Origin of the sequence: Paenibacillus polysaccharolyticus (assembly GCF_023714295.1) — a bacterium.
GTDB lineage: Bacteria > Bacillota > Bacilli > Paenibacillales > Paenibacillaceae > Paenibacillus > Paenibacillus polysaccharolyticus_A.
This window is the reverse complement of the sequence record NZ_JAMAUN010000012.1, coordinates 1-57,671: the sequence shown is the minus strand read 5'-3', so window position 1 is coordinate 57,671 and position 57,671 is coordinate 1. Positions and strand designations below refer to the sequence as shown.

The following is a 57,671-nucleotide window of genomic DNA, read 5'->3' as shown; positions in this document are numbered from 1 at the left end:
AAGCAACAGCAACATGCAGGGCGATCATCCGAAAATCTCCTATAACAGTACCTGGCCGCTCAACCACGAGCTTGGTGTAACCAATGTCGTTGGGGGAACTCAGCCGCTAATCGGTTGGGACGATCTGACTCCAGCTGCGCGTAATGCCCTGAATACAACGGACTTTGGCAGTGCCAATGTTCCTTTTAACGATAACAACTTTGCGAACAATCTAAATAAAGCCTGGTTTAGGTAATGGGCTGGATAATTAGTTAAATCATGGATTCACACAAAAAAACCACGTCCTTGGGCGTGGTTTTCGTTATGCACAAATAGATGATACCTTTATAACTTCAATCTTTAAATCTTAAACTGACTTCAATCTTCAACCTCATCACACTTTCTCCAGCAAAAACTGAATCTGGCGCTCCAGCCACTGCCCAAGCAAAGGATGAGGCAACAACGTTTCCCCACTATATGCATATTCCAACTCTTTAAGTCGACCTGGAATAACATGCTGGGTAAAATAACCGGCACTCAAAAACAGCGGTGCCACAATGACACGACTGCCGCGTTCTTCGGACCAGTATTTCGCCTTGTCATATACACTTTCCGGATTAAGCAATGCATAGTCTGTGTGAGCGACTCCACTGATTTGCTGCACTCGTTCCGCAAGCGAAGAAATGCCTGCTTCCCAGCGCTGGCGGAATCCATCATGGATACTGCCATGTCCGACAAGCAAAATCGTTTCCTGATCAGGCTGCTGTGATAGTGACCGAACCTTGTCCCACACCATCACCGCAATATCAGGATCATTATCCACCGGATAGCCAAAATGAACCCGTGCTTTCACCTCAAAAGGTTCAAGATCGGTTTCACGCTCAGGTGCATCCTTCGCCCCGATTGCATATTCGATCTCATCCACATGGGTGCTGCCAGAGGAAACAAATAACGGTACCACCAACAGGTCCGTTACACCTTGCCCTTCCAGTCGGTTAATACCGTCCTGAATTAAACGCCCATCCACCAATTCCAGAAATCCAGCTTCAACAGGTAACGGATCAGGCAGATTCAACCGGGAAATCGCGTCATCGACGGATTCCACCCAGGTTTTCTCCTGAGAACCGTGACTAATGATGAGTACACCCGGCTTCTTCACGACTTAGCGCCCCAGGCGTTCCAGCGTCATTTTATAACCGTCATTCCCGTAATTCAGACAACGCTTAACACGCGAAATCGTAGCCGTGCTCGCGCCCGTCTCTGCTTCAATCTGGTTGTATGTGTTGCCTTTGCCAAGCATACGTGCTACTTCCAGCCGCTGGGACATGGATTGGATCTCGTTCACGGTGCAGAGGTCATCAAAAAAGACATAACACTCTTCAATATCCTTAAGTGTCAGGATTGCCTCAAATAGTTGTTCAATGCTTTTATCATTTAGCTTTTTCAGCTGCATTTTATCATCATCCCCTAGCGGTTACTGTGTACATCCATTGTACCTAGCCTGAGTTGGTATTTCAAGCGTTAACGATTTCACGCACTACAGAACAAAAATACATGTTACCGCTTACAAAACATACTATTGTCCTCCTATGGAGGACAACGAGCATAAAAACTGCAATATTCGCCCCTTTAGGAGGAACATTTCCGATTATTTATCTAGGATTTTATACCGTAAATTGTTACAAATTTGTGTCCAAAATTCATTTTTTCTTCCTATAAACCATCTTATAGGCTCTGGTCTGACTTGCGCCCATTTCCGCAAATATCCCGTTTTCCGTGATATCCGCCTACGCCGCCTCTCCGCGAATGACATACAGTATATCAAAAGGGAGTTCCACCCTGTTTGTTATACCATGAGTTTCACAGGATTGATTCCCGGTGGAACGCAATTACGAAAAATCTAATATAGAAGGAACGTGATCGTTCATGCCACAGCATTACTATCATCGCCCGCCAGGAACACGGCAGCGTCCGGCTCCTCAAGGCCAGCAGCAGGCTCGCACCTCAGCTTATGCACCGTATGGAAATGTGCCACGCTCTCTCAATGAAGCCCAGATCCAGCCGATGTATCCTGGGGTTAATCCGACTTATCCGGGCTTCGCCGAGGTGGAGGCATCCGGTCTTGTACCCTATGGGCAGGGCGTATCCAGCGGAGGGCTTTATGGAAGCGAGGTCGTGCCCGTTACTCCAGTCGTTCCGGCTCAATCACCTGCCTCTTCAGGCAGCTCAGGCTTTTCCCTCGCCAACTTAGGTGAGTTAAAAGGCATGATTGACCGCTTCGGCGGCATTGACGGCATTATGAGCGGCGTGGCCAAAATGCAAAAGGTCGTTGGCGGTATTCAGCAGATGGCCCCGATGATGAAACTGGTGATGGGCATTCTGCCTTTTGGAAAAAATAAAAACAGTAGCAGCGAAGCCGACGCTGATTACGAAGAATACTCGAAACCTCGCCCGCGCAAACGCCGCAAAAAAACGACAGGTACACAGCGGAAACGCACCTCTTCCCCAGCGCGCCGGAAAAACGCAACATCCAAACCGCGTACCAAAAGACGCAAAAGTTAACTCTATTCAGGCACTCCCCTTACAAAGGCGGGTGCCTTAACCTTTTTGAACAACTAAAAAGCAGGAACTTATGTTCTTACTCTAGAAAATGGGGTATACTAGAGACTACATATAAGGAGGCAGACCATGGAACTGTTCAAAGATAAATATACACCTGCTCTCATTGATCGAACCGCCAATCAGTTGCATCAATTCTATCCAGAGTTACAAACACAGCAATTTCGCGAACTGGTTTTCGCTGAAGGCTGGGAAGCGCTGGAGTTCAAGGCAAGGATTCGCCGGATTACGGAATCTTTGACCCATGTTCTGCCCGCCGATTACGAACAAGCCTTACATATCCTTGAACAAGCAGCTCCACAGTTGCGTGGGGTTGAGTACCTTTTTGTGCCTGATTTCATTGAAGTGAATGGACTTGCCCCCGAAAACTACGAATTATCGATGAAATATCTTAAGGTATTCACACCTTATTCAAGTTCTGAATTTGCGGTACGCCCGTTCATCCAGCGTTACCCGCTTAAGACATTGAAACAGTTGATGGAATGGACAGAAAGCAGTGACGAGCATATTCGCAGGCTTGCTAGCGAAGGCAGTCGCCCTCGTTTGCCATGGGGAGCCAAGCTTGGGGATTTGATCGTTGATCCGACGCCCGCGCTTCCGATTCTGCATGCACTCAGGCAGGATGAATCTCTCTATGTACGAAAAAGTGTAGCGAATCATCTGAACGATATTTCCAAAGATCACCCTGATCTTGTTCTCGACTTAGCTCAAACTTGGTACGGTCAGAACGCGCATACCGACTGGATTATCCGCCACGCAAGTCGTTCGCTGCTGAAGAAGGGGCACCCTGTTGCACTGAGCCTGTTCGGCTATCACAAGCAGGAGGCCGTTCATATTGAAAACCTGAAGCTGGATCGGGAGCAGATTGCTACGGGTGAGGATCTTCATTTTTCATTCGATGTGGTTAACACGAGCGGCGAACCGCAGATGCTGAGGCTTGAATATGAGATTGGTTATATGAAGGCTAACGGCAAACAGGCACCCAAACGCTTTAAGTGCTCGGACAAGATGTATGCCAGTGGTCGCAGTACCGTCAATACCAAACAATCATTCAAACTCATTACGACACGGAAATATTACGAAGGGCTGCATACGCTCACGATCGTTGTGAACGGGCAAAATACGGAATCCGCTTCTTTTGTGCTTACGTTAGACTGAACTTCGAAATGGGAATTTCACTTTAGTTATGCACAAGTCTCTATGATTGAATCACTTATGCACATGTGGATAGAAGAATAGACAGAGAATAGCCGTCAGGCAACAAACAACCTTGGGAGCGACGGATTCGTTTTCCGCAAGGTTCGCCTGACGGCCTTTTCTCTTTATTATCAAGTTATCCTGTTTATTTAAACCAGCCGCGCTTCACAAACCAGGCCACCATACAGCCTCCAAGAACAAACATCAGCAATAACACAGCACCGTAACCATATCTCCACTGAAGCTCCGGCATATGGGTGAAGTTCATGCCGTAGATACCTGCAATTAGAGTGAGTGGCATAAATACCGTCGTAATGACCGTCAGTGTTTTCATAATCTGGTTCATTCGATTCGAATTCAGTGAGATATAGCTATCGCGCAAGTCTGCCGTCATCTCCCGATCGGCTTCAATCATATCCGTCAGTTTGAGCAGGTGGTCATAAATATCGGTGAAATATGCCGTATGTTCCCCTGTTCGCTGTACATGTTGCGAATTAATGACCCGGTAGAGCAGATCCCGCATAGGGACAACAGTGCGTCTAAGCTTCAGGAGTCGACTGCGCAGGTCAAACACCTGATTCATCAATTCTTCTACAGACTCCTGACCGCCCCGATTTTCCAGTTCAGCCAGTTCATCCTCGATGGAAAATAGCGATGGAAAATAATGATCGACCAGTTTGTCCATCACTGTATAAGCTGCCGCTACCGGCCCTCTTGCCCAGATGGTACGCTCATGCGCGTGTTTCAGCAGTCTGTCCCAGGCTTCGTCCACTTCTTCCAATCTTCCATGATGGAATGACACCAGAAAGTTCTGTCCCAGGAACAGATCTACCTCTTCTGCCTCAAGCGTGGCTGGATTCAGCGCATGTAATACAAGAAACTGCAAATTCTCATAATAATCCAGCTTGGGACGTTGCAATACATGCAGACAGTCTTCAATGGCAAGTGGGTGAAAATGAAAATATGTATCCAGTAGCCAACTTTCTTCTTCGGTAGGCTGGTTGAAATCTGCCCATACCCAGGCAAAATCGTTTAAATCCAACTGTTCGAGCGGCATATTCACCGTGACTTGATGATCCCGTGTAATCGCAAGTGTACGAATCATGGATTAGACCACGTCCTTGTCTCTTTTCGAAGTTCTGATTTCATTGTACAGCCTGGACAACAAAAAAAGCCAACCCTGTTGGCTTCTCTCATTTCCCCTATCCACAGTTCCCTGTATCCACAGGAAGGTTTCTTTTGGTTTATCATTCCACGGATGGCTATCCACATATCCAGCCTGTCCACATCTTCGTGCACAGGCATTTCTTCAACTCATTGTATATTTATCCACATATCCCGATATTCACACGGTTATGAACAGGTTCGTCCTTCACTTACTGTATCCGATCGATGGATACCCGGCCCTTCTGTTGACAACTATTTAGAAAATAATCCAGTACAACAGACCTGCAAGTGCTCCGGTAATTGGAATCGTAATGAACCACGTAATGATGATACGTCCAGCCAGTCCCCATTTGACAGCCGAGAACCGTTTCGCCGAACCTACACCCAGAATCGCGGATGTGATTGCGTGTGTCGTACTTACCGGAAGGTGCAACAATGTTGCTGTGAAAATAACGGATGCAGCAGATAAATCGGCAGCAAAGCCGTTAATTGGTTCGATTTTGAAAATTTTAGTCCCCATCGTTTTGATGATTTTCCAACCACCCACCGATGTCCCCAGGGCCATAGCTGTTGCTGCTGAGATTTTAACCCACAGTGGTACTTCAAGATGATCCTGTACCTTGGCTGCGACGAGTGCAAATGTAATAATCCCCATCGCTTTCTGCGCATCGTTGGTACCATGAGTGAATGCCTGCAGGGCAGCCGTGAAGATCTGTACCGTACGGAAGCCTTTATTCACATTGTGCGGACTGCGTTTGGCAAACACATATTTAAGAATCGTCATGACGATATAACCAATGGCAAAAGCAATCAGAGGTGACAACAGCAAACCTCCGACGATATCAATGAATCCACTCCATTTCACTTTGTCCGAGCCTGCTCCAACGAGCACTGCACCTGCGAGCGCTCCGATTAACGCATGTGAAGAAGATGAAGGAATTCCAAACCACCAAGTAACCAAATTCCAGATGATCGCGGCAATCAAGGTGACGATGACAACCTCGATCCCGTTATCAAGCTTGGTGGGGTCCGTCACGCTCCCCCCAATCGTCTTCGCCACACCCGTAAACATCATCGCACCAACAAAATTCATCACAGCGGCCAAAATAATGGCGCGGCGCGGCGTCAGTGCACGTGTGGATACCGATGTGGCAATGGCATTCGCCGTGTCGTGGAAACCGTTGATGAAGTCAAACGCCAGTGCAAGGAAGACGACTATACCTAATACCCAAATCGTTGTTTCCATTATTGTCTGGCTCCTTAAGAATTACGCATGATGATGGATTCAAGAACGTTCGCAACATGCTCGCAATCATCCGTTGTTGTTTCAAGGCGTTCATATATTTCTTTCCGCTTGATCAATTCAATCGGATCAGACACCGTAGCGAATAGATTCTTGATACAGTTACGCAATACTTCGTCGCCTTGGTTTTCCAAATCATTCAGACGAATCGTATATTCACGAATCGCCAGCAATTTTTTCTGGGACAGCAAATGAATCGCCTTCTGAATTTCGTAAGCCGATTGGCGCAAAATCTCTGCAAATTGAACGATATATTCGTCCGGGTCCACCAAATTGTACATATAGAAACGGGAAGCTGTAGCTTCAATGCCGTCCAATACGTCATCAAGAGTTGTTGTCAGTTCCATAATATCATCGCGTTCGATCGGCGTGATAAATGTTTTGTTGAGTTCTGTAATGATCGTGTGCACGTAGTCATCACATTGCGACTCGTACTTTTTCATTTCATTAGCAAAAAGAGTTACATCCTGAAGGTTGGAAACATGCTGGGAGAAATAATCTGCCGCTTGAACAACCGTATCTGCCATATTCTCCAGTGTTTCAAAAAATATGTCCTTCTTCTTCTTAATCTTCATAGCTCTATCCCCTCTTCGAGAAATTGCGCCGATAACCGATGAAACATGAAATGACAACCTTTGATATCTTATCATATTTGTTTCATGGTTTGTACAAAAGCTGCGATCCTTTTTTATATTCTTCTCATATTAACCTGAAATGAATCTTAATTATTTGGAATTATGGCAAAATCAGACTCCAATTTTACACTGCGTTTACAAAACTCCGCAAAAGTCGACGTATAACTTAAAGCAATCTTTCATAAAAATCGCTATGATACGACAACACAACATCACCAATCTTAACCCTTTTCATCGCTCTCTTTCATTTCAGCCTGCAAAAATGATTCATTTCGTTGTGCCAATCGTTGTATATGGCTTATTCTTGTTCTGCCAGCTTCACATGATCTGCAAACTGTGGATGGTTCGGCACAATGCTAATGAAGGTTTTCCCGGGCACCAGATTCATTTCGCGCCCATCCTTCACAAAACGAATAATATCTCCCTCTTTTCTAACCCATTGCCCGCGAATCATCTTGCCCTTCTGAAATAGCATCGCCTCTCCGCCCTGATCTACATTCACGGATAACCTGCCTACATCGTCGAGTACCTTATGATCAGTCCCTGCAACAATAATGTTCGCTGCACCTAACTGAATACCGTTATCTTTATCTTGATCTGGCTTCCCGTTCACCATTCTCATATATCGTCCGCTAACTTCATCATAATCATACGCAACTTTGTAACTATTCAATAAATAATGGAGTTCAAACTGCTTCACGCTCTCGCCAGTAGAGGTCGCTCCTGCTTCGTCATACTTATACACAGGAGATTGGAATTCGTGGCTGTACCCTTTCTTATCCGTTCCTTCTCTGAGCTTGTCTACAGAAGTATATAGATTGTGCGGCGCTTTACGTTCTTTGGAACGCCAAAAGTAAGGCCCGCCATTTGAAATTTCGTCCATGTGCTGTTTCCGCTGTTTTTGCAAAATGGAATAGGCCTCCGGACTGCCTCCGGCATGAATAAGCACCCCGTCATAACTTTCGCCAAGCTCAATCAGGTATGGACGAATGCTACGTATGGGGCCGACGGTTTCTGCTCCACCTTCACTCTGAAATATAGCAATAAACCGCGTAATGCCACCTTCGGCAAGCACCTCAAGAATAATATCGGCTGCACTGAGTCCCGATTGGGGACGGGCGGCAGGTGCATTGTTGATCATGACCGCTAGTGGCCGCTGCGTAGACGCTTTCTCCACGGCTAGTCCCGTGAAAGGAGCTGTAAAGCCAGAATGAACAGGCTCCTCCACGGGCTTCTCTTCTTGAACCGGTGAAGGTGTGGGCTCCTGCTGGGGAATTTGGGCTACCTCTTTATTCTGGCAAGCAACAAGACTAACGGTAAGAAGACAGATCGATGCTGCTGAAATAGCTTTGTTCCTAGAAAAAAACTTCAATATAAGACCTCCTGAACGATTTGGCTGACTTTCTTCTGCTCGTCATGTGATATTCCTCTCATGCAGGCAACCATCTCACGTATTTCTTTCCATTTAATCACAACGTTTCCGTTTTGTCTGCGTCTTCTAGGCCTTGTCTTATCTCGAAATTTCTCTTTGAATCATGAAATGAGCAAATATATATGTCCTAAATGTGAACTTCTCAAACCTTACTTAAAATTTGAACTAGATTGTGATTTTAATCACAAACAAAACACCTTTCCGAATATACAATAAAGACATCAAAGGTGATCACTTAGAAAAACAAAAACAACACACACTAGATTCCATAAAAGGAGTGGTTTATATGTTCAGCTTCAACCAATGGCTTAGAGAAAACAAAGTGGCAATGTGGATTTTAACAGTACTTCGGGTGTATATCGGTTACGATTGGATGACTCACGGATGGAGCAAATTGACCGGTGGATTCCAAGCTGGCGGGTTCCTCACAGGCGCACTTGAAAAAGCAACAGGCGATCATCCAGCGGTTCAAGCTTGGTGGGCAACGTTCCTTGAAAAGTTCGCCATTCCAAATGCAGGATTGTTCGACTTCGTGATCCCGCTTGGTGAATTCCTGGTAGGTTTGGGACTCATCCTTGGATGCTTCACAACGCTGGCAGCATTGATGGCGATGGTCATGAACTTCGCGTTCCTCTTCTCGGGTACAGTAAGCACGAACGCTCAACTGGTAGTGATGGAAATCTTCATCGTCGTAGCTGGTGCGAATGCAGGTAAAATCGGTCTGGATCACTGGGTACTTCCTTACCTTCGCGGATTGTTCAAAAAGGACAGAACCATTCAGCCAACAGACACACCAACCATTACACCCACTAAGAAAACGGCTTAATCATTAAAAATATAAGAAACTCAGCCCTGCTTCCCCCCTTGGAGCAGGGCTTTGTATTGCATGATTTCATTCATTTGTTCAGAACCTGACAACCTATGCTGATCTGCTCTTATTGCCCACCACTCTTCCATTTTCTTCAACCATTGTGCATCCGAGTCTCTACACTTGCTCACCAGTAGAATCCCATATTATGATGGTTATAAAGTCTAACAGTACAAAGGAGTATCCCTATGCCGACGCAGCGCCGTCTCGAAACCGACGCCGATTTTCAGGAAGCCATGACCTTAAAACATAAAATCCGGGTATTCAAAGATAACCACCAGATTGACTCTGGAGGTATCATCATTCGTTTTGACGAGAGAACCGTTGTTGTTCAATCCAGTGTCAGTGAACTGGCCTATCACTCACGTACCGAATGTGAGTTGTTCGAACTTCGCAAATAATTACTGCGGAACACCCAAACCCAAAAAAGGTTCCACGCAGTCAATCCACTTACCGCAGGAACCTTTTTGCTTATTTATAATCATACGACTGTATTCTTCAGCCGTCACCAAACTGCCAGCAATTCAAACTTAACGTGCCGCAGGCATACGACTGGAATAATCGCTTCGCTGTCCGAGACATATCTGCTGTGCCCATTGCATAGAACAATGGAGCAAGATGTTCCATGCCATAAGACGGAACGGCCGTCCTCGCATGAGGAGCTTTTTTTTCATACAGAAACAATTCTCTGGTATTCCATTGCTCTAGACGCTCTCCGAGCCAATCATCAAACTCTACAGCCCAGTCTTGAGGCTCATCATCCTGTGCCAACATTCTTAAATTATGCACGGTTCCACCACTGCCGATGATCAGCACGTTATCATGCCTGAGTTGCTCCAGCATACGCCCGATATCATACTGCTCTTGCGGAGAACGTAGCGAATCCACCGATACTGCAATCACTGGAATACTTGCTTCAGGGTACATATGCAGCAGTGGCACCCATACGCCATGATCCAGTCCACGCCCACGAACAGGTCGATGTGGCAAGTTACTCCGGGAGAATAACGCACAAATCTCGCTCGCAACATCGGTCTGCCCGACTGCAGGGTATTGTATGTTATACAACGCTGAAGGGTATCCGTAAAAATCATGCAAGGTCTGATGGGATTCATCCATCGTCACCGAAGGCTCGGGACAATCCCAGTGTGCGGTGAATACAACGATGGCCTTTGGAGCCGGCAGCCTGTCTCCAAGCTCGTTCAAAAATTGAGTGTAATCACTGCTCTCCAACGCCAGCGTAGGAGAACCATGCGCAATGAATAGTGCGGGTAATGTCATTGCTGCCAACCTCCAGACACGGATAGGATGCTTACCTCTCTATTTTACCCCGAAGCAAGCGCTTTTCCAAGTTAATACCCGTGACTTTTGATTGATGTCGTAAGGCTTTATCTCTTAGATCATCCAGTGTTGCCAGTTCTCTTCAATCTTCTGACGCTCCCCGAGCCATTCTCTCGTACGTGTGATCAGTTGTTCGCGCTCCTTACCAGATGAGAAGGTATGGTTGCCCTGGAAAATGATTTCCTTGTCGCAGCGCCCTTCCTGGCGCATCCAGAAGACTTTTTGATACAAGAACGCATAGTCCACAGGGATGACCTCATCCGAAGTACCGTGCACAACCAGCACATCTCCGCCGAATTTCACAGCTTCCTGGAATGGTTGATGCTCTGCCAAAGAGTCAAAGAATTTAGGCGTAAATTTATAGCCAAGATAATCCGCAGCACCTGTTCTCACACCCTCGTCATACACGTCCCTGCCCGTAATCTTCACGATATCGTTGAACGGATAACCGACAGCCGACCACATGACGAGATTTTTAACCCGTTTATCACGTACAGCAGTCAGCAGCGCAACAGCTCCGCCCAAGCTATGTCCGATCAAAGTAACCCGTGTTGGGTCGACATCACTGCAATTCACAGCATAATCCAGCACCGAACGGGTTTGCAGCACCATGGACTCCAGCCCTTCCGCTCCGTACTCCCCACTGCTCTCTCCGCAGCCAATATAATCGAAACGCAGCACCAGATATCCGTCTTCCGCGAGTTCACGCGCTGTCTTCACAAATAATCGATCCACCCCAATTCGGCTTCCCACAAAGCCGTGGCAGATGACTGCCAAAGGCACTCGTTGCTGACGTGTCTCCTCTTTGATATCTTTTACAACCGGATAGTGAATGGTCGCAGTTAACTCCTCTTCCCCGTGACGAATACTGATCTGACGTTCCATACGGATTTCCCCTTTCATGGTGACCTTGCGCCTAATTACTTGATATATATTCAACGTATTTTAATTAATTATGTTTAATCCGATAAGTTTAGTGAGTATTAAGAAGATATTAGTATATTATCATTCCCTCACACGCAAGTCAACGCGAGAAATGAACCCTTTATTTCATGCGCAGCTGTTCTCTTTTCGTACGGATTTTCTCGTAAAAAAAGAGCCTCGCTATATTCAGCAGGGCTCCGAAAATTTCTGATCATTCCTGTATTCTTACGTTAGATCTGCACGATCCTACTCATAGCTCCTGCGAAACATCGCATGAGTCTCAATACGTCCGTTCCACTCATGTTGCTGACCTGCTCCCTCGTTGTCCCAGAAGCTTCTGCCCTGCCAGTTATCATCATTCAACTCTTCTCCGAACTCTGTATCTTCCATCGGCACCACTTCATCCACGATACCACGGGAATTACTGTTGAGCAGCATCTTTCTTGTCAGATCTGATTGTTTATCCATGCTAACCACACTCCTATCCATCATTTCAGTTTGGAAATGCTACTATTGTGATGGATTGGGCAGCTCTTTATTCACGGTTCACAGAATCGTTGCTTCTTCCAACCAAGCTATGTATATTCACAACTCCACAGGGGAAAATAAAACCAAAATTCCAGGCATGCCTGTCCCGGAAGCCTGTTACCGAAAGGAATGAACTCATGGCACATCTACTCGGATGGATTCAGCATCATGGAAAACTGGTGCTCTTATGCACCTGTGTTGTGTTAGCCTGTATCGGGCTATGGGTAAATCACAAGCAGTTATTTTATAAGGAATGACTTTGCGAAACGAGAGCCCTTCCCGTATACTAAAATATCGTCAGGGTCTTCATGGAATGGAAGATCAGAACGTGTGAGACAGGGGGAGCAAGCATTGGGGATTTCCTATAAAAAGCTGATAGAAATACAAAATCGGCAAATCACAGAGATGAGCCGTATGACACCAGACAACGTACAATTGTATAACCAGATCAGCACCATCGCAAGGCAAGCGCCAGCAGACGAGAAAACACAGGAAGAATGGATTCTCGCTGCGGGAAAAGCCATCGTACAAGCACAGAAGGATAACAAATCTGCACGCGAATTGTACGGATCTGATCTGGAAGAAGATATTTATACCCAACTTGGAGTAGGCTCAGCAGATACATATGCGCAATCAGGGGCAAGCACAGGGGAAGGTTCAAACAGGGAAAACCGTAGCGGAAGTGTCCCTCAATCTGATGATCAATCGGATACACCAGAACCTGTGAAACGGATGCCAAAATGGTATGTTATGATTGCCTGGGCGGCCATATCCGTTGTCCTGTTCATTCAGGGCTGTGCAGGACTATTCTTCGGCTTAACAGACGGCGATACTGAGGCTTTTGAACATATCAGCCTGTTCTCTCTCATCATTAGCGCTGTAGGCGGAATTGCGCTCGTAGAGATGCTGCGCCGATTAGCAGAACGTCCCGACGACCAGGGGACAGACAAACATGTCATGCCCAAAGTTAACGTTCGAAGCATTATCATTTATATCGTGATCGTTGTACTTGTTCTTTTTGTAGGTTATCCACTTCGGGATAAACTCCCTACGTTCTACATGGCTCCATGGGTTAGCGCCGTTATTGGTATTGTTGGTCTTGCTTTAATCAGGCCTATTTTCGGGCAAAAAAAGCAGGCATGATTGAAGGAGGCAATGTCGAATGTGGTTGTTTCGTGGTACACATAGATGTTCTTTTACTTTATAAGAAATTCCATTCAAGAGACCGTCAGGTCTCTTTTTTTATTGCAGATTCGTATTTATTTGTGACGGGGGTGGTGATCCTGCTCCAGTCTGAGCTGATTGCGTAGTTTCATGCCTTTGCCTGGCGTTTCCCCGAATTCACGCTTGAACATACGAATAAAATAATTCACTTCCATGCCTACATTCTCCGCAGCTTCCTTCACACTAGCCTCAGGATGTTCATTAAGCCATTCCAGTCCCTTTTGTAAACGCCAGCGTTGCATATACTGATGTCCAGTCACGCCATAATGCTGATGAAATAAACGATTCAAATGCTGCACAGAGTAACCAACTGCCTCGGCCACATGTTTCAATAACAGATCGTCCTGATAATGAGCCTGCATTAAAACGATTGCCCGATTCAGTCCTTCCAGCCCAGCGTCCGAATTCCCGTGTACATGTGAACTTACAGCTCTGTTCACTTGCTCGACACTCACTGCACTTAAAGACGTTTGTCTCGTTTTTTCCTCACTCGCCAGAGAAACAGGTGATATTGATTTCATAGCCTGAGCCATTTCCATAATAAGCTGGTAAATCGAAGTGGACATTTTCCACATCGATATTCCGCCGCCCTGATCCAACGTCCTCCACAAGTCCGTCATCTGCGACCATATCTGATCAAATCCGGCTAATGTGCAAGGTCCTCCAGGAACGATGCCTGCTGCCCGAAGTACTGAGTCTGCTGATTCACCGCCGATCCCAATGAACCCCAACTCTCCACCCGCTTTTGAATAAGGGATGTAATCATAAGCAATACCCGGTTCCATAGCAAACAGTTGCTCTGCACCCATAGCAATCGATCCCTTACCAAAAATGTTAAACTTCCCTCCACCATCTCGTGTCAAAAATAACTGATACACTGGAAATCCTTCCGGTCGATGTAGCCCTTTCTCTTTCTGTGTACCTACACCGTAAAGGTATAGCGGCATCCGGGTGTTCGGCTGCCCCGTCAAACGAAATGGTAACATTCCATCCTTCCTTTCGACCCATGTGCTATTCACACTCCCTGACTCCTATTATCCCTGGTTTGCTCCAAGAGCAGCAATGGTCTTAGGAACCCTTTTGAGGGAATCTAATCTGGAAAAATAAGGACATTAGTCATGCAGAGGATGGCTGGTACTGGCAACCTTAATGGGTGCATAGAAAAACTCCCTTTCCGGAGTGGAAAGGGAGTTGGAGTTATTACATTTTGTAAAATTAACCTTGTATTTGTGAGGATGACTGTTCGCTATTAGTTCCAGTTGTGCCCCCAGAAGTCGTATTATTGTTATTCGTTTGATCTTGGGTTTGTTGCACAGCCGGAAGCTTCTCGAGCTTAAAAGTATCCGATGAATTTGATATTGCATTTTTGTTGGCTGTTGAATTAGAAGCAACCGACAGAATATATATCTTGTAGTCCGTCCCTTCCACAAGGTTGGATCCTGTTGAATCTGTAGAATCGGTCGTCAAATCAATATCATTTGTTGAGGGGCCACTTACTACAAATTTTTGATAACTTGTTATAGAACTTGCTGAATCATCATTTAGAACATCTGATCCCTTAACAATAATTAATCGATACTCCGAAATCCCCGTTTCAGGCGACGGTTTGGCAAATGTGAGTTTATAACTCGCTTTGTCTGTTGTACTCGTCTTTTGCAAGCCCGTTAAGCTTGCCGCTTGAACTGGAGTTGCTTTATCATTGATGCTAAACTCATTTGATGCAGGTGACAAGCTTGATGGACGAGTTATGCTGTCAGATGCAGACATTACAAACACTTGGTAATTTTGTCCCACTACAAGACTATCTGAGTTAATATCCTTGTATCCAGAATTCAAAACAATTGATGAGCCAGCATTTGCTTTTGGTTGGTCAGTATATGATTTAGAATCAAGACCAAGCGCCGAATTCAAGGTAAATCCTCTTACTTGATTTGCTGGCACTATGAAGATACGATATGTTGCAATTCCTGTTTCAGGAGCTGCTTTAGCAAATGTTATGGTTACGTCAGAAGGATTACCAGATTGTTGTCCTTGATCTTTAACCGTTACAGTCACTTTTGTCACTGCTGCTACAGCAGCAGAGGTACTAGTTAATTTCACGATTGGTGATGCCAATGAGATTGCACTGGACTGAGATGAGTTGTTATTCACAGCCACAACAAACACACGATAGTCTACATCATTTACGATACTTGTGCCATCTGTTGCTTTAGCATCACTTGGTAATGTGAAATTCTGGTTGCTTCCTGTTTTGCTTCTACTCGTATAAACTGTGTTGCTACTCATAGCAGAACTCAGATTGAAGCTCCCTGCGACGGAATTTTTCACAACAAACACGCGATAATGACTCACATTGGTTTCATCCGTTGAGCGATTAAACGTCACACGCAGATCACTACCATTTCCATTATCCGTCACATCAGTTGCACTCACATTAGTCGGTGCAGTAACCGCTGTATTGGGTGTCAACGTGATCTGAGCCGAAGACGACGAGAGCGCGTTCTGACTCCAGTTCCCGTTGCTATTTACGGACAGAACAAACACACGATAAGCGTTGTAGTTCGCAATTCTATAACCATTGGTATCAAGTGCACCGTTCGAAAGGGTCACGGACAAGTTGCCACCCGTTTTGTTCACCTGTGTGTAATAGTTCGAAGAATTCGCAGCATTCAGATTGAAGCTTCCTACATTATTGGCAGGTACAACGAATACACGGTAGTGAGAGATATTGGATTCATCGGTTGCTCTGCTAAACGACACACGCAGGTCAGCTCCATTACCGTTATCTGCAATATCCGCAACCGACAGGTTCGTTGCCACACCTGCAATGCTATTGGAGGTCAGTCTCAAAATATTGGAAGACGCTGACAACGCATGAGTATAGTTATTCTGCTGATTGCCTGCTGCCATGACATAGATTCGATAATCCTGCAGGTTCGTGATGTTATAACCACTGGTATCCCGCATATTCGATGGCAATGTAACCGCGAGGTTATTACCTGTTTTATTGACGGTGTAATATAGGCTGGAAGACAGATTACTTGCTGTATTTAAGTTGAAGCTGCTGGCTACCGAGTTACGTACAACAAACACGCGATAGTTCGCTACCTTGGACTCATCCGATACACGGTTAAAACTCACCTGAATATCGCGTCCATCTCCATAATCCGAGATATCTCTCACTTGTGTAATGACCGGAGCCAGAGCTGTGTTCGCGGACAATGTCAGGGAAGACGATACAGCAGACAGCTTGCTATCTGTTGCTGTATTCGCACTTACAGACATAATGTACACAACATACGCGGTTCCGTTTTTGATCAATTCACCCGACGTATCTCGCGATGATGAGGACAACTGGCTTTTGACTGCACTAGAATTCCCTTTATTAATGAACGTGGAATTTGTGCTGGATACCTTGTTCGCAGCAGCCAGATTAAATGTGGATGCGTCCTTCGCTTTTACAACAAAGGCACGGTAATTCGTAATATTCGCATTGGTGCTTGGCTGTGTGAAATTGATCTCCAGATCTCTTCCATCGCCATAATCGCTAACATCGGCAATGCGCAGACCTGTCACAGCTTGAACGGAAGGTTTCACTTGGTTCAGCTTCAGGACCTGTGTAGACCAGCCTAAATAGTTTTGATAATTATTGTTGCTGTTGCCAACGGTCAATACATACAATCGGTAGGTTTCATTGCTATTGAGCAAATCACCGTTAACATCACGTGTCTGAGCATTAAGTGTCAGCTTCGGATTGGTACCGTTTGGTGTAATTGACGTGTAGTTTGCCGGAGATACAGCTGAAGCAACTGATTCCTTAAAACTACTTGTATCCCGACTTTTCACCAACATGATTCGGTATGCAGATATTGTTCTTTCTGATTTGGCTTGTGTAAAGCTTACCGTCAGGTCACGGCCGTCTCCGTTGGTACCGGATACGGATCCGTAAATATTCCAAGCGGAGAACTGCGTATCGTCAACCGGCGTTTCAGGTGTATATGTGGTTTGAACGTCGACACGCTGACTACGTGAGTTCCAATATATTTTTTCCCCAAAAGCTTCGCTCACAAAACGAATCGGCACCATGGTGTTACCCTTGATCGTCGTCGCAGGAACATCCAATGCATTCAGTTGACCATTGATATATGCAGCCTTGGAACCGAGTGTTAATGAAACCACTTGATCCCCACGGGTTGCTGTAATGGTTTTCGTTCTATTGTTGAACTGCACATCGGCATCGATCCCTTCAAAGATGGACCGGAGTGGAACGAGCACACGTCCAGCCTTCATTACAGGAGCTTGAACCGAGGGCACCTCTGTACCGTTAATATAAATACTGATTCTTGCCGCAGCGTCCATCACTGATGTTGGCAGTGCAGACATTAGCATGGCTGATACAGCCAGTGCTGACATCACCTTTTTGACTTGATTGCCTCCCGATTTCCTCATAAACCTATCCCCATTCTCCCATAATTGGTACACTCTTATAGATTAGCTGTTCAATTCAATAATTCCTGTATTTTCCTATGCACAACTAAGACGTTCCGATTCGTTAAAAAGTTTCCGGTTCCCCAAAATTTATTTTCGCAGAAACATTGGCCTTGCATCCACCTTGCAAAGGTTAAAATTAACAGAATATTTTGTCACCATTCCGCAACCACTTTTTGTGTCATTTGCTATAATCTGTGGGTAACCGTTAACTAGACATGCTTCACTTGCTATGTATTATTTTTAATAGGTAATGTTGCTTCAGCCTCACTTACTTACATCAGACTACGGGAGGGTTAGTATCCATGACATCATCTTTGCACTCTTTAAAAAATAAAGGCATGCGCGCACTACTTACCGCTACGGCTATTACTTTATTGTTACAAGCGGCTGTTGCTCCTGTCGCCGGCATCGCTTCTGCTGCCCCTGCTACTGACACCAAGGTCACTGCAGCCAATTCAATTGCAATCTACCAATCCTTTCAGACCATGCTCTACAAAAAAAATGGCCTGCCCGCTGCGGACCGTTATCTGGAGTCTAAGATCAGCCAAGTCACTCCTCATCATGCAACCCTGATGGTACTTCAACTGGAGAATGCCCGTTTCAAAGCGCTAACGGCCATAACAGATCGCATGCTTGTGCCCAATGTTCAGGATCAGATGCAGAAAATATACAAGTGGAATGACAGCTTCACCCAGTTGATGTCCCGCACCAAAGACAAGAGTCTCCGCTCACTGCTACAACAGGCGAGAGATAGTGGCTATCGTCTTACCATGATCGAGGGTTCACTCTATCCAATCATGAATTATGCTGCTTTTGACAAATACACTTCTTATGTCAATCAAGATATCAAACAGTACATCCGCATCATGGCGGTTGAAACGAGCAATATCGCCTCGGAAGATGGGGGCCTCATGATCGGATATCAGGATATGCTGAACCGTGCGCTCAATCAGGAGCGGTTCCTGAATGATTTTCCTGACTCAAACCGGAGAAATCGAGTGCAGATGCTGATGAATGAATATACGCTATACACCTTCTACGGGCTGGACAACACCCCTCTGTTCGATTATGACACCAACCTAATGGTGCCCAATGCTCAAAAAGGTTACAGAGCTGTCTTACAGCGCAACTCTTCCGGGGATAGTGCTTTTCTGAAAAAACTGGATACCTTCATGAAAGTCGTTGCCGAATCCAAGTTTGAAAAGACAGAGGCCGTCGACCAATGGCTGGAGCAGAACGCAGCTAGAGATGAATATCTGCCTCAGTAGAGTAAGCAAAATAAAACCAAAAAGACGAAGACAACTGCCCTTCTGGCATTGCTTCGTCTTTTTCATTGCTTTCGAGACATCCGTGCCTAACCACGCACCTGCCATCCCGAGTCGTCACTAGGATTCGATTCGTTTAATCATATGATAATACTCATGTCCACCGACGAGGATCACTTCATCCTGAACATAGCCTTGTCTTTCATAGAGTTGTTTCGCGCGGTCATTGTCCTGCTCCACGATCAGGGCAACCTGCACGTGCCCGAGTTCTCTTCCCTGCTGCTCGAACGCAGCCATCAGTGCACGGCCGATGCCTTGCCCTTGAAATGGCTCACTTACCGAAAGAGTATCGAGATAATACTCTCCCGGACGGGTTTCTTTTACTAGAGCATATTTCTCATCCCCATCACGTCCGGGACGATTGCGTAGCGGCTGATCCAGACGATCCGCATCATCGCCGGCATAAGCTACCAACATACCCGCAATTTTGCCCTCCTGCTCCATCACAGTGATATTCTGATAACTGATCCGGTTACCTTCCAGAGTAACAAACTCTTGCAAGATGTCCATTGCCCGCTCATGGTCTGCCTCCCCTGCAAGTGCATAAGCAATATCACCAATTGCCTGCACCAGCAGCGGAATGATCTGATCCACATCTTCCTTCCGTGCAGGTCGGATCTGAGGCATTGACTTTTGGTGCTCTGAACCTATTTGTTGCTCTGAATTTATCATAGGTTTCATGTTAAAAAGACACCGCCCTCTCAGATCAACATGTTGAACAAATTCAGGTTTTTGTTCAGCTCAGTGTAGGCGATACCTTTGCGGTTCATCCGTTCGATGAGCGGTTCGTAATCTTCTTTGTACATAAGCTCGATGCCAACCAGGGCGGGGCCGTTTTCCTTGTCATGTTTTTTCGTATATTCAAATCTGGCGATATCGTCATTCGGACCGAGCACTTCCTCCAGGAACTCACGTAGAGCCCCCGCACGCTGCGGGAAATTCACCATGAAATAATATTTCAGACCTTCGTAGATTAGAGAACGCTCTTTGATCTCTTGCATCCGGTCAATATCATTATTACCGCCGCTGATGACACAGACCACCGTCTTGCCTGCGATCTGTTCGCGGTATTGCTCCAGTGCGGCTACAGCCAACGAGCCTGCCGGCTCTACCACGATAGCATTTTCGTTATATAACTCCAAAATCGTTGTGCAGGCTTTGCCTTCTGGCACCTTCACGATGTCATCCAAAATGTTGCTGCAGATGTCATAAGTCAAATCACCGACCCGTTTAACGGCTGCGCCATCCACAAACTTATCGATATCATCCAGCGTAACCACTTGTTTGCGGAACATCGCTTCACTCATGGAAGCTGCTCCAAGCGGCTCAACACCGATGATTTGTGTTTCAGGACTTACGGTTTTCATGTAAGTCCCTACTCCAGCCGCCAAACCGCCGCCACCGATTGTGACGAATACATAGTCTGCATTCTCATCAAGGCTTTCCATGATCTCCATCGCAACTGTACCGTTCCCCGCAATAATCTTCGGCGAATCAAACGGATGGATAAAGGTCATACCCTGTTCGTTGCACGCACGCATGGCTTCAGCATACGCATCATCATACGTATCACCGATCAGCACAACTTCCACATTATCGCCGCCAAAACGTCTCACTTGCTTCACCTTCTGGTTCGGGGTTGTGCTTGGCATAAAGATTTTGCCGTGGATGCCCAGTGCATTACAGCTAAAAGCCACACCCTGTGCGTGGTTGCCGGCACTCGCGCAGACGATGCCTTTCTCCATTTCGGCGGGGGTCAGATTGCGTATCATGTTGTAGGCCCCGCGAATTTTGAACGAACGCACCACCTGAAGGTCTTCCCTTTTCAGATACACATTACAGTTATATTTAGCCGAAAGTACAGCATCCCGCTGTAACGGCGTTCTGACAATGACTTCACGCAACACATGATGCGCGCGCACAATATCTTCCATACCCACACTGGCATGTCTGGAACCTTCATTTCCGGCTCCCGTTCCTGCTGTTTCTTGATTCTCTGGTTTCATCTGTCTCCACACTCCGCCTATATGGTCTAGCAATGTCAACCATTGCTTTTTCTTTTTATTGTATCACTTTTGCTCTGTCCTTGCGCCTGATGCAGACAGGATAGATCTGCCTCTCTCCTATTTCAGACTTATACTTTACGAGTTACTTCTCATCTCTACTTCTTCCTTGTTTCTCGTTTCTCTTACTTCTTTATCCCTGATCATTCGCAAAATCTCATCGGTAATGACTTCGGGGTCTGTAAACATCACCACATGCCCCGAGTGTGGAGCCTCCACCCATCTCGCATTGGACAGCTGATTCACCGTCTGGCGGTGAGCTGCAACGATTGCGGGCCTGATCTTGCGTTCTCCTTTGCCCGGCAAGGTGCCCGAAATAATACTGACTTCCAAATCTTCCAGTTGGGGAGGCTGCTTCCGCAACCCCTTTAAATCTTGCAGAAAATTTTTTCCTTCCGCTGCCAGTGTCCGAGCGGCCTTTACCGTAAAGTCCTCCTGGAGGTGATCTGCTGCCACATCACCAGGCTGGGTAAGGAAATCCTTCATGCCAAGGAACCGATACAAGCCCAGGCGAGCCAGAATTGGACTAAGCGCACCGTTAAATGCAAAACCCGCTTTCGCCATTCGGGAAAAATATAATTCACAATGCTCATCTGACGGGTCCACAAGAATGATTCCCCTCAGACGTGTCAGATTAGTCTCGGCAGCTGTCCGCACAATTGGTCCGCCCCAGCTATGTCCTACCAGTATAAACGGTCCCGGCCCCAGTGCCGATAGCAGTTCATTCAGGTCTTCCGCAATTCGGGCCAGCGTGCGCGGAGAAGAATCAACATCACTTCGTCCCGCCCCGGCTCTGTCGTACACCACGGTACGTGCATGCTCTGCTATGGTCGGCACCACCAGCCCCCACGTTGATCTGGAGACACCCATACCCGACTCAAACACTACAGTATACTTTCCCGTCCCCTTGGTCATATAATGCAACTTGCGGCCATCCTGGGTTTCGATATATGTACTTGAACCAAACGTATGTAATCCGGCTTCATGACTCATTCCTTCACCTTCCTCTCAAATTAATCCACACCATCTATCGATCATCGCCGACTCTAAATGAAAACAATTATCAACTACTAATTATACCTGTTTACTTGTAAAAAAAGAACACCCGATCCATTATTGATCGGGTATTCTCCCAGCCTTGCAGCGGCTGAATATGCATTATAAAATTTTCAGCCTCGTTTCCCCGTTACTTGCCCATAATCTAACTAAACCAGCCATAAAATCGTTCAGCGTGGAACTGCACGCTCTTATCCGCGAATGCCGTGATCCTTGTTATTCATCTGATCTAGCAGCTGGTTCATCGCTTCCTCGGTCATTGCACCACCGCTAAAGGCCACAAGGGCACGCAGCGGCATATATTTCATCATCGCGTTCATCATATCCGCATGATCATTGTCACCAGAATCATCTCCGCCGCCGAAACCGCTCGCTTCCTGGAATTGCCGCAAAGCCTGCTCAATCAGCTTTTTATTCTCCGGGTCGCGCTGAATATCGCCGAGGGTACTATTGCGTGTATACGTTGGAATGAACGTGGCAGTAGACTCTACGCTTACCCGAGTCTGCATACGAATATCACGCGAAGAGCTGCCCACCTGAATCTCGAACTCGCCAGTCTCAACGTGCCAGTCTTTCATATCCACGTTGTAATACGCGAACGAACGCTTATTCAGCGTGAAATGGACTATTTTGGACTCGCCAGCTTCCAGTGCCACCTTCGAAAAACCTTTCAGCTCCCGATCCGGACGAATCACCGTACTCTCCATATCACTAACGTACAGCTGTACGATCTCTTTCCCTGCACGCTCCCCCGTATTGGTGACACGTACTTGTACCTGCACCTCGTCCAGATCCGTTAGTGCCGACCGATCTACCTGTAAATCGCTGTACTCAAACGTGGTATAACTGAGCCCGTAGCCAAACGGGAATAGCGGTTCCAGCTCTTTTTTATCATAATAACGGTAACCGACGAAGATACCCTCGCGGTAATCCACACGATCTGCCTCACCCGGGAAGTTTAAATAGGATGGATTATGACTGAGCTTGGCCGGGAAGGTCTCTGCCAGTTTACCGGACGGGTTCACCTTACCATAGAGCAGATCGACGATTGCGCCTCCTACAGCCTGTCCGCCAAGATAAGCTTCAAGCACAGCTTGAACCTGCGGCAGCCAAGGCATCTCCACCGGAGAACCGTTGCTCAGCACAACTACTATGCGGGACTGTACCTTGGCAACCTCTTCAATCAGACGAATGTGGTTATCGGGCAGACTTAGATGGGTACGGTCGTAACCTTCGGATTCGTATCGATCCGGCAATCCAACAAAGACGACAGCTGTATCTGCAGCTTGTGCAGTCTGAACGGCCTCCTGCAACAGTGTCTCATCCACATCATCCTCCTCAATCCGGTACCCTGGTGCATACGAGATGGTCACTCCATCGCCTGCTATAATAGTCATCTCCTCGACAATATCATCGACCTTGGTCGGATTAATGTGGGAGCTTCCCCCTCCCTGAAAGCGAGGTTTACGTGCAAAAGCACCTACGATGGCTACGTTACCTTCATGCTTTAGCGGAAGAAGCCCAGCTTCATTTTTCAACAACACCATACTCTCGGACGCCACTTTACGCGCAAGCTGATGATGTTCATCTTTATCGTACGAAACGCCTTCTTTCTTATGATCCACCGCTTTGAAAATTAAGGTCAGCACACGCTCCACCGCAAGATCCAGCTTGTCCATGGGCAGCTTTCCGCTCTCTACCGCATCAATCACCTTACGTTCTCCAATACCGCCGCTTGCTGGCATCTCCAGCTCCAGTCCGGCTGCTAGCGCATCTGCCCGCTCATTTACAGCGCCCCAGTCCGAGACAACCAGACCTTCATGGCCCCATTCATCCTTCAATATGTCCGTCAGCAGCCACTCATTTTCACCCGCATACGTACTGTTTACTTTATTATAAGAACACATGACCGTCCAAGGCTGTGCATCCTTCACTGCGCCTTCGAAGCTGGCCAGATAAATCTCGCGTAGCGTCCGTTCGTCTACCACCGCATCAATCGACATACGGCGCTTTTCCTGGTTATTCACGGCAAAGTGTTTGAGAGACGTACCCACGCCCTGACTCTGCACACCCTGAATATGAGCGGTAGCCATCTGAGTCGATAACAGCGGATCTTCGGAAAAATATTCAAAGTTCCGTCCACCCAATGGGGAACGTTTAATATTCACCCCCGGCCCAAGCAGTACCGCCACATCTTCGGCCTGACATTCTTCGCCCAAAGCCACGCCGACCTGACGCGCCAACTCCGTATCCCACGAACTCGCCAGCCCTGCCGCAGACGGAAAACAGGTTGCAGGCACACTTGCGGTTAGACCCAAGTGATCTGCACTGCTGTCCTGTTTGCGCAATCCGTGAGGACCATCTGTTACCATAATGGAAGGAATACCCAGACGATTCACCCCTTTCAAATGCCAAAAGTCGAGCCCTGAACACATTCCCGCTTTTTCTTCCAGTGTCATCTGCTGTACCAAATCTTTGATGTTACGTTCCACGTTGATCCCTCCGGTTCATGATTTTCGTATAGTGTCGGAGCAATATAGTAAGCATACTGCGCGAACTCTCCCCATTTCAAATCTTTACCCGGTTCGTCACGTTTACATAACAGGTTAGTTCGTTTTCCTGAGGCTTATAAGTTGAATTAAGGATTTTACACGATGTACGATGGCAGAATAACCTGGAGAATAGCTGTTATTCCCAGATTTTTTGATTCCCTTTCCCAAAGGGGAAAATCCGGTGATAAGCTTATGCTTCCGATGTAGCTTTCTTGCAGAAAGCTTTTAGGCGAACGCTTCGCTTTTCCAGGTTTTTTCTGTCCTCTCCGTTAACGTGTAAAAGAATAGTTCAACTTAAACAGGAAATAAAAAGCGAAAAAACAGCCCGATCTCAACGATCAGGCTGCCTGCGAACTACTTGTTCATGTCGATGCATGCTCAATCTTATACTGCAATCCTTTACTGCAATCCTTTACTGCAATCCTTTACTACAATACATCCAAATACTGTACCTGTATTACACCTGTGATGTATACCAAGCTGCCGCAGCTTCAGCCTCGGTACGTGTCAGTTGATGTCCCTGACGTTCCCAATGCATATGCACATCAGCACCCGCTCCGCTCAGCAATGAAGCCAGTTCCTCCGTTTCACGTCTTGGTACAATAGGATCATTCTCCCCTGCACCGATGAAGACGGGCAATCCTTTCAGATCAGGCAGTGTCAATCCGCGCAGAGGTACCATCGGATGGTGCAGGATCGCTCCCTTGAATACATCTGCCTGATGGAACATCAAACTTGCGGCAATGTTGGCGCCATTGGAATAACCCAGTGCATACACGTTCGAACGATCGAATCCATATTCCACCGCGGCAGCATCGATAAAGGCTCCCAGTTCCGCTGTCCGGGCAATCAGATCCTCTTCATCAAAGACACCTTCCGCAAGACGGCGGAAAAAACGTGGCATCCCATTCTCGGACACGTTACCTCGCACTCCAAGAATCGCCGCCCCCGGAGCAATCATCTCTGCCAGACCGATCAGATCATTCTCCGTTCCTCCGGTCCCGTGGAGCAACAGTAGTGTCGGTGCATCTGGCTGAGAACCTGCTTTGTAGATATGTTTCATCGTCGCTGTACTCATGATTTAGACTCCCCTTTCCATTCCCGTACTTGAATTGGTGGCAGCAATTGTTCGATCTGCTCACGCTGTGGTTCGTACCATTCAGGCAGCATCAATTTCTCACCCATTGTCTCTTGTGGCTCATCCCGTGCAAAGCCCGGAGGATCTGTAGCAATCTCGAACAAAATACCGCCTGGTTCCCGGAAATATACCGCATTGAAGTATTGACGGTCAATCACGGGTGTTGGATGATACCCTGTTTGATCCAGGTCCTGTTGAATCTGTTCATGCTCCGTGTAATCTTTGGCACGCCATGCAATGTGGTGTACCGTTCCCGCACCACCGATACCGCGCTGGATACCTGTCGATTGAATATCGATGATCTGTCCCAGATCACCGCTCGCCCGCAGACGGATCAGGCCATTTTCTTCGCCAACCTGTTCCAGACCAAGCTTGCTGACAAGCACATCCATCGTTTTCTCAGGCACGTGACTGTACAGTACCGCACCGCCAAATCCTTTGATGGCATGCTCCGGTGTTACCCCGTTAAATGCCCACTGGCTTGGCTGACCGCCTTCCCGCTCAACCAGTTCAAGGAGCAATCCCCCTTTATCGAAGAAACGAATATATTGTTCACCGAATCTCGTTTTATTTTCATATGGAATATCGAAGGATGCAAGACGTTCTTTCCAGAACGACAGGCTGCCCACCGGTACCGCATAGACGGTAACTCCGGTCTGACCTGAGCCGATCACACCTCTTCTTGAATTTTGCTGCGGGAAAAACGTAATGATCGTACCTGGCGCACCTTGCTCATTGCCGTAGTACAAGTGATATACATCCGGTGCATCAAAGTTGATCGTTTTTTTCACCAGTCTGAGTCCCAGTACACCTGCGTAGAAGTCTACATTTTTCTGTGCATCGTCGACAAAAGCGGTAATGTGATGAATGCCTGAAGTTCTGAACATAATCTCCACTCCCTTGGTTTTGGTTTATGGTTCGTATCTTATCTTTGTTGTTATCATTTATCTTTAATTTAAGATTCTTTAAATTCATATTAATCCATAACCGAGTAATATGCAAGCATTTATTTCAAAATTAAGATATTACTTCGATGAACCTTAAATAGACTCGTTGTTTTTGTTAAAACGTATCGCTCTGAACTGCTTTTCACATAAAAAAAACAGGTCTCCGCACCGAAGTACGGGAACCTGTCTTTAATAACGTCTATCTCACCAAAATGAAGCCTACTTCTGATTCTGCTTCTGGTTCTGATTCTTATACCAATTTTAATTTCTTCGGTGGATTAACCAGATCTTTATGCTCGTATTCATCCTTGATATCCCCGACAATCTCTTCGAGAATATCCTCCATGGTCACCATTCCGATCGTTGCGCCAGCTTCGTCTTTGACAGAAGCGATATGCACACGACTATGTTGCATCTGAACGAGTACATCCTTGATCGGTGAACGCTCCGAGAAGCTCGGCATTGGGTGCATGAACGTGTTCATGCTGAACGTTCTGCCCGCAGCTACACTCGTTAACGTCTGTTTGGTATTAATAAACCCGACAAAATGGTTTGCATCCCCGTTTGCAATGACAGGATACCTCGTATACTCATGCTGATTCAACACTTCAATAATCTGTTCCAGCGGCATTTCTTTATTCAACGTAACGATTTTATTTCGGGGAATCATGATCTCCTGAAGCAAGCGCTCATCAAAAGCAAAGATATTTTTGAGATAGTCCAGCTCGGTTTGATTAATCTCACCGCTCTCATAACTTTGCGCCATAATCAGCTTTAATTCCTCTTCGGAGTGAACGGTATCATGCCCGGCCGGTTTGATACCGAAGATGCTAAGCAATAAACGTGCTGCACCATTCAGCGCATAAATGAACGGGTTCATAATTTTACCGAACCAGTAGAGCGGTGGTGCAAGCAACAACGTCATCTTTTCAGCAAACTGAATGGCAAGTGTCTTCGGTGCAAGCTCACCAATCACAACGTGCAGGAAGGTGATAAATGCCAATGCAATCGCGTAAGAGAGTACGGTGGACAGTGCAGCAGGCACTTCCAAACTCTGAAATAACGGGTGCAACATCTTCTCTACGGTCGGTTCACCCAAGGCACCCAGTACGAGTGCTGTAATCGTAATACCCAGTTGACATGCAGACAGATAATAATCCAGGTTATGTGCCACTTTTTTGGCGACCACCGCTTTTTTGTTGCCTTCCGAGATCAACTGATCAATACGGGACATCCGTACTTTCAGAATAGCGAATTCGGCTCCTACGAAAAACGCAGTCAAACCGATAAATACAGCTACTAAAAATAAGTTTAAGGCTATTATTCCGTCCAATGATTTCCCTCAAGATGAGGGATTCACCTCCATTAAGTTTTGAAATGTTTAAGCCAGATCGCTTGCAGCTTCTTGGGCTTCAGTTCCGTTTACACGTTCAAGCAGCACCTGCTTGATGTGATAGTTCTCTGCATCCACTACCGTCCAGACGTAGTCACCGTGTTCAACGGTATCTCCTTTTTCCACGCCGACACCCTTCTGGTACTGAATCCATCCGGCAACCGTATCCATCTCTTCATTACCTTCGAATATAATTCCGAATTGACGCTCCAGTTCATCCAGCAGCACACGGCCACTAATTAGATACTGGTTTTCCCCGGTCTCCTGAATGTCCGCTACTTCATCAGCATCGAACTCATCCCGGATCTCGCCAACCAGCTCTTCAAGGATATCCTCCATCGTAATGATTCCCGAAGTACCGCCGTACTCATCCACGACGACAGCCATATGCACACGTTCCTGTTGCATTTTGATCATCGCATCCTGAATGGAGGTCACTTCCGACACAAATGGAATCTCACGCACAAAGGCACTCAATTGATGTGCTCGGGTCGCAACCATGTCCGGCAATATCTTCTTCACATTCACGACACCGATAATGCGGTCTTTATCTCCATCCTCAATGACGGGATATCTGGAGTAGTTATGCTCATCCAATATAGGAATGATATCGTCATACGTCATATCTTGATTCAATGTAATCAGTTCTGTACGAGGAACCATGATATCTTTGGCATCACGTTCATCGAACACAAACACATTTTCCAAGTATGAAAGCTTGGTCTGATTACTCTCATCGCCTTCATAGCTCTGGTTCATAATGATCTTAATCTCGTCCTCAGAATAGGCTTGATCATGTCCGGCTGGTTTTACACCGAATCCACGTAGGATTACACGCGATGCACCATTGAGTGCCCAGATGAATGGGTACATGATTTTACCAAACCAGTACAGCGGCGGCGAGAGTAACAAAGTCAATCTTTCGGAAAATTGAATCGCTAACGTTTTGGGTGCCATCTCACCAACAACGACATGCAAAAACGTAACGAGAATAAAAGCTATCGCATAAGAAGCAATCGCCGAGGCCGAGGCAGGCACGTCAAAATAGCTGAACAACGGATACAATAATCTCTCCACAGTCGGTTTCCCCAATGCCCCGAGTCCGAGGGCTGTAACGGTAATACCTAGCTGACAGGCGGACAAATAATAATCCAGATCCGAGACGACCTTTTTAGCGAGCACTGCCTGTTTATTGCCTTCGGCAACCAGTTGATCCACCCTTGATGTACGAATCTTTACAACAGCAAACTCCGACGCAACGAAAAATGCGGTCAGTACAATCAAGATGATAAGTAATGCGATATTTAATATGGTAATTATGTCCAAAGACTTCCCCGATAGTCAGGGATTCACCTCCAAGATAGTTACAGCGTGATACATTAACGTTCATGTCGTTAACTGTTCATACGCTGTTGAATGTGTGATACCAAGAGCCCGTGACGAATAAAAAATATATAAAAAATCAGTTCATGATCACTTCTGTATAAGTCGCATAATGACCTTGTAAATCTAAAACAGGAATCCAAGATGAAGTCAATAACGCCCATGACGTGTAGAAACGACTTCAATCAAAACGGGTTACCCCTCATGCTGTCCATTGTTCCTTGATCAACTCCACCTAGATTCGCCATTTGGACAATTTACAATATCGCCTACCCAATAGATATCCACCTCCCAACGTATCGATTCCTGTTTCCGAAAAGTATATCATGTTTTGATCCAAACCATCCAGTTGCACGTTATGGTTTGGCACAAGCTTACAGTCTATTGTTCACAGAATAGTCTATATGTATGTTATCCTCTGGCATTTTAACCAGTGTGATCCTGTAATTAAGAGATGGATTTATCGCCTATCTTTCTTCAGACTACCTACGTTCCCCGCTTTTATGTAAAAGGCTCTTCCGAATTGATACAGTCCTCTTGTTATAGAATAATGCAGTTTATTAAAAAACTACCCGTTTCATTTGGGCATCAAACAGATCCAGAGGCTCACTGGCATAGCGGCTAAGTTTCACTCTCAAGGCTATGTAAAGGATTTTGGCTGTCTTTTTTTACACATGATATTGTAATACGCGAAAAAAAAGCCCGCAGGATGCAAATACCTTGCGGTACCCATCCTACGGGCTGGCTTAATTGTTATACCAAAGCTTTGGCTGCAATGTCGGTACGTTGATGTTTGCCTTCAAATTGAATGAACTCTGCTTGTGCATAAGCTTTGGCTCTTGCTTCTGCAATGTCAGCGCCTAGGCCTACAACACCTAGAATACGTCCACCGTTTGTCACCCAGTCTCCAGCTTCATTACGCGCTGTTCCTGCATGGAACACAACAGCCTCTCGGGCTTGATCCAGTCCCTCAATCACAACACCTTTGGCATAAGGGCCGGGATATCCGCCTGAAGCAAGCACGACACATACAGCGGCTTCTTCGCTCCATTCAATCTCCAGATCAGCCAGCTTACCATGAACGGTTGCCCAGAAAATGTCGAGCAGGTCCGTTTTCAGACGTGGCAACACGACTTGGGTCTCCGGATCTCCAAAACGAGCGTTGAACTCAATTGTTTTGGGTTTGCCATCCGGGGAGATCATCAGACCCGCAAACAATACACCACGGAATGGACGTCCCTCGGATACCATTGCTTTCACTGTTGGCTTAATGATGGTTTCCACCGCTTCTTCAATAATGGAGGCTGGAATATGTGGAAGTGGGGAGTACGTACCCATGCCGCCCGTATTTGGCCCCTGATCATTGTCGAACACAGGTTTATGATCCTGCGCAGCAGCCATTGGACGAACCGTCTCACCGTCAACAAAAGCCAGAATCGACATCTCCTGTCCGGCGAGGAATTCTTCGATAATCACTTTCGCTCCAGCTTCACCAAACACCTTATCAACCATAATGCTGCGAAGGGCCTGATTCGCCTCTTCACGAGAGTATGCTACGGTAACCCCTTTACCTGCAGCGAGTCCGTCCGCTTTGATAACAACCGGGATTGCTTGCCCGTCCAAATATGTCTGAGCTTGCTCGTAGTTGTCGAACTTCTCGTATGCAGCCGTAGGGATATTGTATTTGTGTAGCAGATCCTTCATAAATGTTTTGCTGCCTTCGATTTCCGCTGCATTACGGCGTGGGCCGAAGACCGGGATTCCTGTCGAGTCAAATGCGTCCACAATGCCGTCTGCGAGCGGATCATCTGGTCCAATAACGACGAGGTCTACTTTTAGTTCAACTGCCAGTGCTTTGAGTTTATCGAATTCATGTACCGCAATCGGGTGACATTCTGCAAGCTGTGCAATACCCGCATTCCCGGGTGCACAATGAATTTTACCTGCCTTTGGACTCTTCGCCAGTGCCCAGATAATTGCATGTTCGCGGCCGCCGCCGCCGACTACCAAAATATCCATTCGTCTGTTTCCCTCCACGCTTTACTGGATTGTGATGTTCCTACACTTCAAAAACATTAAGTGATCTGTTTTTATTCATCTATTTCCTGAAAAAAGGAGTGCCCCATACGTCATCAGCATGACAGGTGACACTCCTTTATAACACTTGCCACTTTTTGATGAAGAGTATTTTAATACTTCTGTTCGGACTTTAACTCTTCCACCTGCTTATTACTTGTCCTAGTGTTTAAAATGACGTACGCCCGTGAATACCATGGCGATGCCATATTCATTGGCTACCTTGATAGACTCTTCGTCTTTGATCGAGCCGCCTGGCTGAATGACTGCTGTAATACCCGCTTTTGCCGCCAACTCAAGTGTATCACCCATCGGGAAGAATGCATCGGAAGCGAGAATAGCTCCTTTTGCCTGCTCGCCAGCTTGCTCAATTGCAATTTTGGCCGCGCCGACACGGTTCATTTGCCCTGCACCTACACCTACCGTCATGTCGTTCGCAGCAAGTACAATCGCGTTGGACTTCACATGTTTAACAACTTTCCAGCCAAACAATAGCTGTTTCATTTCTTCTTCGGAAGGTGCACGATCTGTAACCACGTTGAGCTCGCTCGCTTCAATGGAGTGTACGTCTGATTGTTGCACGATCATACCGCCGTCAATCGATGTCACCACGAATTGGCTTTCACGGTTGCGAGCTGCATTCAGTTCACCCGTTTTGAGCAAACGAATGTTTTTCTTTTTCGTCAGAATATCCAGTGCTTCTTGGGTAAAATCAGGTGCAAGTACGATTTCCAGGAAAATCTCGCTCAGCTTGTTCGCCGTATCGCTGTCAATAATGCGGTTTGCCGCCACAATACCACCGAAAATCGATGTTGGGTCAGCAGCATACGCTTTGCTGTAGGCCTCATAGATGCTTTCGCCGATACCTACACCGCAAGGATTCATATGTTTCACGGCAACCACTGCTGGCTCTTCAAATTCTTTGACAATCTGCAGTGCTGCGTTAGCATCGTTGATATTGTTGTAGGACAGTTCTTTACCGTGTAGTTGCTCGGCTGTAGTCAATGTATCCTGTGCAGCGAGTGGTTTGCGGTAGAATGCCGCTTGTTGGTGTGGATTTTCGCCGTAGCGTAGATCCTGGAGTTTTTCGTAAGTAACCGTCAGACGCTCTGGTAGTGGATCGCCATTAACGTTGGACAGGTAGTCGGAGATCAGTGCATCGTAAGCCGCCGTATGACGGAACACTTTTGCCGCAAGCCGTTTGCGTGTTTCCAGCGTCGTATCACCGCCGCTGCGCACTTCCTCCAGTACTTGACTGTAGTCAGCCGCATCAACAACGACACTAACAAAAGCATGGTTTTTAGCTGCTGAACGAAGCATCGTTGGCCCACCAATATCGATGTTCTCAATCGCATCTTCATAGGCTACATCTGGCTTTGCGATGGTTTCCTGGAAAGGATACAGGTTTACAACGACCAGATCGATATACCCGAGACCAAGCTCCTGCATTTGGCGTGTATGCTCTTCGTTATCACGAACAGCGAGCAAACCGCTGTGAACTGCCGGATGCAATGTTTTGACACGTCCGTCCATAATTTCCGGGAACCCGGTTACGTCCGAAATTCCGATGACAGGTACGCCTTCCTTCGACAGCAGGCTACTTGTACCTCCTGTCGAAATAATCTCCACACCCATTTGCGACAGCTCGCGGCAAAAGTCCACGATGCCTGTTTTATCCGATACGCTGACCAGCGCTCTTTTGATACTCACAATATGCTCCTCCTTTATTATCCCATAAGCTTCGCGTTTCCTGACGAAACACAGCCGATTTATTTCCCGAGAAATATCACAAAATGCGTACCAATTTTCGACTTCTGTTATATGAGTTGAACCATAGTGTTTACACGGAACACTCCGATGACAGAACAACCTTTCAATCGCTGTTATCCCCAGATTTTTTGATTCCCTTTTTTCAAGGGGAAAATCCGGTGATAAAGGCGAGCGCTTCGCTTTTTCAGGTTTTCTCTGTCCTCTCCGTTAACGTGTAAAAAAGGGCAACTTATATCAAACCGGTTTGTTAACGATAACGTGGCGTCCGTTTAATTGAACCAGACCTTGCGCGAACCAAGATACCACTTCAGGGTATAACTGCTGTTCGGCAGCATGGATAGCTTTGCTGATCGTTTCCGCCGTATCCCCTGGTTGGACAGGCACAGGATGCTGGGCAATGATCGGTCCTGTATCCATGCCTCCGTCCACAAAATGAACGGTTACACCTGTCAATTTCACACCATAATCAAGTGCTTGTCCAATCGCATCTTTGCCAGCAAAGGCTGGCAGGAGCGATGGATGAATGTTGATCAGTCGACCCGCGTAACGCTCAACCATTACGGAGGTCAGCAGTCTCATATAACCCGCCAGCACAACCAGATCGATCTGCTTGGATTCGAGCACTTCGATAATTTGTGTCTCGTAAGCTTCACGCGAATCATACGCTTTGGGCGTAAACAGATGGCAGTCTACCCCTGCATCCTGTGCTCGCTGCACAACGCGTGCAGCAGGTTTATCACAGACGAGTAATTCCACCGATGCACCCAAGTCACCATTCCGTGCTGCATCCACCAGAGACTGAAAGTTGCTTCCTGTCCCTGAGGCAAATACAGCAATGCGGTAGTTCGTCATTAAACATCCGCTCCCGTGAAGGTTACTCGCGCATCTCCTTCAGTTACACGGCCAATGATGTACGCCTCTTCACCGGAAGCTTTTAGTTGCTCCAATGCTTTTGCTGCATCCGCTTCGTTCACAACCAAGACAAGTCCGATCCCCATGTTAAACGTCGTGAACATATCACGGTTGGACACATCGCCTTTTTGCTGTAAAAGATTAAAGATTGGCAAGATCGGCCATGAACCATAATCGATATCTACGTTCACGTCGCTTGGTAACATACGCGGTATATTTTCAATAAATCCACCGCCCGTGATGTGCGCCATCCCTTTAACTTTGACATTCTCCAGCAGGGACAGTAATGGTTTTACATAAATTTTCGTTGGCTCCAGCAAGGCATCGCCCAGTTTGCCACCCAGCTCCGTCACTTCGGAATGCAAATCCAGGCCAGCTTCTTCAAGCAACAATCTGCGAACCAGAGAAAATCCGTTGCTATGCACGCCGCTGGAAGCGAGGCCGATTACGGTATCTCCAGGTGCGATGGTTGTGCCATTGATGATTTTTGCTTTATCCACGATACCCACGGTGAAACCTGCGATATCATACTCACCTTCACTGTACATTCCCGGCATCTCAGCCGTTTCACCGCCGATGAGCGCACAGCCGGACTGATGACAGCCTTCCGCGATACCCGCAACGATCGCCTCAATCTTCTCCGGGATAACTTTGTCACAAGCGAGGTAGTCCAGGAAAAAGAGTGGCTCCGCTCCTTGAACAACGATATCATTGACACACATGGCTACCGCGTCTATACCAATCGTGTCATGACGATCCATCGCAAATGCGATTTTCAGTTTGGTTCCAACACCATCTGTACCGGAAACCAAAACCGGCTCATCATATTTTTCTTTGTTCAATCCGAACAGGGCACCAAATCCACCCAAATCCGTCATCACTTCCGGACGGAAGGTACGCTTTACGTGTTTTTTCATCCGTTCAACCGCTTCATTCCCTGCCGCGATATCGACGCCGGCCTTTTTATATGCTTCGGACACAACCCTCACACCCTTCGTATCTTGTATAAATTGAGTTGAAAATATTTACACCGCACACTCCGATGACAGAATAACCTGGAGAGTAGCGGTTATCCCCAGATTTTTTGATTCCCTTTTTTCAAAGGGAAAATCCGGTGATAAAGGCGCAGCCTATGCTTCCGATGTAGCTTTCTTTCAGAAAGCTTTTAGCTTCGCTTCTACAGGTTTTTTCTGTCCTCTCCGTTTATGTGTAAATCAAAATTCCAACTCATTTATTGCTACTCATCTCCAAAAGATGAATCTGTACCAATTCAAATCCAGCTACACCCATTATAATGTACTGACTGTACTCTTCTGGTGGAACCATTCGAATGAATTCGTCACCGTTGTATACCGCACCGGCACACTGGAATACTTGCAGTTCTTTTTTCGCCGGAGTCAGCGGAATGTTACCAACGATGCTCCATGTGCCATCTTTCAGCAGCTTCGGTGACGTGAAGATCACGTTGCTCTTACGTTTGCCATAAGAATAGATAAGGAATTCGCCGTCTTCCAAACTTACAGTTTCGTCACGCTGAATGCTCATCACGCCGAATGAAAATGCCTTTTTGAAGCGGTCTCTCAGTGCACATATCACCTGACACACGGCAAACCGTCCATCATGCATTGGAATCAGAAAAACATCGCCCTCATTATAGCTTTTTCTTCCCATAAGCCTTGCCTCCTAACAACTGCAGCCGAACTTCTCCTCGCCGTCAAAGTCGAGTCGGGTCGGATAGTCATTATCGAAGCATGCCAGACACAGTCCGCCCTTATAGTCATCCTGGTTATCTCCCTGAATGGAAGCAATCAGTCCGTCCGGGCTGAGGAATGCGAGAGAGTCTGCATTGATCTCACGGCAAATCTCTTCAACGGACAGAGCAGATGCAATAAGCTCACGGCTATCCGGTGTATCAATACCATAGAAGCACGGATTCTTAAATGGCGGCGAAGTAATCCGCACATGCACTTCCGTTGCCCCTGCGTCACGCAGCATATTCACAATCCGGCGGGATGTTGTCCCACGTACGATCGAGTCATCGATCATCACTACACGCTTACCTTCCACGACACGGCGCACGGCGCTGAGTTTCATCTTCACGCCCTGCTCACGCAGTTCCTGGCTTGGCTGGATAAATGTACGTCCGGTGTATTTATTTTTGATCATGCCCATCTCATATGGAATACCTGTCTGTTCAGCGTATCCAATCGCCGCCGAGATGCTGGAATCTGGTACCCCCGTAACCAAGTCCGCATCCACAAACGCCTCAATGGCCATCCGACTACCCATGCGTTTACGAGCAGCATGCTGATTAGCACCGTTCATATCACTATCAGGTCGGGCAAAATATATATATTCCATCGCACAAAGTGCCTTGCGGTGTTTATGATCATCGAAACGATCTTCATGTAATCCGTCTGCATCCAGCACAAGCAGTTCCCCTGGCTCTATGTCACGGATCAACTCTGCGCCGATCGTCTCAAGTGCACAAGTTTCAGACGCAAACAGGTACGCGTCCCCAAGCTTACCCATCGTTAGTGGACGAAGCCCATGCGGGTCAGAAGCAACCAACAACTTATCATTTGTCATGATCAGAAAGGCATAACCACCGACGATACGCTGGAATGCATCTTTTGCCGCCTCTACAAGACCTTTCGAAGATCTTGCAATCAAGTGAGCGATAACTTCAGTATCACTGGTTGTTTGGAAAATGGAACCACTCTGCTCCAGCTCACGCCGGATGGTTGGTGCATTCACGATGTTTCCGTTCGTTGCAACGGCTAGGTCGCCATCGCGATATTTGAATACGAGTGGCTGTGCATTGGTCAATTTGCTATCTCCACTTGTCGAATAACGTACATGACCAATCGAAATATCACCGGTGAGTGTTTGCATCAGGTCTTTGGTGAAAACCTCTTTCACGAGTCCCATACCGCGGTGATAGTTAAACTGTGTGCCGTCGCTTACACACATACCTGCACTCTCTTCCCCACGATGCTGCAGGGCATGCAGACCGTAGTAAGAAAGGGAAGCCGCATCAGGGTGCCGATACACCCCGAATACGCCGCATTCTTCCTTTAATTTGTCGAGTCCTTCCTTGCCGGACCCTTCGTTATAATAATCGCCTGTCCACAACGGTTCCGTCATCAGTTCATGAGACATGGAATCGCATCCTCCCAGACCTTAGCCAAACCTCCTACAGGTTCGTTCACGGCTGATGTTCCGTTCAATTCAATCGTCAGGTTACTTCCTTCAACACGTCCGATCACAGCTGCTGGCACTCCGCGTTCACGTACCAGAGCTTCCAGCTTACTGGCTTGCTCTGGAGAAGCCGACAACAGAATACGGGATTGGCTCTCACTGAACAGCGCATGATCTGCACGGAGTGCAGTCTCTACATTCACTTGTGCGCCTACGTTACCGCTGATGCAGGACTCTGCCAGTGCAACGGCCAGACCACCTTCGGACAAGTCATGTGCGGAGCGAACAAGTCCGGATTGGATGGCTTCCAGCACAGTGCTGAGCAATGCTTTCTCCGTGTTCAGGTCCAGCGCTGGCGGACGGCCTTCGGTCACGCCGTGTACGGCGTATTGCAACTCGCTGCCGCCGAGTTCCGCTTTGGTTTCACCGAGGAGCATGATGACATCTCCTTCGGATTTGAAAGCTTGTGTCGTGATATGATCCGTATCATGAACGAGACCTACCATACCGACCACTGGCGTTGGATAGATAGAGCCTTTGGCGTTTTCATTGTACAAACTCACGTTACCGCCGATAACCGGCGTATCCAATACGCGGCAAGCTTCCGCCATACCGTCTACCGCTTTTTCCATCTGCCAGAAAATATCCGGTTTCTCCGGGTTACCGAAGTTCAGGTTATCCGTGATTGCCAGCGGTTCTGCACCAGAACATACGATATTCCGCGCCGCTTCACTCACGGCGATACGTCCGCCCACCTCAGGATCAAGGTAAACGTAACGACCGTTACAGTCCGTAGTCATCGCAAGACCTTTGCGCGTGCCACGAATGGTGACTACTGCTGCATCCGAACCTGGACGTACGGCTGTGCTTGTACGCACCATGTAGTCGTATTGATCATAAACCCACTTTTTACTCGCCACCGTTGGGGAAGCCAGCACTTGTTTCAATGCACCGCCGAGATCCGACACTTCGTCATAACGAAGCGTATCGATGGAAGCACTCGCTTCATAATACGCAGGTACGGAAGATGGCTTGTCATATACCGGGCACTCGTCAACCAAAGCCGTTACAGGCATATCGCCAACCACTTCGCCGTGGTGGATCAGTTTCAGACGACCATCGTCTGTAACTTTACCAACTTTGGCACAGATGACACCCCAACGTTCAAAAATTTCCATCGCCTGCGCCTCATCCTTCGGCTCCACGACAAACAGCATCCGCTCCTGAGACTCCGAAAGCATCATCTCGTACGGTGTCATGCCTTCTTCACGCTGTGGCACCTGATCCAGATACAACTCCAGACCGTTGCCTGCTTTACTTGCCATCTCCGCACTGGAGCACGTCAGACCTGCTGCACCCATATCTTGAATACCGAGCACGATGCCCGTATCGATCAATTCCAGACAGGATTCCATAACCAGCTTCTCCATGAATGGATCACCGACTTGGACCGCTGTACGCTGGGACTCGGATTCTTCGGTCAGCTCAACGGATGCAAACGTTGCACCGTGAATACCGTCACGACCTGTTGGTGGGCCAACGTAATAAACCGGGTTACCTACACCTTTGGCTACACCGCGCTGGATTTTGTCATGATCGATCAGACCCACACACATCGCATTCACGAGCGGATTGCCTTCATAACTCTCATCAAACATCACTTCACCTGCAACGGTCGGAATCCCGATACAGTTACCGTATCCCGCAATACCCGCTACCACATGCTCGAACAGATATTTTACGCGCTCGCTCTCCAGCTTACCGAAACGAAGGGAGTTGAGCAGCGCTACTGGTCTTGCACCCATGGAGAAAATATCACGGATAATCCCGCCTACACCTGTTGCCGCCCCTTGATAAGGTTCTACCGCGGAAGGGTGGTTATGGCTTTCAATTTTGAAAACAACGGCCTGGTTGTCACCGATATCTACGATCCCGGCACCTTCACCCGGTCCCATCAGGACACGTGGACCACTTGTCGGGAAACGACGCAAGAGTGGCTTGGAGTTTTTGTATGCGCAGTGCTCAGACCACATGACGCTGAATACACCAATTTCCGTGTAGTTTGGCTTGCGGCCCATGAACTCACAGATCAGCTCATACTCGCTGTCAGACACGCCCATCTGTGCGTATAGTTTATGTTCTGCGACCTGTTCTGCTGTTGGCTCCTTAGCGGATAGCTGCTGCGTCATGCCGATCCCTCCATGCTTTCAAAATTGATGTAAACATCCGTTTGCCGTCTTCCGAACCAAACAGTGAATCCACTGCACGCTCTGGATGCGGCATCATGCCCACTACGTTGCCCGCCTCGTTGCAAACCCCTGCGATATCACCCAGGGAACCATTCGGGTTGTTGCCATATGTGAATACAATCTGATTGTTTGCTTGCAAACTTGCCAGTGTTTCTTCGTCACAGTAATAGTTGCCTTCACCGTGAGCAATCGGAATGACAATCTCTTCGCCTGGTGCATAGTCACGTGTGAAAGGTGTGTCTGCGTTAGCCACTTTCAGCACCGTGTCATGGCAACGGAATTTCAGGGACGTGTTGCGGATCAACGCTCCCGGGAGCAGACCTGCTTCCGTCAGAATCTGGAATCCGTTACAGATGCCCAGCACATATTTGCCTTGCTCTGCGGCTTTCGCCACTTCGTTCATTACGGGTGCGAAACGGGAAATTGCTCCGCAACGCAGGTAGTCTCCGTACGAGAAACCACCCGGAACCAGAATGCAATCATACGCGGACAAGTCCGTAGCCGTATGCCATACATAATCAACCTCTTGTCCAATCGCGTCTTCTACCGCTTTGTAACAGTCGATGTCGCAGTTGGAGCCAGGGAACACAAGAACTGCAAATTTCATGAGATTAACCCTCCAATTCGTAGCGGTAATCTTCAACAACGGTGTTGGCGAGCAACTTCTCACACATCACTTTCAATCGTTTTTCCGCTTCCACACGATCTGTTGTATCCAGATTCAGTTCCATGACTTTACCGATCCGTACACTTTCCACTTCGTTAAATCCCATGGAGTGCAGGGCTCCTTGAACAGCTACGCCTTGCGGGTCGAGTACGCTTTGTTTAATAGTGACATATACGGTTGCTTTGATCATGATCTGTATGTTCCTCCTCAGTAATGAACGGGATAAATGCTTTATGCTGTTAAAAAAGTGCGGTGGCCTTGGGATGCTCGCTTCGGTGTGGATGGTTCCTCCGGCCGCTTGTTGTTCCCAGGTTTCTGATTCGTTTTGGCCCGCGCTGCGGTCAAAACCCGGGAACAAAGGCGGACGCTCCGCTCCTTCGTGAACCATTCCATCCCTACGCTTGATCCTGCGGCAATATTTTTTAAAGGCTTAAACCCTTTGCGTTGCTCTGCGGGTAGTAAAAACGGTGGCCTTGGGACGTTCGCTTCGGTGTGGATGGTTCCTCCGGCCGCGGGTTGTTCCCCGGTTTTCTGATTCGTTTTGGCCCGCGCCGCGGTCAAAACCCGGGAACAAAGGCGGACGCTTCGCTCCTTCGTGAACCATTCCACCCCCTACGCTTGATCCTGCGGCGCTATTTTTTAAAGGCCTAAACCCTTTGCGTTGCTCGGCGGGTAGTAAAAGCGATGGCCTTGGGACGCTCGCTTCGGTGTGGATAGTTCCTCCGGCCGCTTGTTGTTCCCAGGTTTTCTGATTCGTTTTGGCCCGCGCCGCGGTCAAAACCCGGGAACAAAGGCGGACGCTTCGCTCTTTCGTGAACCATTCCACCCCCTACGCTTGATCCTGCGGCGCTATTTTTTAAAGGCCTAAACCCTTTGCGTTGCTCAATGGCAACTGTACAAGCGGTATACCTGAACCAATCCATAGTTTTCCGCATACGCGGTACAGGTCTTCAAGTCTTTGAGTAACATTGATTTTAATTCTTGCATTGATTCCAGGCTTCGCACCTAGTGAAGCCTACGCCTTAATTACCTCATTCACCAGTTTGAACACTGGCGGAGGGAAAGATTTGAGCTGGAGAAACGAAGTGCTCGCCTTTGCGACCGGAATGTGTCCTTTTGAAAAAAGGATAGGAATCCAAACATTCCGGGGGCAACAGCGATCGAAAGCCAAACTTTCCCGGAGCCGCACGCTCAAACGTTACCTTTTATTATTTCGTTAAACGTTTATAAATATCGACGTATCTTGCCGTTGTCGCTTCCACGACCTCTTGCGGAAGCGGTTCGGGCTTGCTGTTCTTGTCCCAATCGGTGCCTGCAAGATAGGTACGGACAGGCTCTTTATCCATGCTGTCGATCTCAATGTCGAGAGCATAGTTTTCTTTTGCCCAGAAGCGGGAAGCATCCGGGGTGAAGATTTCATCAATCAGGATCACCTTGCCGTCCACGATGCCAAACTCGAATTTGCAGTCTGCCAGGATGATACCGCGCTGGTCACAGTAATCACGAGCAAACTCATAGAGGCGCAAGCTTTTCTCTTGAAGCTCGATCGCAAGCGCATCTCCCACAAGCTCTTTCATACGCTCCATCGGAATGTCCTCGTCATGACCAACATCATTTTTGGCAGCCGGTGTGAAGATGGGCACTTCAAGCTTGGCATTTTTGCGCAGGCCTTCCGGCAGTTTGATTCCATTCACTTCTCCGGTTGTCTCGTACTGTCTCCAGCCACCGCCAGTGATGTATCCGCGCACCACACATTCGATATCGATGCGCTCGGCTTTGCGTGTAACCATGATGCGGTTTTTGAGCAATTCAGGTTCGGTGACGAGATCACCCAGCTGATTCACATCCGTATGAACCACGTGGTTTTCCATCATGCTACCTGTCAGATCAAACCAGAAGCTGCTGAGTTGATTCAGCACATTGCCTTTCTCTGGAACCGCCGGATCGAGCACATAATCAAATGCCGAGATGCGATCAGTTACCACAATAAGAAAATGCTCACCCAGATCGTATAGCTCGCGTACTTTCCCTTTGTATAACAGAGGTGCTTTAACAATATCTGCCGCCGTGGACAGTGCCATGGGGTCACCTTCTTTCAGGAGATGTAAATTATACGTCCAATTCCCCTCATCACGCGGGGCCACTCCAAATGCAGAAGAACCTCCCGATCGCTGTTATCCCCGAATTTTTCTGATCCAATTGTATGAGGGGAAAATTCGGTGATAAAGGCGAACGCTTCGCTTCTACAGGTTTTTTCTGCATTCTCCGTTCCAGCGTGAACACATAATCAACCTATACTTTTAGTGGGGTATTTCTGTCCTCTACGTTCCCTGCTAGCCCATCATTCGTTCTCTAACCTTAGTAAGGGAATATATTAATCGATTAGTCGTTCAAGCCGAGTTTTTTGAAAATCGTATCGACGTGTTTCAGGTGCCAGGACGGGTTAAAAGCATCTGCAATTTCCTCGTCGTTCAGCACAGCCGTAATTTCCGGTGTGGACTTCACGATGTCCTGGAATTGACGTTGTTCTTCCCATGCCTGCATGGCACGCGGTTGAACGGTATCGTACGCTTGCTCACGGCTGAAGCCTTTGTCAATCAGTTTCGTCATAACGCGGCCGGAGAATGGTACGCCGAAGGTACGTTCCATGTTGCGTTTCATGTTTTCCGGGAAAACCGTCAGGTTCTTAACGATGTTACCAAAACGGTTCAACATGTAGTTCAGCAACATCGTTGCGTCCGGCAGAATGACACGTTCTACGGAAGAGTGCGAGATGTCGCGCTCATGCCACAGTGTTACGTTCTCGTATGCAGATACCATGTGTCCGCGGATAACACGGGACAGACCGGAGATGTTTTCACTGCCAATCGGATTGCGCTTGTGCGGCATTGCGGAAGATCCTTTTTGACCTTTGGCAAACGCTTCTTCCACTTCACGGAACTCACTCTTCTGCAGAGCTCTAACTTCTGTAGCGAACTTGTCCAGAGAAGTTGCGATCAGTGCCAGCGTAGCCATGTACTCCGCATGACGGTCACGTTGCAACGTTTGCGTGGAGATTGGTGCAGGCTTAGTACCCAGCTTCTCACAGACAAACTCTTCAACAAATGGATCGATGTTAGCATACGTTCCAACGGCACCGGAGATTTTACCAAACTGTACGCCATCCGCTGCATGGCGGAAACGATCCAGGTTACGCTTCATTTCTTCATGCCACAACGCCATTTTCAACCCGAAAGTTGTCGGCTCCGCATGCACACCATGTGTACGTCCCATCATGGGCGTATGCTGGTATGTCAGTGCTTTTTCACGCAAAATTTCGATGAAATTAATAATGTCTTTTTCCAGAATTTCGTTCGCTTGACGCAGTACATATCCCAGTGCCGTATCCACCACGTCAGTGGAAGTCAGGCCGTAGTGTACCCATTTCCGCTCTGCACCCAGGCTCTCGGATACCGTACGTGTGAACGCAATAACGTCATGGCGTGTTTCCTTTTCAATCTCATAGATACGATCAATGTCAAAGGAAGCGTTCTGGCGAAGCAAAGCTGCTTCTTCCTTCGGGATAACTCCAAGCTCAGCCCAAGCCTCGCATGCGCAAATTTCAACCTCTAGCCACGATTGGAATTTGTTTTCTTCTGTCCAGATGGCTCTCATTTCGGGTCTGCTATAACGTTCAATCATGAATTTGTATGCCTCCATAGATTAGTTTGTTCGATCCATTGCAATCCTTCTTCGACATCCTGACAGAGCAGGTTCACATGCCCCATCTTCCGTCCTGTCTTCGCTTCGCTCTTGCCATATATATGAAGCTTAGGGATCACACCGAGTTCCATCGCCTCTTCATCAGGTTGCCCTGTTCTTGCGATGATTCCTTCCAGATGCTCACCAAGCACATTGACCATAACGACGGGACTTAACAGCGTTGTATCCCCCAGCGGTAATCCGCAGATGGCACGAACATGTTGCTCAAACTGTGATGTGGCGCAAGCCTCCATCGTGTAGTGTCCGGAATTATGCGGCCGTGGAGCCAGCTCGTTCACATACAGTCTGCCGTCTGCGGCTACAAACAGTTCGACCGCTAGCAATCCGACAGCTTTCAGGGATTCGGCAACCGCAGCGGCCAGTTTCTGTGCTTCCAGTTGAATGTCTGTAGCCACTCGCGCAGGTACGATGGAAGCATGCAAAATGTTGTTCACATGAATGTTCTCCGCAGGCGGGAACGTTTTGATCTCTCCGCTCGTGCTACGAGCAACAATGACCGAAATTTCGCATTCGAACTTGATGAATTGCTCCAGTACCAGCTCTGCTCCTGTCGATGCAAGCTCTTGGTACGCTTCTTCAGCTTCCGATGCCGCACGGATTACTCGCTGACCTTTGCCGTCATATCCGCCAGTCACTGTTTTCAGCACACATGGAACACCTAATTCACTCACTGCAGCTTTCATCGTATCCAAACTGGTAATCTCCCGATATGGGGCAACCCTTACCCCAGCCGCTTCAATCGCACGTTTCTCACGCAAGCGATGCTGGGTCGTGTATAACAGGGTACTCCCTTGCGGCACGGATGACTCACGCTCAAGTAAAGCCGCCACTTCTGCATCCACATTCTCGAATTCATACGTGATCACATCGCATTGCCGCGCGAGTTCTCTTGCTGCCTGTACATCGTCGTATCCAGCTTCAATCTGCTTCGCAATCTGGCCACAAGGTGATTCCGGTGTTGGGTCAAGTGTCACGAATCGATACCCCATCGCCGTTCCGGCTAGCGTCATCATCCGTCCGAGCTGTCCGCCGCCAAGAATACCGATTGTTGTATGTCCGGGTAATAAGACGGGTTGTCCCTGCCCTGTTCCCTTATCCTGTCTGGTTGCCTCGTTACTCATAGCTCATCACTGCTTTCCAGTACTTCTTGTTTAATCCGTTCTCTGCGAGCTTCGGAGCGGCGCTGCACCTCCGGGTCAAAAGCGCCAATGATCTGTGCCGCGAGCAAGCCTGCATTTGTCGCACCCGCTTTGCCAATGGCTACCGTGGCTACAGGGATGCCGCCAGGCATCTGCACAATGGACAGCAAGGAATCGAGACCGTTCAATGCTTTGGATTGAACCGGAACACCGATGACGGGAAGCATCGTTTTGGATGCCACCATACCTGGAAGATGAGCCGCTCCGCCTGCACCAGCGATAATGACCTTGAATCCGCGGTCGATCGCCTGCTCTGCATATTCAAACATCAAATCCGGTGTGCGATGTGCAGAGACGACCTTTTTTTCATAACCAATCTCAAGCTCGTCCAGCACCTCGCACGCATGTTTCATCGTTTCCCAATCGGACTTACTGCCCATAATTACAGCAACTTGCACTGACATGAATACATCCCACTCCCATCTGAGCATTTTAAAAAAAACGAAAAAGTCCGCTACCCGCGAAAATATTACATTTTCTCCGGACACCGGACTCCAAGAAATACGTATCCTCATTTGGGCATGCCAAAAGGGGCTTGCTGTCCGCAATCAACCATGCGACTCTCAGCCGTATCTCCTCGTAGTCCGGAAATTTACGGTTTCCGGGTAGATACTTCCGGGCCCTATTCCCGGCGTTATACGAGCAAATATCTATTCGTTACATCTTCTTTACCACGTTCCACAATCATACAACTTTCGTTCCTACTCGACCTTATTTTAACCTGATCGACACATCTAACATTCTAACAATCCCCTACAGCGTATGTCAACTTAAAGACGAACATTTAACATATTGACAAATCTAATGTTCGGGAATTAGTACAGTGCTATACAATAAACTCCAAATTCGCTTGAAATACCCCATCCTGTTGCTTCAAAATAAAATAAAATAAAATAAATAAAGCCGGCTTCTCTTCAATTTCTCGAAGACAACCGGCTTGTTCACACGGGAATGGAGTACAAGTACATCCTCCCTCTTATTTCAACATCATTTTACGATCAATACAGGAATTTGAGCATGCTGTACTACATTGTGACTGACACTGCCGAGCACGAATTCACGGATTCCGCCTAAACCTCGGGAACCAATGATAATGATATCCGAGCCGTTTTCTTTGGCATAGTCCAGCAACACTTCTGCTGCAGCCCCTTGGATCAGATCTACATTTGCCGTAACACCTGCAGCCTGAATACGCTCTTTGGCTTCATCCGTCGTTTGCACAGCCAGATTGTAGTAATCGTTGTTGAGTGAAGGCGGCAATGGCGCCAGACCTTCCCCAATAAATACGCGCGGAAAATCAAAAGCATGAATGACATCAAGCACAGCCCCCGGCGATGCCTTCGCAAACTCGATTGCACGATCCAGTGCTTTATTTGAAGCTTTTGACCCATCATAAGCTACTAAGATTTTGGAAAACAACATGTAAATCCCGTCCCTTCCTTATATATGTAGAACCCGAAGCAAGCCTCGGTCTGACATCTAAATCCCTTACAAAGCCTGGAACCATGTAACTTCTTAAACCTTCCCAGCTTAAGATGAATCACTTGATAAGAAACAATTTACATAATAAACTCTTTCATCCCTAAACAATCACTGCAAAAAGTAACCATACATCACTGCATTCAGAAACACGAGCAACGGAATGCCAATCGTAAAGCTGGGATGTTTCGTTTTATGCCTTTTCCGATACATCGCAATCCAGATACCTAGTGCACCACCGATAAAGGCTAGCAAAAATAACGTTCGTTCAGGCGTACGATCTCGCCGCTGCTGTGCACGTCTCTTGTCGTCAGACATGACCAGATAGGCCACAACATTAATAAAGATAAACCATACGATAAGTCCGGTATGCATATGCGTTTAGCGGTCCCCCTGTCCCGGGACATCTCCCTGTCTCCATTATAATCCCAAGACAGGCAGATGATCAACGCGGGCAGAGAACCGCACTATTTTACATAAACGAGAATTTTACGATTCCTGTTTCGGAATCCCGTTCAGGCTCGGTACCCTTTTGGCTGATTTCTCCGGGGTCACTGCGATATTCTCTTCCCGAATGCTGTCCTTATTCTGCTGGTTATTGCGTTTTTCCGGTTTGTTATGCGGCATCTCAGGCTCACCTCCTCCGCTTACGTTGCCTGAAAACGAAGCTTCTTATACGAAGGAGGCACCTGTATTTTAGGCTTTAGGGCCCACGTCTAGTTGTTCCGGTGACTGTTTAGAAAATGATATAACGCTCCGTACAGGTTGGCATCATTTCCAAACGTACAGGCTGTAATCTGTGGGCTCGCCTTATGCAATGGGTTAATTCGCTTCAGTTCATCTATTGCCCATTGGATTCGCTCCAGCACAACAGGCTGTGCACTAATGCCTCCTCCAATGGCAAACACTTCAGGGTCGAGAATGTATTGCAGATTCATGATCTGAACCGCAATCTGTGTGCAAAAGGTGTCAAATACACCGCACGCCTCCGCATCTCGCTGATTAATAAATTCAAACACGGCCTCACCATCGGCAGGGTCATCCAGCCCTTTTAACTTACCAATCTGTCTGACCATCTCTACAGCCGAGCTCTCCAGTCCAAAATAGGCCGCTTCCTTCGTTACCGGATCAATCCGGCTCATCACATAACTAACCTCTCCGGCTGACAAGTTTTTGCCACGTTGCAGTTTACCGTCCATGATGATTCCTCCCGCGATGCCGCTACCCAGCACCATAACGACGGAATCCTTGGTATCTTTGACACTGCCGAGCCATAGTTCGGCAAGCGCTGCGCACTTCCCATCATTTTCAATGGACACACGGATCGCATATCTGTCTTCAAGAAGTTTGGCTAAATTCACCTCATGCAAAAATGGAAAAGAACCACCGTGATACACCATTCCTGTCTCCACATCGATTGTTCCCGGACAACTCAGGGCAATGCCCTGAATCTGTGACAAATCTTGTGCATCCACGATGGCATAAAGCGCATCCTGCAGTTCCTGCAAGCCACTCCGCCCAACGCCACGTTTTCCCTTCGACAACAGCTCTCCGCTTTCGCTCATCATTCCGTATTTAATAAAAGTTCCACCAATATCAATAACTAAATACATGCTTTCAGCCCCCTGCTCTACATATCATTCGTCAACATCTTAATTGAAATATAGAGCGTTTCCATTTATATTTATGGTATTTATTTGCGATTAATAGTAATTAATTATGATCTTTAGGGAGATGGAGAGTTCAGTGCCAACGATAACCGAAACCAGACTTCAATGGATCTTACAAACGTTATATGATACCACCCGGGTTCCTGCGTTCTACCTTAAGCGAGGTATCGATCGTCATCCTACTTTGAGCCCGGAATTGGTGAACCAGCTTCTGTCCACTCCTGTTCATCTGAAAATCCAGCTCATGGATTACAATATACAAATGGACAAGATGATCCTGATGCCAGTCTCCACTCTTGAAGGACAAGGTTTGCTTGTTCTCTGGCCCAATGCACAGTCATATGTTGGGCATGTTCCGTTTGCATGGGATCAACAACTGAATTCAACCACATTCATTGAACCCAATGATCCCCATCAACTGCTGAGTGTGGCGATTATGGCCCATTATCTTTTACATCATGAAATATTGGATCGGAATCAAGTTCTTGAGGACAACGAACATGTCTTAAATATAAATAATCATGCGGAAGGTGTGCTTGAACTATCTCTTCTGGAACAGAGAGAGCGGAGATTGTTTCACAAATCCTACCTGTCGGAGAAAAAGATATTTGATCAGGTGCGTCTGGGGAACAAACATAAGATGCTTTTGTATCTGAAGCAGCATATGGAGTTGAATGGGGTCTACGGCACTTTATCGAAACACAATAGTTTACGGAGCAAAAAGAATCTGATCATTGCGGCCATTACGCTCGGAACCCGTGCTGCAATTGATGGCGGATTGTATGCGGAGTCGGCACTTACGCTTAGCGACACCTATATTCAGCACATTGAAACGCTGTCCCGGATTGATTCGATTCATCCGATTCTGCATAAGATCCTTGGTGATTTTACCGAACGTGTAGCCAAAGTCCATCGGGCTCATAACTCCAAAGACATTCTGTTATGCCAGGAATATATATTCAATCACTTATACGATGACTTAAGTCTGTCCGTACTGTCCGCGCATCTGCAAATAAGCCCCTCCTATCTTTCCCGTAAATTCAAGGAAGAGACTGGAGAGGCACTTCGCATTTTTATACAAAGGCAACGGATTGAAGAAGCCAAAAATCTAATCGTTTTCTCAGACTATCGCCTGAGTGAGATTCATACGTTGCTTAACTTTCACGATCAGAGTTACTTCATCAAAGTGTTCCGAAAACATACGGGTTTTACACCAAAAGAATATCGTAATCGATTTGTGATCAAGCCTTCTTGAACATGACACCTGACTAGTAGGCTTCTCTCATTTCATCTCATAGAAATTTCAACTCACATAAGGCTACCTGAGATGCGGTCGCTCCGATTAAATAGTCCGAGATCGTTTAACTCCTATTCTCTCACCTTATGTTGTCATTGCCGCATACCTATTTTCCTTGTTTCTCCATAGCCGCCTTGAGTAAATCCCCCAGGTTGGAGCCGATGGACTCCTGCTTCGCGTATTGTTTCACCAGCTTTTGCTGCTCGCGTTTGTTCACGTGTTGCTTATCTTTATCCAGCGTTTCGGTGATTCCGCAAGGCAGACACTGTACATACAGTCCAGCTTTGCCTTCCTTGATCTCCATCTTCTTATGACACTGCGCGCAGCGGCGGTTCGACAACCGTTTCTCATTGGAGCGACGATAACCACAGTCCTCCGTAGGACATACGAGGAACTTGCCACGTTTCCCCTTTTTCTCTAGCAACTTGGCATTACAGTCCGGGCAGTGGCTGTTGGTTACATTATGGGGTTTGTACTCGGCTTTACTGCTTTTCACGGTGGATACAAGTTCCTTTGCCATGGAACGAATACCATCCAGGAACGGGCCTGGTTTACCCTGTCCACGCGCTATACGCTCCAGTTCAGCCTCCCAACGAGCGGTCAGTTCCGGTGTTCGCAGTTGCGGGGCAGCAAGCTCAATCAGCTGTTTGCCTTTGCCCGTTGGATGCAGACTGTTCCCTTGACGATCAATCGTATCCGAGCTGACCAGTTTCTCAATGATATCTGCGCGTGTCGCAGGTGTGCCCAGTCCGTGCTTCTCCATCTGGGAGAGCAACGCTGCTTCCGTATACCTCTTCGGTGGCATCGTACGTCCACTCTTGATGTGGCAGCGCCCAAGTGTCACTGACTGACCTTGCTGCAAATCTGGCAACAGTGCACGCTCATGGTCACCTGCATCATTGGAACGGTCATCATCTTCATCATCCGTGTAATCACCGCCGTACACCTCACGCCAGCCACTATCCTTGACCGTTGTGCCCTTCACATGGAAGGAATCCTTACCTACCTGTACCGTAACAGCTACTGAATCATACCTCGCTGCTGGATAGAACAGACTGATGAAACGGCGAACAATCAGATCGTAGAGCTTACGTTCCTCTGGGCTCAGCTGATTCAGCAATACCGTCTGCTCGGTTGGAATAATGGCATGGTGATCAGTAACCTTGCTATCATCCACAATCCGTTTCGTGACATTCAGGTTTTTGCGCAGTAAAGGGCGTGCAAGTGATGCATACGGGCCAACAGCTACACTCTCGAGCCGCTCTTTTAACGTTCCCGTCATGTCGGAAGTCAGATAACGGCTATCTGTCCGCGGATAGGTAACAAGCTTATGCTGCTCATACAGACGCTGGAGTACGTTAGAGGTCTGTTTAGCGGAAAAGCCGTGTTTACGGTTCGCATCCCGTTGCAGTTCCGTAAGGTCGTAAGCCAGCGGATGCGGCTCGACTTTTTCACTTTTTTTCACTTGGGCAATCGAGCCTTTACGTCCTTCTACACGTGCCTTCAATTGCTGCATATCCTGTTTGTCAAAAATTCTGGAATCCCCGCCAGATGCACGCCATACCGCCTGAAAATCTCCAAAATCCGCGCTTAACGTCTCATATTCCTCTGAACGGAAGCCGTTAATTTCATTTTCCCGATCCATAATCATACCCAAAGTTGGTGTCTGTACACGTCCAGCGGATAATTGGGCATTGAACCGTACGGTTAACGCACGTGTCACATTAAGACCAATCATCCAGTCTGCTTCGGCACGGCAGCGTGCGGATTCATAGAGACGGTCGAATTGACTTCCCGGCTTCAGCGAGGCGAATCCGTCCTTGATCGCTTTATCCGTTTGGGATGAAATCCACAGTCGTTTGAACGGCTTTTTCCACTGCGCCATCTGCATAATCCATCTTGCAAGCAGTTCTCCTTCACGGGCCGCATCCGTTGCAATAACCAACTCACCCACATCCTGACGTTTCATCAGTTGCTGCACGGCTTTGTACTGGTGATTCGTTTCCCGGAGCACCTTCAGCTTGGTTCGCTCTGGCAAAATCGGCAAATCTTCCAGATTCCACGTCGCGTACTTTTTGTCATAATCCTCAGGTTCGGCGAGGCCCACCAAATGTCCCAAGGCCCACGTTACAATGTATTTCGGACCTTCCATATAACTTTTATGTTTATCACGCGCGCCCATCACCCTTGCAATCTCCCGGGCTACAGATGGCTTCTCTGCGAGTACCAATGTCTTCACTTCGTATCTCTTCCTTTCTTTCCAAACGCTAATATCGGAGACAACGGATCTGTCTTCCCTGTCTTCCTATATTTCCATCTTTACATTATATCATCTCAATCAGAATCATGTTTTCAACAAATGTATATTCAACAGAACAGGGTTTCAAGGGCATCTCTTTTCGCCAATACATTCAACTTATCATCCGACCAAGATGTGTCATATCTATGTTAGATAATATCTTTTCTTTGACTTTCCAACAAAAAAAATAGTCTTTCACTTCCAAGACACAAAGAGAAAACGTGAGATATCTTCACACAAAACCAATATGTATGCGTTTTTTTGAATAAATAATAGATTTGTAAGATTACCTCACACCAATATAAGATGTGCAAAAGCATTATACAAAGATTGCTAAAACACACACATCATCTTAGACACAGGAAGGGAGCGTGGATGCATGACTTATCATGGATCTGTATTAAAAAAAGGCGGGGCCTTATTACTCGCGGGAACCGTGGTTGCCGCAACGTGGGGAGGAACTGCTGTACCTTCGGCTTTCGCCGCCGCTGCAACTCCTCCAAGCCAAACCTCCACCGTCGCCGCCCTTGCAGGGAAAGCGCCGGTCAGTGCCGCAACCTTCGTTCAGGCCATGGAAGAAGCTGCTACACTTGCAGGTGTACCTTTTACCATGGACAAGCTCTCCGGTGCGACAATGTCACGCAAAGATGCTGCACTTGCCTTGCAGCAATGGCTCAAGCTGGACACTGCTCCGGCATCCTTCAAGGATGTGCCGAAGCAGTCCGAGTATGCCAGTGCCGTCGGCGCCCTGAATGCCGCCGGACTCATGAAAGGCTATACGGACTCTCTTTTCTTACCGAACGCTGTACTTACAGCGAACGACGTCTCTATTTTGAAAGACCGCATCTATACCTACATAAAACCGTTTGTGCTCGAAGAAGCCACGATCATGGATATGCAGAACGCCATGGCACAAGGTAAACTGACATCCAAAGAGCTGGTGCAACATTATCTGGATCGTATCGAGAAATACGATGATCAAGGTGTCAGCATTAATGCTGTCCTCAATCTGAACCCGGATGCCCTTAAAATCGCAGAACAACTAGATGAAGAGCGCACAGCTCAGGGACCTCGCGGCCCGCTTCACGGTATCCCGATCCTGGTGAAGGATAACTTTGATACCAAAGACATGCCAACCACGGCTGGCTGTATCTGTCTGAAGGATTCTATTCCGGCCCATGATGCAGAGCAGGTGAAGAAGCTGAAAGCAGCGGGAGCCATTATTTTGGGCAAAACCAACCTGCATGAGTTTGCTTTTGGCATCACAACATCAAGCTCACTGGGAGGACAAACGCTTAACCCTTACGCTCTTGATCATTATCCGGGCGGATCGAGTGGCGGAACAGGTGCGGCCATTGCCGCAAACTTCGCTGCAGCAGGTATGGGCACCGATACAGGTGGGTCCATCCGCATACCGTCCAGCTTTAACAGCCTTGTTGGCATTCGTCCAACCATTGGCCTCTCCAGCCGAGAAGGCATTATTCCACTCGCACTGACACAAGACGTTGGTGGGCCGATGGCCCGTACGGTAAGTGACGCAGCGATCATGCTGGATGCTACCGTTGGTTATGACAAAAAGGATGTAGCCACGGCTTACGCAGTAGGTAAGATCCCTTCCAGTTACACAGACTTCCTGGATGTGAACGGACTGAAGGGTTCTCGGATCGGTGTAGCTCCTGAACTCATCCCAAGCACCAAAGCGGAAGAAAAAGCGGTTGCTGACGTCATCAACGCCGCCGTTGAAGAACTAAAATCCCTCGGCGCTACCGCGGTACCAATCTCCATTCCGAACTTTGAGGAAATCAATAAATACCCTAGTCTCAGCGGCTATGAATTCAAGTTCCAGCTGAATGACTATCTGGATTCTCTCGGTGACAAAGCGCCATATCATAGCCTGTCCGAGATTATTGCATCCGGTCAGTTTGATAAAACTCAGGAACAAGCTATGAAAGCACGGGATGCAATAGACACGTTGGAAACAACGGAGTATAAAGATATCGTCTTGAAACGTACTCAAATCACGCGGAATTCTTTACTAAAAGTAATGGCGGACAACCATCTGGATGCGATCATCTACCCAACATCAACACAAGCCGCTGGCGTGATCGGTAAAGGTCAAACCTCCGGTGCCAACAATCGTCTAAGCCCATTCTCCGGCTTCCCGTCCATTACTGTACCGGCTGGCTTCACAACGGATGGCTTGCCAGTAGGAATGGAGTTTCTCGGTAGAGCCTTTGACGAGGGAACATTGATCAAGCTCGCTTACAGCTACGAACAAGGTACACACCACCGTCAGGCACCCAAGTTAACGCCTTAACTTCTTGATGACTGAAGATATACGAGCAAGAGCACTCATACTTCTATCCTTTCCCTTTATTGAACATTCTTCATTAAACATGCACCCCCATTCACGATTCTGTGAATCGGGGTGTTTTTCGATCTATATTTTCAAATTGCCCAGATCTTGATTTGTAGTCTACAATATGTATGAGGAAGTTTACTACTTGTACATCGTTTGAACCACACATTAACAGGAGGTTTTGGATGAATTATTCAAGATGGCATATGTTACTTATTACCTTGCTCAGTTTCTCCCTTTTTGCCACATCAACGGCCAGTGCTGCCACAACTACTAATGCCAAGAAATATAAGTGGGCTAAGCCCGCTGTAGAATTCATGGCCTCTCACGGTGTCATGCAAAGCTACGAACAGGAAGCAGATCGTTTAAACCAAACGGTGTCCAAAGCCGAATTAACCCAAATGATACATACCTTATTCAAGGAATTTCGTGTTGAACCCGATAAAAAAATCGAAATTCCAGGCGTACCAGAAGGAAGCACCTATTATTCCATTTTTAGAGATGTGTACGGCAGCATTCCGAGTAATCCTTTAGGAATGATCGCAGCGGCAGATCAGATAAACTACAATAGTGAAACATTTACGTATCAACCTTCTAAGAGTTTGTCTCGCTGGGATTTGTTGATTGCCCTGAATGCACTATTCCCTGATATCCGTTACACTCTAGACGAAATGTCCATAAAAGAAATCATAACTAAAGTGAACTCGTTCAGGGATATCCCGAAAAGAACATTTTCTTCTTTTGAAACATATGACAAATGGAAGTTTGCTTATCAACCACTGGCTCCTGAGTTAGGTATTATTCAAGAAAAAAAACAGAATGCATACCTTGGATCCGATTTCGATGGTGTAAAAACATATGCTATGCTCGGCTTCTCTAAAGCAGGCATTATGAAACCCGATGCTAAAGGGAAATTTTATCCGAATCAAAAGGTAACGTTAGCTGAAACTGTGGTTATCCTGCAACGCATCTACAATTTTTATGGCGGGAAAGGCTACAAACATCAGCCTACCAAAGACGAACTGATTCCAAGAGAGTTAATTCGTGAGTACGTCTATAGAAATTCTGCGCATGGCAGTCTTATATCTGATAACGTGGCACTTGTTAGTACGGATAACATTTCTACCGCCTATCTGGCAATCAGCGCAACAGAACCGGTTGATCTGAAAGTCATTGTGAACGGCGAGAGTATAACCTACTCTTATGAACAATTAAGCGTACTTGATGCACCCATTATGATCGCGTTTGACGGGGCAGATTATGCAGAGGTATACCCCATTTTACGCAGGACAGGCAAACCCATTGTAGATCAAGGGGAAAGTGAAGGTAATGAATTCTTCGAAAAGTTAGATTTGTTTTTTTATTTCTCGGGTAAATGGACTGATTTTAGTGTGTTCAATACATTATGGGAAGATGAAAGTTATGAAGAGCTTGAACAGTAACGTTGATGAGTAATAATTGGGAAATAGCAAATATAAGGTAGAGCTCAGATTACTGAGTTCTACCTTTTTTTCCTTTGATGCTAGCTATGAAAACTGAACTGAAGTCTAATTCATCAGATACCTTGGTAGATTAACATTTACGCCCTATCCGGCACACCCCATCGAACAACTAGACCCGAGTACGTTAGCCCGCCTCCAAAACCAAACAGCGCAACGTTTTGCCCATGTCTCAGCTTCCCTTCATCCACTGCAATCTGCAATGCAAGTGGAATAGAAGCCGCAGAAGTATTCCCCCGATACTCCATACTCGTTAATGTGCGTTCAAGTGGAATCGGACCACGTTCACACATCGCTTCAATCATACGCATATTGGCACTGTGCGGAACAAACCAATCGATCTGCTCAGGTGACATTTCAGCTCTCGTAATCAGCTCAGCTAATTGTTCAGGAACCATGCGGACTGCCCATTTGTAGACCTCTCTTCCGTTCTGCACCAGATTGCCCTCGGCATTCAAAGGCTGACCATGCATCTCTGTAGAAAGTCCGCTTTTATATAAGTGCATGCCACCATCTCCTTGTGTCCCGGAAATGACAGACTTAAAATCACCCTCGTCAGAAGCACGTTCTACCAGAAACGCACCGGCCCCATCTCCAAACAATACGCACGTTGTGCGATCTGTATAGTCCGTTATTTTGGATAACGTTTCTGCTCCGATGACGAGTACCTTGCGATACATCCCACTGGTTACCAGACTATCTGCCAGTTGCATACCGTATGTGAAGCCGGCGCAAGCCGCGTTCAGATCAAGCACTCCTGTCTGGGGAATGCCCAGGTTTGCCTGGACTCGTGAAGCCGAACTTGGGAAAGCATACTCGGGTGTACTTGTTGCAAAAAGAATCATATCTACATCGGTGATCTTCACCTCGTAACGACGCACCATATCTTCTACAGCTTTTGTGGCCAGATCTGATACAAATTCATGTTTGCCTGCAATCCGGCGCTCTCTCATCCCCGTCCGTTGTACAATCCACTCATCGCTTGTGTCGACCAATTTTTCCAAATCTGCATTGTTTAGTATTCGATCCGGTACATATGTACCCATGGCTGTGATTGTTGACTTAGATTGATGATTCATAGCTGAGATCACCTCATTTGATTTTTTTACTATTATAGCACTAAGTATTAGTACTTGGTACTAATTTTATTTTGTAGAAAACTACTATTGATTAACAAGAGGAATACTAACAAAAAAACAGCCTAATTACTTGGAGTGCTACTTTACTTAAATTCTGTTAAATACAAAAAAATAAGAACCACTACCGAATATCATCGGCAGTGGTTCTTTAGTTTGCTTGGCGGCGTCCTACTCTCCCAGGACCCTGCGGTCCAAGTACCATCGGCGCTAGAGGGCTTAACGGTCGTGTTCGGGATGGGTACGTGTGGAACCCCTCCGCCATCGCCACCAAACGAGCATTTGTGAAACAAATGCATTCGCGTTCCATTCGGTCCATCACAGCGGTGTGGATGAATGGTTCAGCGCATATTCAGAGTTGTTGTTCTCTGAAAACTAGATTCGAAACGAAACGCACGCGATTCAAAACTTGCTATTGGATAAGCCCTCGACCGATTAGTACTGGTCAGCTCCATGCATTACTGCACTTCCACCCCCAGCCTATCTACCTCGTCGTCTTCAAGGGGTCTTACATACTGGGAAATCTCATCT

48 protein-coding genes, 2 rRNA genes and 1 riboswitch (1 of these 51 running past the window's edge) are annotated in these 57,671 nt (G+C 47.2%); of the genes, 10 read left to right on the top strand and 40 right to left on the bottom strand.

Features of this window, described 5'->3' with window-relative positions; translation table 11 throughout:
- Nucleotides 1-235 carry the end of an NPP1 family protein gene (locus M3629_RS23265; RefSeq protein ID WP_251510909.1) on the top strand. The gene continues 464 nt to the left of window position 1, outside the view, so only the last 235 of its 699 coding nucleotides appear in the window; its start codon lies off the left edge, out of view; the stop codon is at nucleotides 233-235.
- A gap of 138 nt (nucleotides 236-373) precedes the next feature.
- On the opposite strand, the gene M3629_RS23260 is transcribed toward M3629_RS23265, so the two are convergent.
- Both M3629_RS23260 and M3629_RS23255 read right to left on the bottom strand, forming a co-directional pair.
- The gene (locus M3629_RS23260) at nucleotides 374-1,138 is read right to left on the bottom strand and encodes a sirohydrochlorin chelatase (RefSeq protein WP_251510703.1); all 765 of its coding nucleotides are present in this window, start codon (nucleotides 1,136-1,138) and stop codon (nucleotides 374-376) included.
- Between the two features lie 3 nt (nucleotides 1,139-1,141).
- Nucleotides 1,142-1,432, bottom strand: coding sequence for a YerC/YecD family TrpR-related protein (locus M3629_RS23255; RefSeq protein ID WP_017690665.1), 291 nt, complete (start codon nucleotides 1,430-1,432; stop codon nucleotides 1,142-1,144).
- A gap of 473 nt (nucleotides 1,433-1,905) precedes the next feature.
- Here M3629_RS23255 and M3629_RS23250 point away from each other — a divergent pair, with 473 nt between their 5' ends.
- Together M3629_RS23250 and M3629_RS23245 are read left to right on the top strand one after the other, a co-directional pair.
- Complete coding sequence (locus M3629_RS23250) at nucleotides 1,906-2,541, top strand: tyrosine protein kinase (protein ID WP_251510702.1); 636 nt, start codon at nucleotides 1,906-1,908, stop codon at nucleotides 2,539-2,541.
- A 126-nt stretch (nucleotides 2,542-2,667) separates the two neighbouring features.
- The gene (locus M3629_RS23245; protein ID WP_251510700.1) at nucleotides 2,668-3,756 is read left to right on the top strand and encodes a DNA alkylation repair protein; all 1,089 of its coding nucleotides are present in this window, start codon (nucleotides 2,668-2,670) and stop codon (nucleotides 3,754-3,756) included.
- A 184-nt stretch (nucleotides 3,757-3,940) separates the two neighbouring features.
- Here the strand turns inward: M3629_RS23245 and corA are convergent, their stop codons facing one another.
- The 4 genes from corA to M3629_RS23225 all read right to left on the bottom strand — a co-directional run bounded on the left by corA (nucleotide 3,941) and on the right by M3629_RS23225 (nucleotide 8,272).
- Nucleotides 3,941-4,900: a magnesium/cobalt transporter CorA gene (gene corA, locus M3629_RS23240; protein WP_251510699.1), complete on the bottom strand. Its 960-nt coding sequence runs from the start codon at nucleotides 4,898-4,900 to the stop codon at nucleotides 3,941-3,943.
- A gap of 318 nt (nucleotides 4,901-5,218) precedes the next feature.
- Nucleotides 5,219-6,208: an inorganic phosphate transporter gene (locus tag M3629_RS23235; RefSeq protein ID WP_090923317.1), complete on the bottom strand. Its 990-nt coding sequence runs from the start codon at nucleotides 6,206-6,208 to the stop codon at nucleotides 5,219-5,221.
- 14 nt (nucleotides 6,209-6,222) lie between these two features.
- The gene (locus M3629_RS23230; RefSeq protein WP_090923319.1) at nucleotides 6,223-6,840 is read right to left on the bottom strand and encodes a DUF47 domain-containing protein; all 618 of its coding nucleotides are present in this window, start codon (nucleotides 6,838-6,840) and stop codon (nucleotides 6,223-6,225) included.
- A gap of 358 nt (nucleotides 6,841-7,198) precedes the next feature.
- The gene (locus M3629_RS23225; RefSeq protein WP_251510697.1) at nucleotides 7,199-8,272 is read right to left on the bottom strand and encodes a DUF3048 domain-containing protein; all 1,074 of its coding nucleotides are present in this window, start codon (nucleotides 8,270-8,272) and stop codon (nucleotides 7,199-7,201) included.
- A 346-nt stretch (nucleotides 8,273-8,618) separates the two neighbouring features.
- Here M3629_RS23225 and M3629_RS23220 point away from each other — a divergent pair, with 346 nt between their 5' ends.
- The gene (locus M3629_RS23220; RefSeq protein WP_154891598.1) at nucleotides 8,619-9,158 is read left to right on the top strand and encodes a DoxX family protein; all 540 of its coding nucleotides are present in this window, start codon (nucleotides 8,619-8,621) and stop codon (nucleotides 9,156-9,158) included.
- 230 nt (nucleotides 9,159-9,388) lie between these two features.
- Entirely contained in the window at nucleotides 9,389-9,601 is a 213-nt protein-coding gene (locus M3629_RS23215) for a hypothetical protein (protein ID WP_090923324.1), read from the top strand.
- A gap of 97 nt (nucleotides 9,602-9,698) precedes the next feature.
- Here M3629_RS23215 and M3629_RS23210 read toward each other — a convergent pair whose 3' ends face one another.
- From M3629_RS23210 to M3629_RS23200, 3 genes are all read right to left on the bottom strand, one after another.
- Nucleotides 9,699-10,481, bottom strand: a complete 783-nt coding sequence (locus M3629_RS23210; protein ID WP_251510695.1) for a DODA-type extradiol aromatic ring-opening family dioxygenase — start codon at nucleotides 10,479-10,481, stop codon at nucleotides 9,699-9,701.
- 114 nt (nucleotides 10,482-10,595) lie between these two features.
- Entirely contained in the window at nucleotides 10,596-11,426 is an 831-nt protein-coding gene (locus tag M3629_RS23205; protein ID WP_251510693.1) for an alpha/beta hydrolase, read from the bottom strand.
- A gap of 285 nt (nucleotides 11,427-11,711) precedes the next feature.
- Nucleotides 11,712-11,933, bottom strand: coding sequence for a hypothetical protein (locus M3629_RS23200; RefSeq protein WP_251510691.1), 222 nt, complete (start codon nucleotides 11,931-11,933; stop codon nucleotides 11,712-11,714).
- Nucleotides 11,934-12,344: 411 nt separating this feature from the next.
- Between M3629_RS23200 and M3629_RS23195 the strand changes: the two genes are divergently transcribed.
- Nucleotides 12,345-13,136 carry a hypothetical protein gene (locus tag M3629_RS23195; RefSeq protein ID WP_251510690.1) on the top strand — a complete coding sequence of 264 codons (792 nt, stop codon included), beginning with the start codon at nucleotides 12,345-12,347 and terminating at the stop codon, nucleotides 13,134-13,136.
- 116 nt (nucleotides 13,137-13,252) lie between these two features.
- Here the strand turns inward: M3629_RS23195 and M3629_RS28740 are convergent, their stop codons facing one another.
- A complete protein-coding gene (locus tag M3629_RS28740) occupies nucleotides 13,253-14,236 on the bottom strand; it encodes an AraC family transcriptional regulator (protein ID WP_251510688.1) in 984 nt (327 codons plus the stop codon).
- 196 nt (nucleotides 14,237-14,432) lie between these two features.
- Nucleotides 14,433-17,666 (bottom strand): copper amine oxidase N-terminal domain-containing protein, encoded by a 3,234-nt coding sequence (locus tag M3629_RS23185; protein WP_251510687.1) that lies wholly within the window; start codon nucleotides 17,664-17,666, stop codon nucleotides 14,433-14,435.
- Nucleotides 17,667-18,010: 344 nt separating this feature from the next.
- Between M3629_RS23185 and M3629_RS23180 the strand changes: the two genes are divergently transcribed.
- The gene (locus M3629_RS23180; RefSeq protein WP_251510685.1) at nucleotides 18,011-18,976 is read left to right on the top strand and encodes a hypothetical protein; all 966 of its coding nucleotides are present in this window, start codon (nucleotides 18,011-18,013) and stop codon (nucleotides 18,974-18,976) included.
- Between the two features lie 117 nt (nucleotides 18,977-19,093).
- On the opposite strand, the gene M3629_RS23175 is transcribed toward M3629_RS23180, so the two are convergent.
- The 25 genes from M3629_RS23175 to M3629_RS23055 all read right to left on the bottom strand — a co-directional run bounded on the left by M3629_RS23175 (nucleotide 19,094) and on the right by M3629_RS23055 (nucleotide 48,493).
- Entirely contained in the window at nucleotides 19,094-19,714 is a 621-nt protein-coding gene (locus tag M3629_RS23175) for a GNAT family N-acetyltransferase (protein WP_251510683.1), read from the bottom strand.
- A 20-nt stretch (nucleotides 19,715-19,734) separates the two neighbouring features.
- The gene (ilvA, locus tag M3629_RS23170) at nucleotides 19,735-20,967 is read right to left on the bottom strand and encodes a threonine ammonia-lyase IlvA (protein ID WP_251510908.1); all 1,233 of its coding nucleotides are present in this window, start codon (nucleotides 20,965-20,967) and stop codon (nucleotides 19,735-19,737) included.
- 207 nt (nucleotides 20,968-21,174) lie between these two features.
- Nucleotides 21,175-22,089: an alpha/beta fold hydrolase gene (locus M3629_RS23165; protein ID WP_251510681.1), complete on the bottom strand. Its 915-nt coding sequence runs from the start codon at nucleotides 22,087-22,089 to the stop codon at nucleotides 21,175-21,177.
- Between the two features lie 254 nt (nucleotides 22,090-22,343).
- Nucleotides 22,344-24,644, bottom strand: coding sequence for a beta-glucosidase family protein (locus M3629_RS23160; RefSeq protein WP_251510679.1), 2,301 nt, complete (start codon nucleotides 24,642-24,644; stop codon nucleotides 22,344-22,346).
- 517 nt (nucleotides 24,645-25,161) lie between these two features.
- Nucleotides 25,162-25,767 (bottom strand): alpha/beta hydrolase, encoded by a 606-nt coding sequence (locus tag M3629_RS23155; protein WP_251510906.1) that lies wholly within the window; start codon nucleotides 25,765-25,767, stop codon nucleotides 25,162-25,164.
- Between the two features lie 11 nt (nucleotides 25,768-25,778).
- Nucleotides 25,779-26,729, bottom strand: coding sequence for a ring-cleaving dioxygenase (locus M3629_RS23150; protein ID WP_285888984.1), 951 nt, complete (start codon nucleotides 26,727-26,729; stop codon nucleotides 25,779-25,781).
- 310 nt (nucleotides 26,730-27,039) lie between these two features.
- Entirely contained in the window at nucleotides 27,040-28,122 is a 1,083-nt protein-coding gene (locus M3629_RS23145) for a hemolysin family protein (protein WP_154892161.1), read from the bottom strand.
- 48 nt (nucleotides 28,123-28,170) lie between these two features.
- Entirely contained in the window at nucleotides 28,171-29,508 is a 1,338-nt protein-coding gene (locus M3629_RS23140) for a hemolysin family protein (RefSeq protein WP_251510678.1), read from the bottom strand.
- A gap of 810 nt (nucleotides 29,509-30,318) precedes the next feature.
- Nucleotides 30,319-31,584: a phosphoribosylamine--glycine ligase gene (gene purD / locus M3629_RS23135; protein ID WP_251510676.1), complete on the bottom strand. Its 1,266-nt coding sequence runs from the start codon at nucleotides 31,582-31,584 to the stop codon at nucleotides 30,319-30,321.
- A gap of 219 nt (nucleotides 31,585-31,803) precedes the next feature.
- The gene (gene purH / locus M3629_RS23130; protein ID WP_154960740.1) at nucleotides 31,804-33,351 is read right to left on the bottom strand and encodes a bifunctional phosphoribosylaminoimidazolecarboxamide formyltransferase/IMP cyclohydrolase; all 1,548 of its coding nucleotides are present in this window, start codon (nucleotides 33,349-33,351) and stop codon (nucleotides 31,804-31,806) included.
- Nucleotides 33,352-33,645: 294 nt separating this feature from the next.
- A complete protein-coding gene (gene purN, locus M3629_RS23125; protein WP_251510674.1) occupies nucleotides 33,646-34,263 on the bottom strand; it encodes a phosphoribosylglycinamide formyltransferase in 618 nt (205 codons plus the stop codon).
- Nucleotides 34,263-35,303 (bottom strand): phosphoribosylformylglycinamidine cyclo-ligase, encoded by a 1,041-nt coding sequence (gene purM, locus M3629_RS23120; protein ID WP_251510673.1) that lies wholly within the window; start codon nucleotides 35,301-35,303, stop codon nucleotides 34,263-34,265. The genes purN and purM overlap by 1 nt, the downstream gene beginning before the upstream one ends.
- 247 nt (nucleotides 35,304-35,550) lie before the next feature.
- The gene (locus M3629_RS23115; protein ID WP_251510672.1) at nucleotides 35,551-35,994 is read right to left on the bottom strand and encodes an immunity 26/phosphotriesterase HocA family protein; all 444 of its coding nucleotides are present in this window, start codon (nucleotides 35,992-35,994) and stop codon (nucleotides 35,551-35,553) included.
- Between the two features lie 12 nt (nucleotides 35,995-36,006).
- Entirely contained in the window at nucleotides 36,007-37,485 is a 1,479-nt protein-coding gene (gene purF / locus M3629_RS23110; protein WP_090923359.1) for an amidophosphoribosyltransferase, read from the bottom strand.
- Entirely contained in the window at nucleotides 37,470-39,713 is a 2,244-nt protein-coding gene (gene purL / locus M3629_RS23105; protein ID WP_251510671.1) for a phosphoribosylformylglycinamidine synthase subunit PurL, read from the bottom strand. The genes purF and purL overlap by 16 nt, the downstream gene beginning before the upstream one ends.
- Complete coding sequence (gene purQ / locus M3629_RS23100) at nucleotides 39,691-40,380, bottom strand: phosphoribosylformylglycinamidine synthase subunit PurQ (protein ID WP_090923362.1); 690 nt, start codon at nucleotides 40,378-40,380, stop codon at nucleotides 39,691-39,693. The genes purL and purQ overlap by 23 nt, the downstream gene beginning before the upstream one ends.
- A gap of 4 nt (nucleotides 40,381-40,384) precedes the next feature.
- Nucleotides 40,385-40,630 (bottom strand): phosphoribosylformylglycinamidine synthase subunit PurS, encoded by a 246-nt coding sequence (gene purS / locus M3629_RS23095; RefSeq protein WP_090923368.1) that lies wholly within the window; start codon nucleotides 40,628-40,630, stop codon nucleotides 40,385-40,387.
- A 1,018-nt stretch (nucleotides 40,631-41,648) separates the two neighbouring features.
- Nucleotides 41,649-42,521, bottom strand: a complete 873-nt coding sequence (locus M3629_RS23090) for a phosphoribosylaminoimidazolesuccinocarboxamide synthase (RefSeq protein WP_251510670.1) — start codon at nucleotides 42,519-42,521, stop codon at nucleotides 41,649-41,651.
- 301 nt (nucleotides 42,522-42,822) lie between these two features.
- Nucleotides 42,823-44,121 (bottom strand): adenylosuccinate lyase, encoded by a 1,299-nt coding sequence (purB, locus tag M3629_RS23085; RefSeq protein WP_154960735.1) that lies wholly within the window; start codon nucleotides 44,119-44,121, stop codon nucleotides 42,823-42,825.
- Complete coding sequence (gene purK / locus M3629_RS23080) at nucleotides 44,118-45,323, bottom strand: 5-(carboxyamino)imidazole ribonucleotide synthase (RefSeq protein WP_251510669.1); 1,206 nt, start codon at nucleotides 45,321-45,323, stop codon at nucleotides 44,118-44,120. Before purK ends, purB begins: the two co-directional genes overlap by 4 nt.
- Entirely contained in the window at nucleotides 45,320-45,805 is a 486-nt protein-coding gene (purE, locus tag M3629_RS23075; RefSeq protein ID WP_090923373.1) for a 5-(carboxyamino)imidazole ribonucleotide mutase, read from the bottom strand. Before purE ends, purK begins: the two co-directional genes overlap by 4 nt.
- A gap of 156 nt (nucleotides 45,806-45,961) precedes the next feature.
- Nucleotides 45,962-46,063, bottom strand: a riboswitch (purine riboswitch).
- A gap of 325 nt (nucleotides 46,064-46,388) precedes the next feature.
- The gene (locus M3629_RS23070) at nucleotides 46,389-46,823 is read right to left on the bottom strand and encodes a universal stress protein (protein WP_090923374.1); all 435 of its coding nucleotides are present in this window, start codon (nucleotides 46,821-46,823) and stop codon (nucleotides 46,389-46,391) included.
- Nucleotides 46,824-46,991: 168 nt separating this feature from the next.
- Nucleotides 46,992-47,255: a DUF1294 domain-containing protein gene (locus M3629_RS23065; RefSeq protein WP_251510668.1), complete on the bottom strand. Its 264-nt coding sequence runs from the start codon at nucleotides 47,253-47,255 to the stop codon at nucleotides 46,992-46,994.
- Nucleotides 47,256-47,369: 114 nt separating this feature from the next.
- Nucleotides 47,370-47,507: a hypothetical protein gene (locus M3629_RS23060; RefSeq protein ID WP_167375798.1), complete on the bottom strand. Its 138-nt coding sequence runs from the start codon at nucleotides 47,505-47,507 to the stop codon at nucleotides 47,370-47,372.
- An 89-nt stretch (nucleotides 47,508-47,596) separates the two neighbouring features.
- Nucleotides 47,597-48,493, bottom strand: a complete 897-nt coding sequence (locus tag M3629_RS23055; RefSeq protein ID WP_251510667.1) for an ROK family protein — start codon at nucleotides 48,491-48,493, stop codon at nucleotides 47,597-47,599.
- 133 nt (nucleotides 48,494-48,626) lie between these two features.
- On the opposite strand from M3629_RS23055, the gene M3629_RS28735 reads away from it, so the two are divergent.
- Nucleotides 48,627-49,805 (top strand): helix-turn-helix domain-containing protein, encoded by a 1,179-nt coding sequence (locus M3629_RS28735; protein WP_251510665.1) that lies wholly within the window; start codon nucleotides 48,627-48,629, stop codon nucleotides 49,803-49,805.
- A gap of 148 nt (nucleotides 49,806-49,953) precedes the next feature.
- Here the strand turns inward: M3629_RS28735 and M3629_RS23045 are convergent, their stop codons facing one another.
- Nucleotides 49,954-52,086, bottom strand: a complete 2,133-nt coding sequence (locus M3629_RS23045; protein WP_251510664.1) for a DNA topoisomerase III — start codon at nucleotides 52,084-52,086, stop codon at nucleotides 49,954-49,956.
- Nucleotides 52,087-52,525: 439 nt separating this feature from the next.
- On the opposite strand from M3629_RS23045, the gene M3629_RS23040 reads away from it, so the two are divergent.
- Entirely contained in the window at nucleotides 52,526-54,463 is a 1,938-nt protein-coding gene (locus M3629_RS23040; RefSeq protein WP_251510663.1) for an amidase family protein, read from the top strand.
- Between the two features lie 227 nt (nucleotides 54,464-54,690).
- Nucleotides 54,691-55,947: an S-layer homology domain-containing protein gene (locus M3629_RS23035; RefSeq protein WP_251510662.1), complete on the top strand. Its 1,257-nt coding sequence runs from the start codon at nucleotides 54,691-54,693 to the stop codon at nucleotides 55,945-55,947.
- Nucleotides 55,948-56,084: 137 nt separating this feature from the next.
- Here M3629_RS23035 and M3629_RS23030 read toward each other — a convergent pair whose 3' ends face one another.
- The 3 genes from M3629_RS23030 to M3629_RS23020 form a co-directional block, all read right to left on the bottom strand.
- The gene (locus M3629_RS23030; protein ID WP_251510661.1) at nucleotides 56,085-57,083 is read right to left on the bottom strand and encodes a ketoacyl-ACP synthase III; all 999 of its coding nucleotides are present in this window, start codon (nucleotides 57,081-57,083) and stop codon (nucleotides 56,085-56,087) included.
- 215 nt (nucleotides 57,084-57,298) lie between these two features.
- Nucleotides 57,299-57,415 (bottom strand): 5S ribosomal RNA (gene rrf, locus M3629_RS23025).
- Nucleotides 57,416-57,555: 140 nt separating this feature from the next.
- Nucleotides 57,556-57,671, bottom strand: a 23S ribosomal RNA gene (locus tag M3629_RS23020); the annotation flags it as partial.

Bases quoted from the DNA above. Each gene is read 5' to 3' on its own strand.
- M3629_RS23255 (WP_017690665.1), bottom strand. From the start codon at position 1,432: ATGCAGCTGAAAAAGCTAAATGATAAAAGCATTGAACAACTATTTGAG.
- M3629_RS23250 (WP_251510702.1), top strand. From the start codon at position 1,906: ATGCCACAGCATTACTATCATCGCCCGCCAGGAACACGGCAGCGTCCG.
- M3629_RS23245 (WP_251510700.1), top strand. From the start codon at position 2,668: ATGGAACTGTTCAAAGATAAATATACACCTGCTCTCATTGATCGAACC.
- corA (WP_251510699.1), bottom strand. From the start codon at position 4,900: ATGATTCGTACACTTGCGATTACACGGGATCATCAAGTCACGGTGAAT.
- M3629_RS23235 (WP_090923317.1), bottom strand. From the start codon at position 6,208: ATGGAAACAACGATTTGGGTATTAGGTATAGTCGTCTTCCTTGCACTG.
- M3629_RS23230 (WP_090923319.1), bottom strand. From the start codon at position 6,840: ATGAAGATTAAGAAGAAGAAGGACATATTTTTTGAAACACTGGAGAAT.
- M3629_RS23220 (WP_154891598.1), top strand. From the start codon at position 8,619: ATGTTCAGCTTCAACCAATGGCTTAGAGAAAACAAAGTGGCAATGTGG.
- M3629_RS23215 (WP_090923324.1), top strand. From the start codon at position 9,389: ATGCCGACGCAGCGCCGTCTCGAAACCGACGCCGATTTTCAGGAAGCC.
- M3629_RS23210 (WP_251510695.1), bottom strand. From the start codon at position 10,481: ATGACATTACCCGCACTATTCATTGCGCATGGTTCTCCTACGCTGGCG.
- M3629_RS23205 (WP_251510693.1), bottom strand. From the start codon at position 11,426: ATGGAACGTCAGATCAGTATTCGTCACGGGGAAGAGGAGTTAACTGCG.
- M3629_RS23200 (WP_251510691.1), bottom strand. From the start codon at position 11,933: ATGGATAAACAATCAGATCTGACAAGAAAGATGCTGCTCAACAGTAAT.
- M3629_RS23185 (WP_251510687.1), bottom strand. From the start codon at position 17,666: ATGAGGAAATCGGGAGGCAATCAAGTCAAAAAGGTGATGTCAGCACTG.
- M3629_RS23180 (WP_251510685.1), top strand. From the start codon at position 18,011: ATGACATCATCTTTGCACTCTTTAAAAAATAAAGGCATGCGCGCACTA.
- M3629_RS23175 (WP_251510683.1), bottom strand. From the start codon at position 19,714: ATGAAACCTATGATAAATTCAGAGCAACAAATAGGTTCAGAGCACCAA.
- ilvA (WP_251510908.1), bottom strand. From the start codon at position 20,967: ATGGAAGATATTGTGCGCGCGCATCATGTGTTGCGTGAAGTCATTGTC.
- M3629_RS23165 (WP_251510681.1), bottom strand. From the start codon at position 22,089: ATGAGTCATGAAGCCGGATTACATACGTTTGGTTCAAGTACATATATC.
- M3629_RS23155 (WP_251510906.1), bottom strand. From the start codon at position 25,767: ATGAAACATATCTACAAAGCAGGTTCTCAGCCAGATGCACCGACACTA.
- M3629_RS23150 (WP_285888984.1), bottom strand. From the start codon at position 26,729: ATGTTCAGAACTTCAGGCATTCATCACATTACCGCTTTTGTCGACGAT.
- purD (WP_251510676.1), bottom strand. From the start codon at position 31,584: ATGGATATTTTGGTAGTCGGCGGCGGCGGCCGCGAACATGCAATTATC.
- purN (WP_251510674.1), bottom strand. From the start codon at position 34,263: ATGACGAACTACCGCATTGCTGTATTTGCCTCAGGGACAGGAAGCAAC.
- M3629_RS23115 (WP_251510672.1), bottom strand. From the start codon at position 35,994: ATGGGAAGAAAAAGCTATAATGAGGGCGATGTTTTTCTGATTCCAATG.
- purF (WP_090923359.1), bottom strand. From the start codon at position 37,485: ATGTCTCATGAACTGATGACGGAACCGTTGTGGACAGGCGATTATTAT.
- purL (WP_251510671.1), bottom strand. From the start codon at position 39,713: ATGACGCAGCAGCTATCCGCTAAGGAGCCAACAGCAGAACAGGTCGCA.
- purQ (WP_090923362.1), bottom strand. From the start codon at position 40,380: ATGAAATTTGCAGTTCTTGTGTTCCCTGGCTCCAACTGCGACATCGAC.
- purS (WP_090923368.1), bottom strand. From the start codon at position 40,630: ATGATCAAAGCAACCGTATATGTCACTATTAAACAAAGCGTACTCGAC.
- M3629_RS23090 (WP_251510670.1), bottom strand. From the start codon at position 42,521: ATGGCACTGTCCACGGCGGCAGATATTGTTAAAGCACCTCTGTTATAC.
- purB (WP_154960735.1), bottom strand. From the start codon at position 44,121: ATGATTGAACGTTATAGCAGACCCGAAATGAGAGCCATCTGGACAGAA.
- purK (WP_251510669.1), bottom strand. From the start codon at position 45,323: ATGAGTAACGAGGCAACCAGACAGGATAAGGGAACAGGGCAGGGACAA.
- purE (WP_090923373.1), bottom strand. From the start codon at position 45,805: ATGTCAGTGCAAGTTGCTGTAATTATGGGCAGTAAGTCCGATTGGGAA.
- M3629_RS23070 (WP_090923374.1), bottom strand. From the start codon at position 46,823: ATGTTGTTTTCCAAAATCTTAGTAGCTTATGATGGGTCAAAAGCTTCA.
- M3629_RS23065 (WP_251510668.1), bottom strand. From the start codon at position 47,255: ATGCATACCGGACTTATCGTATGGTTTATCTTTATTAATGTTGTGGCC.
- M3629_RS23060 (WP_167375798.1), bottom strand. From the start codon at position 47,507: ATGCCGCATAACAAACCGGAAAAACGCAATAACCAGCAGAATAAGGAC.
- M3629_RS23055 (WP_251510667.1), bottom strand. From the start codon at position 48,493: ATGTATTTAGTTATTGATATTGGTGGAACTTTTATTAAATACGGAATG.
- M3629_RS23040 (WP_251510663.1), top strand. From the start codon at position 52,526: ATGACTTATCATGGATCTGTATTAAAAAAAGGCGGGGCCTTATTACTC.
- M3629_RS23035 (WP_251510662.1), top strand. From the start codon at position 54,691: ATGAATTATTCAAGATGGCATATGTTACTTATTACCTTGCTCAGTTTC.
- M3629_RS23030 (WP_251510661.1), bottom strand. From the start codon at position 57,083: ATGAATCATCAATCTAAGTCAACAATCACAGCCATGGGTACATATGTA.